The following is a 55,881-nucleotide window of genomic DNA, read 5'->3' as shown; positions in this document are numbered from 1 at the left end:
GCGCCGTCATCAGCGGCACCGTGCCCAGCATCGACCCGATCCCGAACGTGATCAGCAGCGGCCGCCGCCCGATCCGGTCCGACAGCCCACCGGCCAGCGGCTGCAGGCACATGAAGATGAACAGCGCGCAGAAGCTCACCAGCGTGGCCGTCTCCTTGGGCAGGCCGGCGGTGATGGCGAGGTATTTGGTGAGGTACGTGGTGTAGGTGTAGTACGCGACCGTGCCGCCCATGGTCAGGGCGATGACCAGCAGCGCTTCCTTCTTGTGGGCGAGCAACTGCTTGATCGTGCCGCGGCCCTGGTGCTCGACCTCGCGCTCCTCCTCGTCGTACGCCTCCGTCTCCAGGAGGTTGCGGCGCAGGTAGAACACGACCGCGGCGCCCAGGGCGCCGATCACGAACGGGATGCGCCAGCCGTAGGAGTTGAGGGCCTCCGTGGACATCGTGTTCTGCAGGATGATCTGCAGGCCGAGGCCGACGAGCTGGCCGGCGGTCATGGAGACGTACTGGAAGCTCGAGGCGAAGCCGCGCCGGCCGCGCGGGGTGGCCTCGGTGAGGTACGTGGCGCTGGCCGCGTACTCGCCGCCGACCGACAGCCCCTGCAGCAGGCGGGCCACCACCAGCACGACGGCGCCGAAGTAGCCGACCGTCTCGTACGTCGGGGCGATGGCGATCAGCAGGGCGCTGGCCGACATGAGGGTGACGGTGAGCGTGAGAGCCGCCTTGCGGCCCTTCCTGTCGGCGTAACGGCCGAGCAGCCAGCCGCCGAGCGGGCGCATGAAGAAGCCGACGGCGAAGATGGCCGCGGTGTTGAGCAGCTTCGCCGTGTTGTCGCCCTCAGGGAAGAAGGACGCGGCGAAATAGACGGCGAAGCTGGTGTAGACGAACCAGTCGTACCACTCGACCAGATTGCCGACGGAGCCGCCGATCACTGCCTTCCACGGCACGCGTGCCTTGCTCACGGGTAACCTCCTGGGGGGAGTAGGTGCAGGTCAGAGCCTCTCCGCAGAAGGATGTTCGGACAAGGGCAGGTGGCCGAGATCTAACGTCCGCTTAACATGGGCGCAACCTCGGGCTTGCCCCGGCCCGTCACAATGGCGGGTTGGCCTTCTCGGCCCTCTCCAGCGCCAGATCCGGCCACCACTCGCCGGCCTCCGGGGACACGACGCCGCGCTCGGGGTCCTTCTCCCCGCCCTCCCCGCGCCTGCACCGGCCGCTGGACGAGCCCGCCCGCGCGATCCACAGGTAGGCGTCCACCAGCTCCTCACCCGTGTCGGTCGTGGGCCGGTCGCCGGCGCCCCGGCCCGGCGGGTTGCACCACGTCTGCGGGTCGGGGTACTTCTTCGGCGGCGGGGCCCACGAGCCCTGGCCGTTCCTGGCGGTGTCGACCACGAAGTGGGGCATCGTCGCCGGGTCCACCTTCCCGTCCGACGGGCAGTCCCTGGCGCCCGTGGCCCGCTGGACGCTGACGCAGGCCGACAGCGCCTTGCCGTACGCGACGCTCCTCTCCGTGGGGTGGAAGGCCCCCGTGTTGAGGAAGAAGCCGTCCGCCCGGTCGATGCCGGCCTTGATCAGCCGGTCGGCCATGAGCGCGGTGCCCGGGTAGAGGTCCTGGCTGCCGTCGAGGTAGACGGCCGTGTTCGGGTTGGCCTTGAGGGTCTGGACGGCCTGTCTGAGGTCCTTGTAGCGCTGCTCCACCGAGCCCCGTGGGTCGCATTCCTCGACTCCGGGGATCTTGACCGTGGCGCCCGGTTCGAGGATCGCCACCGCCTTGGCCTGGCCTATCGTGCTCGCTATGCCCTTGATCCACTCCTGGTACGAGGCCAGTTCGGCGGCGGTCGTCGAGCGGCACTCGCTGCCCGGCAGGGAGTTGATCAGGAACACCGGGACGCCGCCTTCCTGCCGGGCCGCTTTGACGGTGGCGTCGACCTCCGGCCTGGCCTCGGGCTGGTTGAGGCGGATGGCATGGGGGACCGCGGCCAGCCTGCTCATGAGCTCGGCGTCCCGGGGGCGGTCCTTCTTCCACTGCTCGGCCTGGCGGTTGGCGGCCGGCTCCAGCGGGGAGTAGAACGTGATCTTGCCTGGGGCTCTGAGCGGGTTCTGGGGCTTGGCCTGGTTGTTGGAGTGGGCGGCTTGGGTGGTGCTCGTCTGGGCGGGGGTGCGGGCGCTCGACGAGGTGCCCAGGGTGCGCCAGGCGACCGCCACGGACGCGCCTCCCACAGCCACGGCGACGGCCGCCGCCGCGGCGAGCACCTTCCTCCGGTTCCCCGCCACCCCGGGGTTGGGAGTCAAGGGGCTGTCGGGCGGCGCCGTCGCCGCGCCGGGCGGTCGCGGGCCGTCAGGCGGCGCCGTCGTCACGTCGGCGTGCGCCGGGTGACCGGTCGCGTTCGTGCCCGTGCCCGTGCCAGTGCTACCAGTGGATGCCGGAGTAGCGCTTGGGTCCGTCTCCGCGCGGGGGAGTGGAGCGCCGCCGGGGTCCGCCACGCTGAGGTGGTCCATCAGGTCCTGGGCCGTGGGGCGTTCGCGCGGGTTCTTCGTCAGCGAGGCGAGCACCAGGTCGCGCAGCGGGCCCGAGAGGCCGTGCAGCTCCGGGGCTTCGTTGACGATGCGCAGGAGGATCGTGGGGACCGAGCCCGAGCCGAACGGCGGCCTGCCGCTCGCCGCGTAGGCGACCGTGCAGCCCCACGAGAAGATGTCCGAGGCCGGGCCGATGGTGGCGCCCGACACCTGCTCGGGCGACATGTACGACGGCGTCCCCACGATCGCGCTGCTCATCTCCGCGTCCATGAGCTGTGCGATGCCGAAGTCGATGACCTTGGGCCCCACCTGGGAGAGCAGCACGTTCGACGGCTTGAGATCGCGGTGCACGACCCCCGCCCCGTGGATGGCGCGCAGGGCCATGGCCATCGCGGCGGCCAGGCCGTCCAGCGCCGAGCCCTTCAGCGGCCCCGACTCGTGGACGGCGTCCCCCAGGCTGGGCCCCTCGACGTACTCGGTGACCAGGTATGCCACGTCCCCCTCGACGTCGGCGTCCAGGACGGGAGCGGTGCAGAAGCGGGCGACCCGCTTGGCGGCGGCCACCTCGCGGGCGAAGCGCCGCCTGAAGTCCGCTTGCGCGTCCATCCTGGGGTGGATGAGCTTGACCGCCACCCGCGTGCCGTCCGGCGCCTGGCCCAGGTAGACGACGCCCATGCCGCCCTCGCCCAGCCGAACCAGGAGCGTGTACGGCCCCACCTGGCGCGGATCCCCGTCCCTCAACGCCTCCAAGGTCATAAAGGATCACGTTAGCCGCCCGCCTCCGAACGGCCTACAGCTCCAGCCGCCATTCGTTCCATTCGTCGAGGAGCTCGAAGCCCATGGCCTCGTTGATGGCCAGCATGTGGGCGTTGGAGGTGGCGTTCCAGGTGATGATCCGCTCCAGGTGGGGCTCGTGCTCGCGGAGCCAGAACAGGTTGGCGAGCTTGAGCAGCAGCCCGAGGCGGTGGCCCCGGTGCCCGGCCAGCACGGTCGTGTCCGCCTGATGTCCCCAGCCGTCCGAGCGGTCGGCGGCGAGGTAGACACGCGTGTATCCGGCGGGGGCTCCGTCGGAGTCGCGGCGGGCGATCATCGAATAGCTGGTGAGGCCGCGCTCCTTGATGCCCTCCTCGCGGTCGCGGATGCGCTCGGAGCTGAAGTCGAAGTCCTCGATGCCGGCGTCGCGCGGGGCGTCGTTCATGCCGTTCATCAGGGTCGAGAGGTCGGGGATCAGGCCGGGGTCCGCCGGGCCGGTCCAGCGTTCGAGGCGGTAGCCCTCGACGGTGGGGATCATGCGTTCCAGGGTGTCCCAGCCGGCCTTGCGGAGATCCAGCACGCGGCGGGCCTCGGCGACCGCGACCGTCATGCCGTGGGCGAGCGCGAAGCGGGCGCCCACGCCGGTGGTCGGCGTCTCCGTGAGGAGCAGGCTTCTGCCGTGGTGGCGCAACCTCTCCAGCGCATGCTCGAACAGCGCCGAGCCCAGCCCTCGGCCGCGCCGCTCGGGGCGCACGACGAGGGGGAAGATCCAGCCCATGTGCGTGTTGTCGAGCTGGGAGAGCGACAGGGCGTAGCCGCCGACGACCTCGCCGCCCTCGACGACGGCCCACAGCTCGGCCCGGTCGCCCGGCGAGTGCCTGGCGATGTCGTGGCGGAAGTGGGCGAGCGACATCAGAGGGCCCGGGTCGTCGGAGTAGGCCGCCGTGTACGCCTCATGCAGGCCCGTGACCAGGTCGCCCGGCCGGTCGAGATCGATGGGCTGGATCCACATGTGCCCAGCAAATCGCACGGACGACGGCTGGGGCGAGCGAATTTATTGGCTGTAGTTCTCGACCTCGTTGGCGGGGCGGGCGGCGGCGTTGTCGGGGTCCTCGCCCGCGCTCCGCCTGGCCCGGCGCTGCCTGAGCAGGTCCCAGCACTGGTCGAGCGCCGTCTCCAGCTGCTTGATGCGCTCGTGCTCCTCGTCCGTGGTCACCTCGCCCGTGGACAGCCGGTTGCGCAGCTCGTGCTCCTCGTCGACCAGGGCACTGATCTTGGTGAGAATTTCGTCGTCCCGCATGCCTGAACTCTAGTCACCGGTCCGGGCCGGCCTCCCGCCCCGGGGCCCGTTTCCCACCGCACTTCGGCTGAGGGCGACTCGCCGCCTTCTCAGGATCTGAGATCCGGGGCAGTGCATCGCGAGACGTCTGGTAACGTGCATGGCATGCTGCGTGGGCTGCTTCTTAGCTGCCGCGGCGGGGGCCACTGAGGCCGGCTCCCTCGCCGCGGAGCCAGTCATGCGCGTCGGCCGATTTCTTTCGACCGATGAGGAGCCAGCAGACATGACCACTCAGCAGCCCAGCCCCATGCCGACCCATCGCTATCAGGCGTTCGAGCCCATCCGCCTGACCGACCGCACCTGGCCCGACAAGGTCATCACCAAGGCGCCCCGCTGGTGCGCGGTGGACCTGCGGGACGGCAACCAGGCCCTGATCGACCCGATGGACTCCCATCGCAAGCTGCAGATGTTCGAGCTGCTGGTACGCATGGGCTACAAGGAGATCGAGGTCGGCTTCCCGGCCGCCTCGCAGACCGACTTCGACTTCATCCGCCAGATCATCGAAGAGGGCCGCGTCCCCGACGACGTGGTCATCCAGGTGCTGACCCAGGCCAGGCCGGAGCTGATCGAGCGCACCTTCGAGTCCATCGAGGGCGCCAAGCAGGCCATCGTCCACCTGTACAACTCGACCTCCACCCTCCAGCGCCGCGTCGTGTTCGGCCTGGACAAGGACGGCATCACCGCCATCGCCGTCGAGGGCGCCAAGCTGGTCAAGAAGCTCGCCGACGCGAGCGACGTCGACGTCTACTTCCAGTACTCTCCCGAGTCGTTCACCGGCACCGAGCTCGAATACGCCGTCGAGGTGTGCGACGCGGTCAACGACGTGTGGCAGCCCACCCCCGACCGCAAGGTCATCGTCAACCTGCCGGCCACGGTCGAGATGGCCACCCCCAACATCTACGCCGACCAGATCGAGTGGATGCACCGCAACCTCAAGCACCGCGACTCGATCGTCCTGTCGCTGCACCCGCACAACGACCGCGGCAGCGCCGTGGCCGCCGCCGAGCTGGGCTACATGGCGGGCGCCGACCGCATCGAGGGCTGCCTGTTCGGCAACGGGGAGCGCACCGGCAACGTCTGCCTGGTCACCCTGGGCATGAACCTGTTCTCCCAGGGCGTCGACCCCGAGATCGACTTCAGTGACATCGACGAGATCCGCCGCGTCACCGAATACTGCAACCAGCTGCCCGTGCACCCGCGCCACCCGTGGGGCGGCGAGCTGGTCTACACCGCCTTCTCCGGCTCCCACCAGGACGCCATCAAGAAGGGCTTCGAGCACCTCGAGCGCGACGCGGCCGCGGCGGGCGTGCCGGTCGACGCGTTCACCTGGGCGGTGCCGTACCTGCCGATCGACCCGAAGGACATCGGCCGCACCTACGAGGCCGTCATCCGCGTCAACAGCCAGTCGGGCAAGGGCGGCGTCGCGTTCATCATGAAGGCCGACCACCAGCTCGACCTGCCGCGCCGGCTGCAGATCGAGTTCTCGAAGGTGGTGCAGGCCCGCACCGACAGCGAGGGCGGCGAGATCAGCCCCGCCGCGATGTACGAGATCTTCCGCGACGAATACCTGCCCAACCCGGCCAACCGCTGGGGCCGCCTCAGCCTGATGGCCCACCGCCACGAGTCCACGGTGGACGACAAGGACCGCATCGGCGCCGACGTCCGGGTCGACGGGGAGATCCGCGAGATCGCGGGCGCGGGCAACGGCCCGATCTCGGCCTTCATCGACGCCCTGGCGGGGGTCGGCATCCAGGTGCGCGTGCTCGACTACGTGGAGCACGCGATGAGCGCCGGCTCCGACGCCAAGGCCGCCTCCTACCTGGAGTGCGAGGTCGACGGCCAGGTGCTGTGGGGCGTCGGCGTCGACGCCAACACCACGACGGCCTCGCTCAAGGCCATCATCTCCGCGGTCAACCGCGCCTCGCGCTGACCGCACCGCACCCATCCACTCGGTACGCCGTCCAAGGGGCCGTCCGTCACTTGGACGGCGGGCCGAGCAGTGAGACCAGCAGCCCGGTGAACTCCGTCACCGACCAGGGCAGCCGGCGGCCCAGGGCGGTCTGCACCTGGGCCTCCCGCTGGCGGAACACCGGGTGGTCCAGCCGTACGTAGGCGACCCCTTCGCCCGAGCCCTCGCGGTGCAGGTCGCCGAGATCTCCGACGAGCGCGATGCCGCCCCCGCAGCGGACGAACTCGTGCAGCGGGCCGAGCCCGTCACAGACCAGCACCGGGCGGACCGTCAGTCCCTCGATCTGCGTGCCGATGTCGAAGAGCTCGCGCTGGCTGGTCCCGGTGGAGGCGAGGGCCAGCGGGTGCTCGCACAGCTCCGCCAGCCCGACCTGGTCGCGTCCGGCCAGCTCGTGCCCGAGCGGGACGATCGCGACCACCGGGATCACGACGGCGCACTCCACCCGCACATCGTGCTGCGGCCCCATCGCATAGGTGACGGCGACGTCGGCGATCCCCTCGATCACCCGGCGGGTGGCCTCCTGCCGGGGGACGACGTCGAGCTGGAACGTCACGTCGGGGTGGTCGCGCCGGAAGGCCGCCATCGCCCGCGGGACGATCCGCCGTCCGAACCCCTCCGAACACGCCACCGTGACGTTGCGGACATCGGCTCCGCGCCCGGTCCGCAACTCGTTCACCAGGGCGGACGCCTCGGCCTCGCTGCGGCGGACGTGGGCGAGGAGCCGGGATCCGGCCTCGGTCAGCGCCATCCCGCGCGGATGCCGGACGAACAGGGGCACTCCGCACCCGGACTCCAGCTTGGCGATCTGCCGGCTGATCGCCGATGGCGCGACGGTCAGCGTACGGGCCGCCTCCGTCACCGACCCCGTCCGGGCCACCTCGAGGAAGTACGAGAGGCCCACCGGCAGGAGTTGCATCGGGACCTCCTGGTAAATGCTTCGGACACACGGGTTTGCCAATAGTAGAACGCTCGTTGCGGCAATCGGCAATGGTCGAAGCCCGTGAACCGTCCTACGCTGCTGACCAGAACAGCGCCCGCGATCCCCCGGAGGAACCTCTCGTGATCCCAGCAGACCTCATCGAACAGGCGGAGGAGTACGTCGATTCCGGCGCGTTCTTCACCGACCTCGCCGCGATGGTCTCCTACCCCACCGAGAGCACCAAGCCGGGAGCCCGCGTTGCCGTCAAGGCATACCTGGACGAGGTTCTGGCGCCCGCGCTGACCGGCTTGGGGTGCTCCGTGACCGAGCACCCCAACCCCGACCCCGCTGGGGGCCCGTTCCTGGTCGGCACCCGGATCGAGTCCTCCTCGCTGCCGACGCTCCTCTGCTACGGCCACGCCGACGTGGTGGACGGCCACGCGGGCCGGTGGAGCGACGGCCGGGACCCGTGGACGCTGACCGCCGACGGCGACCGCTGGTACGGCCGCGGCTCGGCCGACAACAAGGGTCAGCACCTGATCAACCTCGCCGCGCTGCGCCTGCTGCTCGCCCGGCAGGGGCGGCTCGGGTTCAACCTGATCTTCCTGTTCGAGTCCGGCGAGGAGATCGGCTCGCCGGGACTGGCGGAGTTCGCCGCGGCGCACCGCGAGGAGCTGCGGGCGGACGTCCTGATCGCCTCGGACGGGCCGCGCCTGGACGCGGCGACGCCCACGCTGTTCCTCGGGTCGCGCGGTGGAGTCGACATCGCGCTCGACGTCGATCTGCGCCCCAACACCTACCACTCCGGCAACTGGGGCGGCGTCCTGCGCAACCCCGCCACCACCCTGGCCGGCGCGATCGCGAGCTGCGTCGACGGGCACGGACGCATCCGGGTGCCCGCCCTGCTGCCGCCGGAGCTCCCGGACGCGGTCCGCGAGGTGCTGGCCGGCGTCACCGTCGCGAACAGCCCCGGCGACCCGGCCCCGGACGAGGGCTGGGGCGACACCGGCCTGACCGCCGCCGAGCGGCTGTACGGCTGGAACACCCTGGAGGTCCTGGCGGTGGGGTCGGCCGACATCGACAACCCCGTCAACGCGATCCCCGGCCGGGCCCGCGCGATCCTGCAGCTGCGGTACGTGGCCGGGACCGACGTGAGCGGCGTGGAGCAGGCCGTCGCCGAGCACCTCGCCGCCCACGGCTACCCGATGGTCGGCGTCAGCGTCCTGGGCCACTTCCCCGCCAGCCGTACGGCACTCGACGACCCGTGGGTGCGGTGGGCCAGGGAATCGCTGGAGCAGGTGGCCGGTGGGCCCGTCGCCCTGCTGCCGAACATCGGCGGCTCCCTGCCCAACTTCGTCTTCACCGACGTCCTCGGCCTGCCGACCCTGTGGCTGCCGCACTCGTACCCGGGCTGTCTCCAGCACGCGCCCGACGAGCACCTGCTCGCCGGGATCGCCCGCGAGGGCGTCGTGCTGGCCGCCGCGCTGTTCCACGCTCTCGGCAACCCTTCGGCCGACCACCCTCTCCCCGCCCCCCAACCGGTCTGACGGACGTCAGCCCCCCCACCGGAAGGACCTTCGATGGCCGTCGCCTCCACAGATCCGACCCAGCCCGCGACGCGCGGCTCCACCGGCCGCGCGATCGCGGCGGCGACCATCGGCAACGCGCTCGAGTGGTTCGACCTCGCCGTGTACGCGCTGATGGCGGCCTACATCGGACAGGTGTTCTTCCCCGCCGACGCGCCCGGCGTCCAGCTGGTGCAGGCGTACGCGGTGTTCGGCGTGACGTACCTGATCCGTCCGCTCGGAGGGCTGGTCATCGGCGCGTACGCCGACCGGCACGGGCGCAAGAAGGCCCTGGTGCTGACGATCTGGCTGATGGCCCTCGGCACCCTGCTGATCGTGGTCATGCCCGGCTACGCCACGCTCGGGCTCCTCGCGCCGCTGGGGATCGTGGTCGCGCGGTTGATCCAGGGATTCGCGGCCGGCGGCGAGTTCGGCGCCGCCACCTCGTTTCTGGTCGAGCAGGACGACAGCCGCAAGGGTTTCCTCGGCAGCTTCCAGTTCGCCAGCCAGGGGCTCGCGACCCTGATGTCCTCCGGGTTCGCCGCGGGTCTGACCGCCGTGCTGTCCAAGGAGCAGATGGCGGACTGGGGCTGGCGGGTGCCGTTCGTGTTCGGGCTGCTGGTCCTTCCGGTCGGCCTCTACATCCGCCGGTACGTCCTGGAGTCGCCGGAGATCACGCCGGAGGCGACGGGCGAGCGTCCCTCGCCGATCCGGTCGGTCTTCCGCGACCACTGGGGCGGCCTGCTGATCGCCGGTGGCGCGCTGGTCATCTCGACCGCGCTCAACTTCATCCTGCAGTACATGCCGACCTTCGGGATCGAGGAGCTGGGCCTGAACGATTCGCTGTCGTTCGTCGCGCTGCTCATCACCGGGGTCACCCTGACCGTCGCGACGCCTTTCGTCGGCCTGCTGGCCGACCGGTTCGGCCGGCTGAAGATCATGATCCCGGCCGCGGTGCTGATCGGCGGGAGCGTCGTCCCGCTGTTCCTCTGGCTGACCGCGTCGCCGTCGTTCCTGACCCTGACGCTCTGCATGACGATCCTCGGCCTGCTGAAGGCCGCCTACTTCGGCGCGCTGCCGTCGGTGATGGCCGACGCGTTCCCGGTGCAGGCGCGTGCGACCGGCCTGTCGTTCAGCTACAACGCGGCGGTCGCGGTCTTCGGCGGGTTCACCCCCGCCATCGCCGCGGCGCTCGTCTCGGGGACCGGCTCGCAGGTGTCGCCGGCGTACTACCTGCTGGCCGTCTCCTTCCTGAGCATCGCCGCCCTGGCCTCCGCGCTCCGGACCCGCGGCATCCGCTGAGACCCGATTAGTGAACGTTGCGTTTCTTCGAGTTGAATCCTATGCTTCTTAGAGAACGAGTCGTTCTCTAAGGAGAGGCGTCATGGGCGTCGTGCTGTCCGGGTTGATGCTGGCGATGCTGCTGGGCGCGCTCGATCAGACGATCATGGCGCCCGCGCTGCCGGCCGTGGCGGGCAGCCTGGGCGGGCTGGACCAGATGCCCGCCGTCGTCAGCGCCTACCTCGCCGCCGCCACCGTGGTCATGCCCGTCTACGGCAAGCTCGGCGACCGGTACGGCCGCAAGCCCACCATGCAGGTCGCCATCGTCGTGTTCGTGACCGGGGCCGTGCTGTGCGCGGTGGCCACGTCGATGCCGCAGTTCATCGCCTTCCGGGCCGTGCAGGGCCTGGGCGGCGGCGGGTTGATGATCGGGGCGCAGGCGATCATCGGCGAGGTGGTGAGCCCGCGCGAGCGGGGCCGCTACCTCGGGCTCATCGGGGCCATGTACGTGGTGGCCGCCGTGGGCGGGCCGCTGGTCGGGGGGTTCTTCGTCGACCGGCTGAGCTGGCGGTGGATCTTCGCGATCTACCCGCCGCTCGGGGTGCTGGCGCTGGTCGTGCTGAGCGCCACCCTGCGGCTGCCGAGGCCGCGCGGGCAGGCGGGCCGGGCGCCGCTCGACGTCGCCGGGGCCGTCACGCTGGCCGTCGCCGTGGTCGGGGTGGTCCTGCTGGGACAGACCGGGAACCCCGTCTATCTCGGTGTGGCGATCGCCGGGGCGCTGGCGTGGCTGGTCAGCGCCCGGTTCGCCAGGGACCCGATCCTGCCGCTGCGGCTGTTCCGGGACCGGGCGTTCGCGGTGCCGGTGTCGATCAGCCTGCTCATCGGGTTCGCGTTGTTCGGGACGATCACGTACATGCCGGCCTACCTGCAGATCGCGCTGCGCTCCAGCGCGACGGGGGCGGGGCTGCTGGTGACGGCGCTGATGGCGGGCGTGCTCGCCACGACCGTCGTGTCCGGGCGGCTGATCACGCGGACCGGGAGGTACCGGCCGTACCCGATCGCGGGCACGGCCGTGGCCGCCGCCGGGCTCGGGCTGATCGGCCTGGCGGGCCGCGACCCGCTCGCGCTGGCCGGAGCGATGCTGGTGACCGGGCTGGGGGTCGGGCTCGTCATGCAGACCATGGTGCTGGCCGCCCAGAACGCCGTGGAGTACGCCGACCTGGGCACCGCCACCTCGTCGGTGACCTTCCTGCGCCAGGTCGGCGCGTCCGCCGGGGTCGCGCTGGTGGGCGCGCTGATCACGCTGAGGTCCGGGATCTCCGCCACGAACCCGTCCGACGTCCCCGACAGCATGCGGGAGGCCTTCGCCGCGGCCGTGCCGCCGGTTTTCGCGGCCATGGCGCCGCTGCTGGCCGTGGCGTTCTTCCTCGCGCTGGCGCTGCCGGCGCGTCCGCTTCGCACCACCGCCTATGCCGAGGAGAGATCGTGAAACTCGTCGCACCGCTGGCCGCCTTCGGCCGGGACGACCTGGCCATGGCCGGGGGCAAGGGCGCCAACCTGGGCGAGCTCGTCAGGAACGGCTTCCCCGTCCCGGGCGGCTTCGTCGTCACCACCCACGCCTACGACGTGATCGCCCAGGGGCACGGCACGCGGGCGTACTTCGAGCAGGTCGAGCTGCCCGACGAGCTGCGGGAGGCCGTCGCCGGCGCGTACGCCGCGCTCGGCGGCGGGGCCGTGGCCGTGCGCTCCAGCGCCACCGCCGAGGACCTGCCGGGGGCCGCGTTCGCCGGCCAGCAGGACACGTACCTGAACGTCGTGGGCGAGCGGGCCGTGCTCGACGCCGTACGCCGCTGCTGGGGCTCGCTCTGGACCGACCGCGCCGTCGCCTACCGCGCCCGGCTCGGCATCGACGACTCCGAGGTGCGGATCGCGGTCGTGGTGCAGAGCATGGTCGAGGCGGACCTGGCGGGCGTCATGTTCACCGCGAACCCGGTCACCGGCGACCGCGCCCAGCTCGTCGTCGACGCCGGCAGCGGGCTCGGCGAGGCCGTGGTGTCCGGCCTGGTCACGCCCGACCACTACGTGATCTCCGACGCCGGCACGGCCTTCACGCCGGGGCGTCACGAGGTCGTCATCAGGGGCGCGGCGGGCGGGGGAGTCACGCGCGAGACGGGCTCGGCCGCTCAGGAGCGCCTGCCCGACGCGGCGCTCGGGGAGCTGGCCAGGCTGGGGAAGGAGGTCGCCGCGCACTTCGGGCGGCCCCAGGACATCGAGTGGGCGTACGCGGGCGGTCGCGTCCACCTGCTGCAGGCCCGGCCCATGACCGCGCTGCCGCCGCCCCCGATCGGGAGGCTCAACCCGGCCCAGCGCCGCATCGCCACCATTCTGATGGAGTACCTCCCGGAACGGCCCTATCCGATCGACATGACGACCTGGATCCCGTACGGCCCCGTCGGGCTGATGGCCAGAGTGGCGGCCGGCTTCGGCATAGCCGGCGTGTTCGAGGGGTTCCTGCGGGAGGAGGACGGCGTCGTCTACCAGCTCGTTCCGCGGAGCCCGCGCCCCACCCGGAAGCTGCCGGCCGTCCCGTTCAGCCTGCTGGCCAGGGCCAGGAGGTTCGACCCCGCCCGCTGGACCGAGGACCCGCGCTTGCGCGCCTACCTCGCCGCGGTCAGGGAGCTGGCCGCCCGCGACCTGGCGGAGCTGCCGTGGGCGGAGCTCGTCCGCGTGCCCCGGCAAGCCCTGGACCTGGTGGACCCGGTGGCCGGCCTGCGCGCGGACTACCTGCCCGGCACCGGGCTGGCGCTGCTGCGGCTGCTGGTGGCGGTCAAGCTGCTCGGGCGCGGCCGGCTCTTCGGCGACCTGCTGCACGGGGCGCGTACCCGCACCACCGACGCCAACCAGGCGCTGGACCGGCTGGCCGGGCTGGCCAGGCGGACGGGCGCGCTCGACGGGGGCCCGAGGCCGGCCGAGTTCGAGGAGGGGCTGCGGGCGTTCCTGGCCGAGTACGGCCACCGCGAGACCTCGAGCCCGATCCTCGTCACCACGCCCACCTGGTCCGATGCCCCCGAGACCGTCATCGACCTGATCAAGGTGCTGGCCGCCGCGCCGCCCGCGCGCAAGGACGGCGACGACGCTCTCGGCCGCCTGCTCCGCCACCCGTGGCTGACAGCCGGCGGCCGCGCCCGGATGCGGCGGCGGGTGGAGGCCGCCCGCGCGGGCGTCGCGTTCCGCGAGGACAGCCACTTCTTCTTCATGATGCCGCAGCCCATCCTGCGCAGATCACTCATGGAGATCGGCCGCCGCCTGCGCGGGCAGGGCGTGCTCGACCGGCCGGAGGACGTCTTCCACCTGCGACTGCCGGAGCTGGAGGCCATCCGCGACGTGACCGCCATGGCCGGCGCCGACCGGGAACGGCTGCGCGAGGCGGTTCGGGCCCGGGCGGCCAAGCGGGAGGAGCTGTCGGGCGTGCGACTGATCGACCCCGCGGCCGTCTTCCCGGTCCGCGAGACAGGGGACGCGCTGGTCACCGGCTCCCCGGCCAGCGGCGGCGTGACGACCGGGCCGGTGAAGCTGATCAGGGAGCCGGCCGAGTTCGCCAGGCTGGAGAGCGGCGACGTGCTCGTCTGCCCGTACACGAACCCGTCGTGGACGCCCCTGTTCCAGCTGGCGTCGGCCGTGGTCGTGGACGCCGGCGGCGCGGCCTCGCACGCCGCCATTGTCGCCAGGGAGTACGGGATCCCGGCCGTCATGGGCACCGGCAGGGCCACCTCCGTGCTGGTGGACGGCCAGCCGGTGACCGTGAACGGCGACACCGGTCGCGTCACCCGAGCTCTCTAAGATGCCATGGTGACCGACCACCGCAAGCTGCCGCGACGCCGGGGCGAGGCGCTGAACGCCGCGATCTTCCAGGCGACGCTCGACGAGCTGGCCGAGGCCGGCTACGCCGGGCTGACCATGGAGCGCGTCGCCGAGCGGGCCAAGGCCAGCAAGGCGTCGCTCTACCGGCGCTGGCCCACCCGCATCGAGCTGGTGATGGACGCGGTCTACAACTCGCTGCCCACCCCCGGGGCCGCGCCCGACACCGGCAACCTGCGCGACGACCTGGTGGCCATGCTCAGGATGACGTCGAAGGCGCTGGCGGGCCCGGCGGGCGAGGCCATGCGCGGGCTGCTCGGCGAGGCGCTGAGCAGCGGGTCCCCGCTGCGCGCCCTGCGCAAGGACTCCCAGAGCACCTCCAGGAGGCTGATGACGGAGGTCGTCGGCCGGGCCGTCGAGCGCGGCGAGGTCGCCCCCGAGGCCGTCACCCCCCGCCGCCTCGACGCCGGTCACGCGCTGCTGCGCCACCACTTCCTCTTCGAGGGCTCGCCCGTCCCCGACGAGCTCGTCGTCGCGATCGTGGACGAGGTGCTGGTGCCGCTGTTCACGCCGGGCTGAACTGGCCCATCAGAGTCCTGCCACGCCTGATCGCGCTCCTCGTCACAACGATGGTCATCCACACGCTCACCAGCGCGCTCGTCGCGACCATCGCCAGGAACGACCAGGACGCCTTCTCCAGGCCCAGCACCAGCAGGGTCGCGACGGCGCCCCAGGCGAGCGCGTTGCAGAGGGCCGCCGACGCGAGGATCTGGCCGGTGCCGCGCACGTCGGAACCCAGCGACGGCGCGCCCGCCGCCGTCATGGGCAGCGGCAGGACCAGCGCCATGATGAGCGGCACGTGGAAGCCCCCTGCCATCGCTTCGCCCAGCGGCCCGACGGGATAGCCGGCGTGCAGGAAGGCGAGGCTCACGAAGGTCAGGCCGACCAACCCGACGGGGATCACGAGCCACCAGGCCGTCATGACAACCCGTCGCGCGGTCATCCGCGTGAGCGGCCCGTGCACGGAACGGCGCATCGCGGCGAGGCAGGTGTTGAGCAGCGGCGCCACCGAGAGCACGGATATGACGCCCGCCATGCCGAACAGACTCTGCGCCATGCCCTGTATGTTCCTGGCGACCGGCCCGGCTTCGGCCCACACGCCGCGCAGGCTGGCCACGTCTGCCGTGTCGCGCAGGCCCGGGTTCCACATGAGCAGGAGCGCCGCCCCCATGCAGGTCAGGACCGCCGCGAGCGGAACGGTCAAGGTCCGGGCCCCCGGGACGCGCCGGTGGTGGAGCCACGCGTCGGCGGCACCCGAGACCAGGTCGAGCACCGTGCGCACGCGTGCCGGTCGCGACGCGATCAGGTCGGCGACCTCCTCGCCGTAACGCTCCCGCCACGCCTTCGGGTAGAGGCTGAGCATCGCCGACGCCACCGCGCGCATCATGCGAGCCCCCAAGCCGCTCCCGTGCGCCTGGCGCCTGCCTGCTCGATGCGGCGTAGGGTGGCGAGCTGCTCGCCGAGCGCCGAGCGCCCGCTCTCGGTGATCCGGTACGGCTTGCGCCGCTCGGCCGACTCGACCGGCTCGATCCAGCCACGCTCCTCCAGCCGCATCAGCGCCCCGTAGAGCGTGCCGGGCTCCAGCGAGGTCCCCGAGAACTCCTCGATGTCGTTGATCATGCGATAGCCGTGTTTCTGCCCCTCGGCCAGGCTGATGAGCACCAGCAGCGCCACGTCCGTGAAGCGGCCGAGCTCCTTCGTTCTCCGTGCCATGTATTCAGTAAAACTTAGTAAGTCTTACTGAGCAAGCCCGATCGCCGAAGCCGCCAGCCGCATCGAGTGCTCGAACGCCGCGCGCCTGTTCTCGATCGTGTTGTTGAACTGGCCGAACACCTCGAAGTTGACCCACCCGTACAGCGTGGTCCACGCGGACAGGCCGCGCCAGAGCACGTCGTCGGGCACGCCGGGCATGAGCCCGCGGATCGCCTCCGCCTCCGGCGCCAGCTCGCGCGGGGCCTCGCCGGGAAGGACCTGGACCGCGCCCGCGGCCCACGCGTCGGAGACGATCCGGCCCAGCACGGTGACGTCGCGGATCCGGGCCGGGACCGTGTCCTGCGGAGCCTGGTAGCCGGGCACGGGGGAGCCGTAGAGCAGCGCGTACTCGTGCGGGTGCGCCAGCGCCCAGTCGCGTACGGCGTGGCAGGCCGTCATCCACCGGCGCGGGTAGTCGCCCTGCCGGCACTCGGCGTCGGCGCGCTCCACGCTCTCGCCGAGCGCGTTGTAGCCGTCGATGATCAACGCGGTCAGCAGGTCGTCGCGGCTCGGGAAATAGCGGTAGATGGCCGAGGAGACCATGCCCATCTCCCGGGCGACCGCCCGCAGCGACAGGCCGCCGGCGCCGTCGGTGGCGAGCTGGCGACGCGCGATGTCGGTGATCTCCCTGGTGAGCTCGGCCCTGACGCGTTCTCTGGCGGTGCGGCTGGCTGTCATGGATGCAGGCTATCAGAGCGGTGGAAAAAAACGAGAGCACTGCTCTTGACGAGCTCTGCTCTTTTGAGAGAGCATTGCTCTCGTAAGCGAATGGCAGTTCACGGAGGACCGAAATGCTCGGCACAGTCAAAGGCGCCAACGCCGTCCTGATGTTCTTCCTGGAGCTCGGCGTGCTGGCCTCCGTGGGATACTGGGGCTTCACCCTGAGCGCCGCCTGGTGGATCCGGCTGCTGGCCGGGGTGGGTGCGCCGGCGCTGTTCATCGCCGCGTGGGCGCTGTTCGGGGCGGGCGGGGGCGCCAACGCCACGTTCCCCCTCACCGGCCTGGCCCGCGCCGCGCTGGAGATCCTCTGGTTCGGCGGCGGCGCCGTCGCGCTCTACGCCTCCGGCCTGGTGACCCCCGCCGTCGTCTTCTTCGCTGTGTTCGTCGTCAACGCGGTTCTCCGCATCATCTGGAAGCAGGTCTGATCATGGGTAAGCACGTCGTCGTGGGCTCCGGCCAGGTCGGCACGCATGTGGCGAACAAGCTGCTCGCTCAGGGACACGAGGTCGCCGTCGTGACCCGCTCGGGCAGCGGTCCCGAGGGGGCCGTCAAGGTGGCCGCCGACATCTCCGACAAGGCCGGGCTGATCGAGGCGACCAAGGGGGCCGACGTCCTCTACAACTGCGTCAACCCCAAGTACCACCGCTGGCTCACCGACTGGCCGCCGATGGCCGAGTCGTTCCTGGCCGCCGCCGAGGCGAGCGGCGCCGTGTACGTGATGCTCGGCAACCTCTACCCGTACGGGCCCGTGAACGGCCCCATGACCGAGGACCTGCCGCTCGCCTCCGCCAACCCCAAGTTCCGGGTGCGGGCGAAGATGTGGCGGGACGCGCTGGCCGCGCACGAGGCGGGCCGGATCAGGACGACCGAGGTGCGCGGCTCCGACTTCTTCGGCCCGGGCGCCAGCGACCAGTCCTACCTGGGCGGCCGGTTCCTCGTACCGCTCAGGGAGGGCAAGACCATCCAGCTGGTCTACCCTCCGGACATGCCGCACAGCTGGACCTACCTGCCCGACGTGGCGGACGCGCTGATCGTGGCCGGCGGCGACGAGCGGGCCTGGGGCCGGCCGTGGCACGTGCCCACCGGCGAGCCGCTGAGCTTCCGCCAGATGGGGGAGCGGATGGCCGCGCTGCTCGGGCGGCCCGCGCCCAAGTTCGCGCAGCTCCCGTGGCCGCTGGTCAGGGTGGCCGGCCTGTTCTCGCCCATGATCGGGGAGCTCGGCCACGTCAGGTACCAGTTCACGCAGCCGTTCGTGCTCGACTCCTCGGCCTTCCAGACCACGTTCGGTGTCGCGCCTACGCCGATCGAAGTGAGCCTCAAGGCTACGCTCGAGGCGTGAAGATAGCCGTGATCGGCCTGGGTGACATCGCGGAGAAGGCCTACCTCCCCGTGCTCGCCGCCCAGCCCTCCCTCGACCTGCACCTCTGCACGCGCAACCAGGCCCGCCTGGACCGGCTCGGCGACACCTACCGGATCGCCGGGCGGTCCACGAGCGTGGACGAGGTGATCAAGGCGGGGGCCGACGCGGCGTTCGTGCACGCGGCCACCGAGGCGCACCCGCAGATCGTGGAGCCCCTGCTCAAAGCGGGGATCCACGTCTACGTCGACAAGCCGATCGCCTACACGCTCCAGGACTCCGAGCGGCTCGTACGGCTCGCGGAGACCGAGGGAAGGTCGCTGATGGTCGGCTTCAACCGCCGGTACGCGCCCGGATACGCCGGGCTCGCCGCCCATCCCCGGCACCTCGTCCTCATGGAGAAGAACCGCGACAACCAGCCCGACGAGCCGCGCCGGGTGATCTTCGACGACTTCATCCACGTGGTGGACACCCTCAGGTTCCTCGCCCCCGGCCCGGTGACCGGCACCAGGAGCCGGACCCGCGTCAGGGAGGGCCTCCTCGAGCACGTCGTCCTGGAGCTGACGGGCGACGGCTTCACCGCCATCGGCGTCATGAACCGGACGAGCGGGGCGAGCGAGGAGACCTGCGAGGCCATGGGCGACGGCGCCAAGCGCCGCGTGGCCAACCTCGGCGACGTCGTCGACTACCGGGGCGGCGAGATGCTCGCCCGTCGCCCCGACTGGGTGCCGGTGGCCAGGCAGCGCGGCATCGAGCAGATCTGCCTCGACTTCCTCGCCGCCGTGCGCGAGGGCCGCCGCATCGCCGCCGACGACGCCCTCGCCACCCACGCGCTCTGCGAGGAGATCGTCAGCCGGGCAGCTTGAGCATCTCCTTGTCGGCCTTGGCCAGCATCCGCCCGAACACGGACTCGCCCAGCCTGGTCAGCACGGTGTACCCCTGGGTGTCGCTCATCGGGCTGGACGACGACACGACGCCGGCCAGCGCGTCGCCGTACAGGGCGGGACCGCCGCTCCCGCCGGCGGCGGCGTGGCAGTTGCGCGTGATCATCAGCCCGGGCCCCTCGGAGAGGCCCTCGCTCGCGTCGCCCACGCACCGGTACATCTTCGTGCCCGGATAGCCCTTGCCCGCCGGATAGCCGAGCAGTTCGAGCCCGCGCAGCTTCGTGCCCCTGGTGGTGGGCATCGGCCGCACGCCCTTGCCGGTGACGGCCTCCAGCGGGCGCTCGCGGCGCGCCACACCGACCAGGCCGACGTCGTACGGCAGCAGACTCGCCGAGTACGGCTCGGTGCGCCACCTGTCGGGCACCCACACGCGCACGGCCTGCCAGACCCCCAGCTTCGGCTGCCCCAGGTCGTAGCCGGGCAGGAAGGTCACCTGCTGGAGCGAGCGGCCGTTCTGGTAGAGGCAGTGCGCGGCGGTGACCACCAGGCTGCGGCTGCGCGAGCCGATCACCGTGCCCCCGCACAGCACGTTCGTCCGCGTCACGGGGTCGCGGCCGAGCAGGACCCCCGTGAGGCGCCGCGCCCCCGTGTAGGGGCGCGGGACCGGCGCATAGCCCAGGCGGTCGCCGTCGGGGGTCAGGACGCGGGGTACGGGGACGTTACGTTGCGACACCTCGGCGACGGCGGTGGGGTCGAGCAGGACCAGAGACAGCACCAACCTGAGCACACTCCCACCTTAAGGTGACGATGATCAGTGCTCTGACCTGCAACATCAATCTTTACCTCAACTTGTGTACTGAGAGCCCAGCGCGCGCAGCCGGGCGTGCGCCGACTCGTAGGCGGCCGGGCGGCCCAGATACTCCTTGGGCAGTTTCGCGACCATCGTGTAGTTGGTGTCGCACACGTTGCCGACCGGCGCCTGCCCGGCCTGGCTGACGAGCTGGTAGGCGTCCAGCGTGTCCAGCCCGGTCAGCTCCGACGTCCAGGTGACCAGGTCGTGCTGGCTGATCCGGTACGCGTCCTCCAGCGGCCTGGCCGAACCCGTGGACATCAGGTGCAGGTCGTCCTCCAGCCGCGGCCACGGCGTCGCCACCCCCTTGACCAGCTCGACCGCGACCACGGTGTTCATGGCCGACTCCACGGCGGTGCCGCAGACCTCACCGTGCCCCTGCAACCCGTGGCCGTCGCCGATCGAGAACATCCCGCCCTCGACGTTGACGCCCAGGTAGACGGTGACGCCCGCGCGCAGCTCCGGGGTGTCCATGTTGCCGCCGTGCGCGTCCGGGGTGATCGTCATGCGTGCCTCGTTCGCGGCGGGGGCCACGCCGACCGTGCCGTGCATCGGGTCGAGCGGCAGCGCCACGCTGAAGTCGCTGTTGCGGGCGTGGTAGACGGCCACGCCCCGGTCGAGGTCGATGTCGTACCGCCAGACCCGCTCCTCCAGCGGCGGCTGCAGCATGGCCGTGGTGTGGGTGCCGGTCAGCGCGCCGAAGTGCGGGAACGTCGTCGACACCGCCCAGTCCCTGGCCGGTGTGATCTTCACGAAGTGCAGGGCCAGCGTGTCGCCGGGCTCGGCGCCCTCGACGTGGAAGGGGCCCGTCACCGGGTTCAGGTAGGGGAACTCGCACACCTGCGACGGCAGGTCGTCCACGGTCCGCACGCGGCCGCCGAAGCAGTCCTCGGTGTACAGCTCCAGGATCGTGCCCGGCCGTACCTTGCCGACGGCCGAGCGGCCCCCGAAGGTGTAGCTCAGGTCCTCCGGGGAGGGACGGTAGGAGACGACGTTCATTGAACCTCCGAGGGGAGTACGGGCCGGCGGCCGCGGGCGTACGAGATGCCGAGGACGACGAGGCCGACGGCCAGCCAGATGCCGCCGGCCCACTGTGCGTAGACGCTCTGGTTGAAGACGACGGCCACCAGGACGACGATGCCGACCACGGGCACGACCAGGTGCGCGAGCCAGTTGCGGCTGCGCTGCCTGATGACGTAGTGGACGACGACGGAGACGTGCAGCAGCAGGAACGCGGCCATGGCGCCGAAGTTGACCAGCGAGCTCAGCTCGCCGATGCCGGTCGGCCGCGTGCTCATGTAGACACCGATGATCAGGGAGAGCGCGGCCACCACGAGGGTCGCGTTGACCGGCACCTTGTGCTTGGGGTCCACCTTCGCGAGGAACGAGGGGAGCTGGCGGTCGCGGCCCATCGCGAACAGCAGGCGCGAGGTGGCCGCCTGCGCGACCAGCGAGTTGGCGAACCCCCACGCGACGGCGGTGGCCACGGCCGTCAGCACCGACAGCCAGTGCCCGCCGGCGAACTCCGCGGTGGTGTAGAACGCGCTGCCCGCCGGGTCGTCGTTCGCGATCAGAGCGTCACGGCCGGGGGTGAGCAGCGCGGCGACCCAGGTCTGCGCCACGAACAGCACCGCGGCCAGCCCCAGCGCGGCCACCATGGAACGGCCGAGCCGGCGGGCGTCCTCGCGGTTCTCCTCCGCCAGCGTGGAGATGCCGTCGAAGCCGAGGAACGACAGCACGGCCACCGACGCGGCGGCCAGGACCACGCTCCAGCTGAATCCGGCGGAGTCGAAGAACGGGGTGAGCGCGCCGGTCTGCGCCTTGCCCTGGGCCAGCGCGATGCCACCGACCACCAGGAAGATCGCCAGCACCGCGAGCTCGGCCACCAGCATGATCCGGGTGATCCTGGCGGTCATCTGGATGCCGAGATAGTTCACGACCGTGTTGAGCACGATGAACGCCACCAGCCACAGCCAGACGGGCACCGCGGGCACGAACGAGTTCATGGCCACGCCGGCCACCAGGTAGAGCAGCGAGGGCACGAGCACGTAGTCGAGCAGGATCGCCCACCCGGCGATGAACCCGACGGGGGCGGCGATTCCCCGGCCCGCGTACGTGTAGACCGAGCCGGCCATGGGGAACGCGCGGGCCATCTGCGCGTACGACAGCGCCGTGAACGCCATCGCCACCAGGCCGATGACATAGGCGAGCGCCACCATCCCGTGGGAGACGGCGAAGACGTGGCCGAAGATGCCGAACGGGGCGATCGGCACCATGAAGATCAAGCCATAGATCATCAGGTCGGCGAAGCCTAAGGAACGCTGGAGTTCCTGGCGGTAGCCGAACTGCTCGACTGTGCTCATTACGGCTCCTAGCTGCGTGGGGGGCGATTCGCACCCTAGAGCCAAAGCTTTCTACTGAAAAGGTTTCTCTAGAAAGAATCCCAGGCCGTCCGCCCTGCCCAGGTGCACGGGATGGCGTACCTGGCGGTCGAGCAGCGTGAGCGTGCCCCGGGCGCTGGTGATCTCGGTGCCGTCGGCGACCGCGTCGAGCGCGGGCACGGCCAGCGACCCCGCCCGCGCCGCCAGCGCGGCCAGCATCGCCACGGCCTCGTAGCAGCCGTGGCCGTGGGCGTTCAGCATGGGGGCGTCCTCGCCGAACCTGGCCGCGTACCGCTCGGCGAAGTCGAGACCGGCGTCGGTGGACAGGTCGCGGAAGTAGCCCATGGACGCGTACAGCTCGCCGGTGACGTCCCCGCCGACGCCCAGCAGGCCGTGCTCCTCCAGCGCCCCGCACAGCCGGGCCGCGCCGAGCCCGGCGGCCGCGTACGCCCGGTTGAACGCCATGAGGTCGCTGCCGATCAGCGTCAGCAGGATGGCGTCGGGCCGCGCGTCCGCCACCCGGTCGAGCCGGCTGGCGGCCTCGCCGTACGGGACGAAGCTCTCGCCCACCACGCTCGCGCCCCGGGCGCGCAGCCGCCCGCGGGCGCTGGCGTGCACCAGGCGCGGCCAGACGTAGTCGTTGCCCAGCAGGTACCAGCGGCGCGCCTTGCGCGCGCCGGCCAGCCACTCGATGCCCGGCGCGAGCTGCCTGCCCGGGGTCTCGCCGAGGAAGTAGACGCCCGGCGCGTGGCCGCCGCCCTCGTACGGCGGCGCGTACACGAACGGCACCCGCCCGGCGATCGCGGCCACGACCTCCACCCGCACGTCGCTCGCGTGGGCGCCCGCGACGGCCTGCACCGTCTCCGAGCCGACCAGCCCGGCCACCTCGGCCGCCACCTGGCGCGCGGGCCGGCCGCCGTCGATGAGCACCAGCTCGACCGGCCTGCCCAGCACGCCGCCGCCGGCGTTGACCTCCTCGGCGGCCAGCACCGCGCAGTTGATCGCGCACGGGCCCATCAGGCCGAGCACCCCTGACACGGGCACGACCAGGCCGATCCTGATCGACTCCGACGGTATGAGCCGCGCTTCCAACGGATCGACGGTCGCCGCCACGCCGACGAGTATCCTCCGTTCTAGCTCTCCGATGAAAGGACCTTTCTCCATGACCACCTCTGGGCTCGGGTCCTCACTCGCCTACCTGCTGAGCCGTGCGGAGCGCAGTGTCAACCGCGGGCTGGCCGCGGTGCTGGCCGGCGAGGACGTCACGGTCGAGCAGTGGCGCATCATGCGGGCGCTGGCCGACGGGCACGGCGACTCGATGGGCGAGCTGGCGGAGGCGGTGCTGATGCCGCACCCGACGCTGACCAAGGCGATCGACCGGCTGATCGACCGGGCGCTGGTCTATCGCGGGCCGTCCAAGGGTGACCGGCGGCGGGTGGCGGTGTTCGTCTCGGACCGGGGGGCGGAGCTGCTCGCGCGGGTGGACGGGGCGGTGGCCGAGCATCACGGGCTGATCGCGGGGGCGTTCGGGCGGGAGCGCACGGAGCAGCTCATGCGCGACCTGGAGAGGCTGATGGAGGCCCTCGACTACGCGGAGCTCCGCGTCTGACCTACCGGTCCGCCGGGGGCGTGCGCTCTTCCCCAACGCCGGGCGCGCCGCCGACGTGGGCTGGGGTCCTTGGAGAGGGCGGGTGCGGTGGGTCGCTGCCGTCGGTGGGGGCCGTTGTCGTGGTGGGTTCAGCGGGTGAGCGTTTTCGCGAACAGGGCGGCGTGGGCCTTGATGCGGTCTCGGGCGCGCTCGCGCTGGGCCTCCGTGGCGTTCCCGTGCAGCCACAGCAGCCGGGCGTGGGCGATCGGGGCCAGGAGGGCGTAGGCGAGGTCGTCGGGAGTGCCCAGGTCCGTACGGATCCGCCCCTCCGACTGCCACCGCGCGAACACCTCGGCGAGATGGCCCAGTACGTTCTCGATGCCCACGGAGAGGGTGTCGTCGTGGATCAGGCCGTCACGTGAGACCAGGCTCATGACCTGCCTGGACTGCGGGGTGTCCCACGCGGCCAGCACCCGGGCCGCGAACGACTCGACGAAGGCCGCCGGTTCGTCCGGGGCCTGGTCGAGCGCCACGTCGGCCGCCTGCGGGCCGGCCAGGGACATGGCCGCGTCGTAGATCGCCTGCTTGCTGGCGAAGTGCGCGTAAAGGACGCTCTCGCTCAGCCCCACCTCTCTGGCGATGGCCCTGATCGAGGTCCCCGCGTACCCCTTCTGTGCGAACAGGCGCAGTGCGGCGTCCAGGAGTGCGGCCTTGGTGTCGCCTGCCTCGGCCTTGGAAGGACGGCCCGGACGGCGGCCGCTGGTGATGCTGCTCACGAGGACATCCAATCACCTTGAAAAATAATCGCTCGTTCGATTAGTTTAGAGACACGGAGAGAGATGGGAGCGGAAATGTTCACTTCGCGGATTCCCGAGCGTGAGATCGCCGAGCGGCCGGCCGGTTACGGCGGGCCGAACCTGTCGCCGATGGGCCTGGAGCTGGTGCCGCATGCGTTCACCGAGGGCGTGTACGCGTTGATGGCGAGCCTCCCGCCGAAGGACAACAACGGGGTGGTGGCCGGGCGGGACGCGGCGCTGGTCGTCGACGCCGGGATCACACCCGAAATTTCGGCAAAAATCCAGGCGATCGCCGCCCACCTGACCGACCGGCCCCTCCGCTACCTGGTCAACACCACCTACCACGGCGATCACAGCTTCGGCAACGCCGCGTTCCCCGACGAGGTCGTCGTCGTCTCGTCCCGGACGAACCGCGACAACATGTCCGACCTCGCGTACGAGAAGCAGACCAGGTCGGCGAACATGTACGGCGACGACGCCCTGCTCGACGCGGTCACCACGTGGCGCCTGCCCGACCTCGTGTTCGACGAGTACGCGGAGATCGACCTCGGCGGGCGCGTGGTCCAGCTGCACCACTTCGGCCCCGGCAACGGTCCGGGGGACACCGTCGTATATGTGCCCGACACCCGCACCGCGTGGACCGGCAACTTCGTCTGTCACGCGGGTACGGCCCACATGCTGCTCCAGGGCGGTCCTGAGCCGTACCTGGGGTCGTTGCGCAGGATGCGCGAGGCTCTGCCCGAGCTGGAGACGATCGTCCCGGGCCACGGCCCGATGGGCGACGGGCCGGCGGCGGTGGACGCCCTCATCGGCTATCTGGAGCGGCTGCACGATGAGGTGCTGGCCAGTGTGCGGGCGGGGCGCAGCCTGGAGGAGACGTACGCGGCCTGCGCCGATCCGTGGGCGGAGGCGCTCGATCCCGGCCTGGCGGCGGCCCTGGCCCGTTATCCGGTGCCGCGGGAACTGGCCGAGCAGGGGATGCTCGCGCTCTGCCGGGACCTCCACCGGCTCAACGTCCTGGCCACTTACCGCCTCTACGAGCACCAGTAACGTCCGCGCCACCGTCGCAGGGGGCTGGGGTTTTCCGGGAAGGGTGGGCGCGCGGTGGTGGCGCGCCCACCCTGGTTCAGCCGGTGGGACTGAGGTGTGGTTACGGGTAGAGGCCGCGGAGCTGGTGGGCCTCGACGACGCGGCCCACGCCGATGACGTGCGCCGCCTGCCGGAGCGTCAGGCCGCGTTCGGCCGCCGCGGACTTCACCTCGGCGAAGGCCTCCAGCATGAGCTCGCGCAGCTTGCGCTCGACTTCTTCGGCGCTCCACGAGTAGGCCTGCAGGTTCTGCACCCACTCGAGGTAGGACACGATCACCCCGCCCGCGTTGGCGAGGATGTCGGGCACCACCGTGGTGCCGTTGGCCGTCAGGATCTCGTCGGCCTCGGGCGTGGTGGGGCCGTTCGCGCCCTCCACGATCAGCCGGGCGCGGATCCGGGGCGCGTTGGCCTCGGTGATCGCGCCTTCGAGGGCCGCCGGGACGAGGATGTCCACGTCCAGCTCCAGCAGCTCGTCATGGGTCAGCGCGTCGGCCTCGCGGAAGCCGCGCACGCCCCCGGCCTCGGCCGCGTACGCGACCAGGGCGGGGATGTCGAGGCCGCCGCGTGCGTACACGGCTCCCGTGGCGTCGGAGACGGCCACCACCTTGCAACCCGCGTCGGCCAGGAACTGCGCGGCCGGCCCGCCCACCTTGCCGAAGCCCTGCACGGCGACGGTGCTGCCGGCGGGCGAGCGGCCGAGCGCGGCCAGCGCCGCGATCTGCACGCCGCGCGAGGTGGCGGAGATGCGTCCGTGCGAGCCGCCCAGCGTCTTCGGCTTGCCGGTGACGACGCCGGGCACCGGGAAGCCGGTGTGGACGCTGTAGGTGTCCATGATCCAGGCCATGGTCTGCGCGTCGGTGCCGACGTCCGGAGCCGGGATGTCCTGCTCAGGGCCGATCAGCGGCATGACCTCGTTGACGTAGCGGCGGGTCATGCGCTCCCGCTCGCGCTCGGTGAGTGTGGACGGATCCACGGCCACGCCGCCCTTGGCGCCGCCGTACGGGATGCCGACCAGCGCGCACTTCCACGTCATCCACATCGCGAGCGCGGTGACCTCGTGGATGTCGGTGTCCGGATGAAAACGGAGCCCGCCCTTGGCGGGTCCTCGCGAGACGTTGTGCTGGACGCGGAAGCCCTGCACGACGTCCAGGCGGCCGTTCTCGCGCCGGACCGGGACCGAGACGGTCAGCGACCGCCGGGGCGTGGCCAGCATCGTGCGGAGCCCGTCGTCGAGTCCGAGCTGCTCGGCGGCCTGGTCGAGTTGGTGGAGTGCGGAGTCGAGGGCCTGACGGCCCGGGGTGATCAGGGCCGGCGTCTTTGACGGCACCATGATGCTCATGGAAGAGAATCCTCCTGCTATGACGCCCTTTTAAAGAAGGAAGCGCCATTGCCTCCCACTTTGGGCGTGCTTGTCTCGATCATCCTAAGGCGGAGGGTTTGACCTTGCCTAGCGGTCGATGAAATCCCGAGGTGCTGTGGCCGTGCCACTCTGGCAGGCTTGCGTCCGGTCAGTGTGCTGAATCGTGAATATCTCGGGGAGTGAGATGCCCGCACTCGTGATGGGGCCGATGCTGCGATACGTGGACTCCGTCAGCGCCTCGATCTGGGTGGAGACCGCCGAGCCCTGCACGGTCACCATCGAGGCGGACGGCAGGTCTTACCGGTCGCCTACCTTCACCGTGCACGGTCACCACTACGCGATCGTGGATCTCGTTGAACTCTCCCAGGATATCGGGTCGTATTCGGTGAGGCTCGACGGGGAGCAGGTATGGCCCCTGGCGGGTCGTCCGCCGAGCCGGATCCGGCTGCTGCCCGCCGATGGGCTGCGCAAGCTGGCGTTCGGCTCCTGCCGCACCAGCGTCCCGCATGACGCCACGTACGTCCTCACCCACGGCGACGACGTCCTGCGCGCGTACGGCGAGCACCTCCCCAGCGCGGACGACGAGGAGTGGCCGGACCTGCTGGTGCTCCTCGGCGACCAGGTCTACGCCGACAACCCCTCGCCCGCGATGCTCGAATACATCCGCTCCCGCAGGAGCACGGAGCCGCAGGGGGAGATCGCCGACTTCGAGGAGTACGCCGAGCTCTACCGCCTGGCCTGGACCGACGAGGAGATCCGCTGGCTGCTGTCCACCGTCCCGTCCGCGATGATCTTCGACGACCACGACCTGCGTGACGACTGGAACACCTCGCAGCCCTGGCGCGAGCAGATGGCCGCCGTGCCGTGGTGGCCGCACCGCGTCGTCGCGGGGCTGGGGGCGTACTGGATCTATCAGCACCTCGGCAACCTCTCGCCGGCCGAGCGCGCGGAGGACCCGCTGCTGCGCAAGCTGATGGACGGCGACGGCGGCGCGGCCCTGGACTCGTTCGCGGAGAAGGCCGACGCCGAGCCGAGCAGCAACCGCTGGAGCTACGCCCGCGACCTCGGCAACGCCCGCCTGATCATGGTGGACACCAGGTGCGCCAGGCAGCTCACCCCCGGCGACCGCCGCATGCTCGACCTGGGGGAGTGGGCCTGGCTGGAGGAGCAGGTCGCCGCCCCGGCCGAGCGGCTGATCATCGGCTCGTCGATCCCGTTCCTGCTCCCCGAGGGCGTCCACGGCGTGCAGAACTGGAACGAGGCCCTGTGCGACGGCAAGTGGGGCGGGCCGGCGCGGCGGTGGTCGGAGAAGTTCCGGCAGCGCATCGACCTGGAGCACTGGGCGGCGTTCCGGCGCTCGTTCGAGGACCTGTCCCGGCTGCTGGTGAAGGCCGGCAGGCCCGTGCTGATCCTCTCGGGCGACGTCCACTACTCCTACCTGGCCAAGGCCGGTGCCGGGCAGATCTACCAGATCGTCTGCTCGCCGATCCGCAACCCGCTCAGCCGCCTGCTCCGCTGGGCCAACGTGTTCACCCAGTTCTCCATCGCCACGCTGGTCGGCGGCCTGCTGGCGCGGCTGGCGGGCATCCCGAAGCCGCCGTTCAGGTGGCGGGTCACGAAGGGGCCCTGGTTCCAGAACGCGGTGGCCACGCTGACCCTGCCCGACGAGGTCACCTGGTACGAGTCCGTCGGCGATGCGGTCAGGCCGATCGACTCCGTCCGCCTACGCTGAAGCGCATGCACAAGGATGATTACGCCGCCGCCGTGCCGTTCTACGACCTCTGGCACGAGGACGGGCATGTCCCGATGGTGCGGGAGCTGCTTCCCCTGCTGCTGAAGGGGGTGCGGCGGAGCGTGCTCGAGATCGGCGCGGGCACCGGCCTGATCACCGAGCTGATCGCCAGGGAGACGCCGGCCGAGATCTACGCCCTGGAGCCGTCGCTGGGCATGCGCTCGGTCCTGGTCTCCCGCCTGGCGTCCGACCCCGCGACGCTGCGGCGGGTGACCGTGCTGCCTTATGGGGCGCTCGACGTGGAGGTGGACGAGCCGGTCGAGGCGGTCGTGATGATCTCCGTCCTGCAGAGCTTCGACGCGGAGGAGCGGGCCACGCTGTGGGAGGTGCTGGCCAGGCAGCTGGAGCCGGGCGGGCGGCTGGTGTTCAACTGGCGGGAGCGGTCCGCGCCGGTGCCGGGCGATCTGGAGGTCATGGGGTCGTACCAGGTCGGCAGGCACGCGTACGAGGTGGCCGGGCAGGTGCTGGAGGCCGAGGGGGAGAGCGTCACCACGCGCTTCGTCTACCGGATCAAGCAGCACGGCGTGGCCATCAGCGAGGACGAGGTGGTCCTCACGAACCACTGGCCCGCCCGGGAACGGCTGGTCTCGGAGCTGGAGAGCGCGGGCTTCACCCCGGAGCCGGCTCCGGAGGGGATGGAGGTGTGGCGCCTCCCGTAGCCACAAGAAAAGTGGAACCGCCCTCCGGCGTGCGGTCAACAACAGGGTGACCGCATGAGAGAGGACCGGCAGAGTGGTGGGTGTTCAGGATGTGCCTGAGACGCTGGATGACTCGACGCTGATCGGGCATTCGCTGGCCGACCCGGAGAGTTTCGCGGCGCTGTTCGACCGGCACGCCGACGAGATCCACAGGTACGCGGCCCGGCGCCTCGGGACCGAGCTGGCCGACGACGTGACGGGGGAGGTGTTCCTCGTCGCGTTCCGCCGGCGGGCGCGTTACGACCGCTCGTGGCCCGATGCCAGGCCATGGTTATACGGCATCGCGACCAATGTCGTCGCCCAGCACCGCAGAGCCGAACGGCGGCGCACCGCCGCCATGGCCAAGGTGAACGTGGAGCGCCCCGGCAGCTTCGACGACCGCAGCGCGGATCGGGTGACCGCCGAGCAGCTCCAGCCCAGACTGGCCAGGGCGCTCACCCGGCTCAGCGCGGGCGAGCGCGACCTGCTGCTGCTCGTGGCGTGGGCGGACCTGACGTACGAGGACGCGGCGCTCGCGCTCGGCGTGCCGGTCGGCACCGTCAGGTCCAGGCTCCACAGGCTCCGCGTCAAGGTGCGCAGGGCTCTCGGCGGCACCGATCCCTTCGCAGCAGAGGAGCCCCAGCATGGATGAGGACGAGATCCGCACGTTCGCCGACGGCCGGCCCGCCGTGCCGCCGTACGGGGCCGAGGCGAGGGCCACGGCGCGGGAACGGCTGCTGGTGGAGGCGCGTGGCGGGGGCCGCTTTCGCCTGCCCGGATTCGGCTGGCAGGCCGCGGCCGCGTTCGGGGTCACGGTCGCGCTGGTCGGCGGGGTGGCCGTGGCCCTGACGAACCAGGGCCACGGGAGCACCGGCCCCGCCACGGGGGTGACCCAGTCGGCCGCCGTGTCGTCCTCCGACGAACTGGCTCCCCGTCCCGGCCAGTTCATCCTGATCGAGTCCGACACCATGTACAGGTCGATGTCGGCCGGACAGAGCGGCGAGACCACCCGCCACCTCTACCGGACCCACAGGAAGATCTGGCAGTCGGTGGACGGGAGCGCGAACGGCCTGCTGCTGATCGAGGGCCGCGAGCCCCAGCCGTGGCCGGGCGAGCAGCTGCCGGCGGACGCCAAGAACTGGCAGGGCTCCGACTGGCACGTGCTGCCGGCCTGCCCCTCCCAGCTGGGCGAGAACCGCACCGACTACACCTACCTGAGCACGCTGCCGACGGACGTCGCCGGGATGCGGGCACGCCTCTACAAGATGCCCGCCGTGGCGGCCGAAGCCAAGGGCGACGAGAACGACCGGGCCGCCTTCGACCATCTGACGGACCTGGTCAGGGAGACGTACCTGCCGAAGGCGCAGCGCGACGCGCTCTTCGAGGCGGCCAAGTCGATCCCCGGCGTGCAGGTGACCGAGGGGGTTGAGGACTCGTCGGGCCGCAAGGGGGTGGCGCTCGGGCGGGTCGACCCCCAGGGCATCCTCAGGCAGGCCATCTTCGACCCGGCCACGCACGTGTTCATGGGGGAGCGGGAGACGGTCGTGGACGACCGGCTCGCCCGGGCTCCCAAGGGGAGCGTGCTGGCGCTGACCGCCCAGCTCAAGACGTCGGTGGTGGACGTGCTGCCGCAGGCGACGCCGTCGGACAAGGGAGAGGCGGCGGCCTGCGCCCCGTCCAGCGCCGAGCCCGCCCCGGGCGAGACGAGCTCGGCCGTGCCGTCGGCGTTGCCGAGCGACGAGGCCGTCACGGAGCCGGTGCCGACCATGACGGCCTCGCTGGAGGCGACGGACGGCCCGACCGCGCCGCCGGAGCCGGCGATCAGCGCGGAGCCGTCGGACGGGCCCGCCGCGCCGCCGACGGTCACTGAGGGGCCGTCGGACGAGCCGGCGCCGGCGACCGCGAAGGCGTCCCCGGCCGGCAAATGACCACCCAGACGGGTGACCGGGCGCCGTAACGGCGCCCGGCCCCGTGAACCGGAGGAGCGTCTCCCTGGGCAGGGCCCGGCCACGTGCGGTGGCTGGGCCCTCCCGTGCTCCGCCGTAAAAACCCTGCGAAGCTCAGCCCTGAACGGCGGGTCGGCTTTCTGAAACCGGGTCAGGCGGTGTTGAGCTCGTAGAGCGCGTCGGCGAGCTGGTTGACGGCCCAGATCAGGTCCTCCTCGGAGACCACGATGGGCGGGGCGAGGCGGATCGTGGAGCCGTGGGTGTCCTTGGCGAGGACGCTCCGCGCCATCAGCGCCTTCGACACCTCGCGGCCGGTCGCGAGCTCCGGGTCGATGTCCACGCCGGCCCACAGCCCGCGCCCGCGCACCTCCAGGACCCCCTTGCCGATCAGCTCGCGCAGCCGGGCGTGCAGCACCTCACCCAGCTTGGCGGCCCTGGCCTGGAACTCGCCGGTGTTCAGCAGCTCGATGACCGCGATGCCCACCGCGCACGCCAGCGGGTTGCCGCCGAACGTGGACCCGTGCTGGCCGGGCTGGATGACCCCGAGCACGTCGCGGTTCGCGGCGATGGCCGAGACCGGTACGACGCCGCCGCCGAGCGCCTTGCCCAGGACGTAGACGTCGGGCACGACCCCTTCGTAGTCGCACGCGAACGTCTGCCCGGTGCGCCCCAGCCCCGACTGCACCTCGTCGGCGATCATCAGGATCCCCTGCGCGGTGCAGAGCTCCCGGATCTCGCTCAGGTACCCGTCCGGCGGCACGAGCACCCCGGCCTCGCCCTGGATCGGCTCGACCAGCACCGCGACCGTGTTCGGGTCGACGGCCTGCCTGATCGCCTCGGTGGAGCCGTACGGCACGAGCCGGAAGCCCGGCGTGTAGGGCCCGAAGTTGTCGTGCGCCTCCGGATCGGTGGAGAAGCTCACGATCGTGGTGGTGCGGCCGTGGAAGTTGCCTTCCATCACGATGATGTTCGCCTGGTCGGGCTCGACGCCCTTGACCTCGTAGCCCCATTTGCGGGCCACCTTGATGGCGGTCTCGACGGCCTCGGCACCGGTGTTCATGGGCAGGATCAGGTCCTTGCCCGTGAGGTCGCCGAGCCCGGCGCAGAACTGCGCGAACTGGTCGTGGTAGAACGCGCGGCTGGTCAGGGTCAGGTTGTCGAGCTGGTCGCGGGCCGCCTCGATGATCTTCGGGTGGCCGTGGCCGAAGTTGAGCGAGGAATAGCCGGACAGGCAGTCCAGATATCGTTTGCCCTCCACGTCGGTGACCCAGGCGCCGTGCGCCTCGTGGATCACGACGGGAAGCGGATGGTAGTTGTGCGCGCTACGGCGCTCGCTCATCTCGATGAGCTCTGCGCTGGTGGTCATGGTCAGTTCTCCCCCCTGATCTCCAGTGTGCAGCACTTGGGTCCGCCACCTGCTTTACGCAGCTCCGACAGGTCGACGGGGATGACTTCGTAGCCGCGCCGCTTGAGCTCCAGCTGCAGGTTCGACGCTTCGGCGTTGATGACGACGTTCCTGCCGTCGCTGACGGCGTTCAAACCGAGCACCTCGGCGTCGTCGGCGGTCGCGATCAGCGCGTCCGGGAACAGCTTGCGCAGCACCTTCCTGCTGCCCTCGGAGAACGCCTCCGGGTAGTACGCGACATTGCGCCCGTCGAGCGGGAACAGCGCCGTGTCCAGGTGGTAGAAGCGCGGGTCCACCAGCGTCAGGGAGATCACCGGGCGGCCCAGGAACTCCTGCGCCTCCTGGTGCGCCACCACGTCCGTGCGGAAGCCGGTGCCGGCCAGGATGACGTCGTCGAGCGTGAGGAAGTCGCCCTCACCCTCGTTGACGTGCAGCGGCTCGCGCGCCGGGTAGCCGCGCTCGGTGAACCACCGCAGGTAGGCGGGCCCCTCGGGGCCGCGCTCGGCGTGGGCGAACCGGGCGCCGTAGACGAGGCCGTCCACGACCAGCGCGCCGTTGGCGGCGAAGACCATGTCGGGCAGCCCCTCGATCGGGTCGATCAGGCTGACCCGGTGTCCGAGCTCCTCGTACGCCGCCTTCAGACCCTCCCACTGCCGGACCGCCAGGTCGCGGTCCGCACCGGCCTCGGGGTCCATCCACGGGTTGATCGCGTACTCGACCGTGAAGTAGTCCGGACGGCACATCAGGAAGTGTTTGGGCATGCAGGTCTCCGTCGAGGTTTATGGGTGGATGTCCTTTTCGAAGGGACGGAGACAGCCTAAGAATGCATGTTTATGCAGGCCAAGTGTTTGGCATTGCGTGTTCGCGCGGGTCTGTTGCGTCTTTCAGAGCTGGGTGGGCGATCCGTTGCGCGGCTCCGGAACGGAGGTGCCGGGAGGTGCGTCCACGAGCCGCGAGAGCACGATGGAGCTCTTGGTCCGCACCACGAACGACTGCGCCGCGATGCGCTCGATCACCCGCTCCACGTGGCGCACGTCCGTGGCCCTGATGTGCAGCAGCGCGTCCGCCTCGCCCGTGATCGTGGCCGCCCCCACCACCTCGGGGAACTTCGCCACGGCCAGCGCGATGTCCGACGGCTTGGTCTTGCCCTGGCAGAACAGCTCCACGTACGCCTCGGTCGTCCAGCCGAGCGCCTGCGGCGCCACCCTCGCGCTGAACCCGGTGATCGCCCCCGTCTCGCGCAGCCGGTCCACCCGGCGCTTGACCGCCGACGCGCTCAGCCCCACCTGGTGTCCGATGTCCGCGAAGGTCGCGCGGGCGTCCTCGACGAGCGCCGCGATGATGTCACGATCGAGCCGATCCAGTTCCACGCGCTCTGTATACCGCCTGGCCAGGCTGGCGCGCGACGAGCGGCACGCGGGAGACTAAGCGGGCAAACAGTCATCGGAGGGTTCCGCCAAAATGAGCACCGCAAGCTTCCCCGAGGGTTTCGTGTGGGGAGTCTCTACCTCGGCCTTTCAAATCGAGGGCGCCACGTCCGCCGGCGGCCGGGGGCCGTCCATCTGGGACGTCTTTTCCGCGGACCGCGCCGAGGCCTGCGACCATTACCACCGTTATCCCGAAGACGTGCGGTTGATGAAAGACCTGGGAATGGCCGCCTACCGGTTCTCGGTGAGCTGGCCACGGGTTTTCCCCGACGCCTCGGGCAAGGTGAACGAGGCCGGCCTCGACTTTTACGACCGGCTGCTCGACGAGCTTCTCGCGGCCGGCATCACGCCTTATGCGACCCTTTATCACTGGGATCTGCCGCAGGCGGTGGAGGAGCTCGGCGGCTGGCCGTCCCGCGACACCGCCCGCCGTTTCGCGGATTACGCCGCCGCCGTGCACGGCCGGCTCGGTGACCGGGTCGACACCTGGTTCACGCTGAACGAGCCCTGGGTGGCGGCCTTCCTGGGATACGGCGACGGGAGCCACGCGCCGGGCCGGAAATCGGCCGCCGAGGCGTTCAGGAGCGCCCACCACATGATGCTCGCGCACGGGCTGGCCGCGCAGGCCCTGCGGTCCGGCGGGGCGGCCCGGGTCGGGACGGTGCTCAACATCTCGCCCGTCCTGACCCCCGCCCAGGTCAGCGACTTCGGCAGGCAGCTGTCGGAGGAGGACGCCGAGGCCGTGGCCAGGATCGACGCCCTGGCCAACCGGCAGTTCCTGGAGCCGATGCTGCGCGGCTCGTACCCCGCCGAGATCCTGCCCATCATCGAGCGCAACGGCGGCCTCGACCACATTCGCGACGGCGACCTCGACATCATCGCCCAGCCCCTCGACCTGCTCGGCATCAATTACTACTCGCCTTCCGTGGTGCAGGCCCAGCCCAGCGAGCCCGCCGCCTCGGCCTATCCGGGAAGCGAGGGCGTGCTGTTCTGCACAATTCCGACGGCGGTCACCGCGATGGGCTGGCCGATCGTGCCCAATTGCCTTTCGCTGGTGCTGCGGCGCCTTTCCGCGGACTATCCGGAGCTCGACCTGATGGTCACCGAGAACGGCGCCGACTTCGTCGACGTGGTGACCGGCGACGGCATTCACGACGTCGAACGCATCAGTTTCGTCGAGGAGCATCTGCGGGCCCTGCTGTCGGCCGTCGAGGACGGCGCCCGCGTTCGCGGATATCTCGTCTGGACCCTGCTCGACAACTTCGAATGGACCGAGGGCTACCAGCGGAAGTTCGGCCTCGTGCACGTCGATTTCGCCACCCAGAAACGGCGGCCGAAGGACAGCGCGCTGTGGTACCGCGACGTCATCCGGCGCAACGGCCTCACCGAGACCCGGCCCAAGCGGCCCACCCTGGAGACCGTCGCCGCCCGCTCCGGCGTCTCCCGCGCCACCGTCTCGCGCGTGGTCAACGGCGAGGCGTCGGTGAGCCCCGAGGTCCGCACGGCGGTGATGCGGGCCGTCAAGGAGCTCGGCTACGTGCCCAACGCCGCCGCCCGCAGCCTGGTCACCCGGCGGACCAACGCCATCGCCCTCGTCCTGTCCGTCCCCAGGCAGGGGGACGCGCTGACGGCCGCCGTCGTGCAGTACGTCACCAGCATGCTGGAGGGCGCCGGCAAGCAGATCACGCTCATGCTGGCCGACACGGCCGAGAGCCACCGGCGCATCGTCCAGCAGGCGGAGGCCCGGTTGGTGGACGGCGTCGTGCTGCTGCCGCCCGACCGGGGAGACACGCTGGCCGAGCGGCTCTCGCGTACGGACGTGCCGATCGTGCTCCTCGGCAAGCCGGCCGTCGCCTCGCTGGTGCCGTACGTGGACGTGGACAACGTCGGCGGCGCGGCCGCCGCCACCGAGCACCTCCTCGCGAGCGGGCGCCGCCGCATCGGCATGATCTGCGGCCCGATGGACCTGGTCGCCATCCAGGACCGGCTGTCCGGGCACCGGGCGGCGCTGCAGCGGGCGGGCGCGCAGCCGTTACTGGCCCTCGCCGACCTCACCCGCGCCTCGGGCGCGGCGGCGGCCCGGCAGCTCCTCGGCGACGAGCCGGCGCTGGACGCCGTGTTCGCCGCCACCGACCAGCTCGCCGTCGGGGCGCTGCAGGCCGCGCGGGAGCTGGGCCGCCGGGTGCCCGAGGACCTGGCGATCGTGGGCTTCGACGACATCGACGCCGCCTCGGCCACCACGCCGGGGCTGACCACCGTGCGGGTTCCGCTGGCGGAGCAGGCGCTGGCGGTCGCGCGGCTGCTGCTGTCGCGGCTGGAGGGCCGCCACACCACCTCCGTCGTGCTGCCGACCCGGCTCGTGGTCAGGGAGTCGAGCTGAGCCCTCGTACCGGTACGGGAGTCAGGAGCGGGTGCGGCGGTGGAGGACGATGCGTTCGGCCCAGCTGGCCGCCTCCGGGTCCTTGAGGCCCTCCACCACGCCTCCCAGGTACGCCGTGGCCAGGCTGTCGAAGCCGCTGTCGAGCTGGCGCAGCCGACCGGCCCTGCGCCGGTCCACCGCCTGAAGGTATTGGGCGATGCTCTCGGCGTACCCGGCGTCCCGCTGGTAGGCGGCCTGGGCGGCGGCGCAGGCGCGGGCCTCGGCGTCACGCTTGGCCCGCAGCTCCCGTAACCGCTGGTCGTTGGGGTTGTGCATGCGCCGCCCCAGGTCGGCGGCGATCAGGGCGGTGGCGATCAGGAGGGCCAGGAGCAGGATCATGGTGGGCAGCCGGCTGACCCCCTCCGAGGTCGGCCCGATGTCCTGGCCGTCCACGACCAGCGGCTTGACCAGGGCGTCCCGGCGCAGGACGGCCACGGCGACGATGAGGCCGAGCCAGACGAGCGCCACCCCGGCCAGCAGCCACCGCCCCTTGGCCGGGCTGCCGTGCTCCTGCCACGACCGGAACGCGCGACCGTACATGTGCGGCGCCACCAGCATGATCAGAGCGGCGCCGGCGGCGAGCAGCGCGGTCATCGCCACGCTGTCGCCCCAGTTGAGGATGACCTGGTAGAGGATAGGCACCTCGACGATCAGCAGGAGCAGCAGGAGGAGCGCGGCGGGCAGCCAGCGGCGGACGACCGGCCAGCGGCTGCCCGAGATCGTGATGGAGCTGGGCCGCCCGTCGCCCGGCCGGCGGCTCGGCTGCTCCAGCTCGGTGACCTGGCGCTGGCTGTCGTCCAGCGCCTTGCGCGCCTCCCCGAACGCCCGCTGCGACTCGGCGAGACTGATCTTCTGCGACTCGAACTCGGCGCGGGCCCGCTGGATCTCCTGCTCGGTACGGTCCTCGATCTCGGCCAGCTCGGCCAGCCGCTCGTCCTCCAGCTCGTGGAAGCGCGGCACGCTGCCGGTCTGGAGTGTGAGCGTGTCGATCTGGCCGTCGGCCGCGTGCCCCCGGCCGAGCTCGCGCTCCTCGTGGCGGCGCCGCGCCCAGTCGGGCAGGTGGTAGAGGTCGCCGTCGTACGCCACGGCAGGCGTGATGCGGGTGACCTGGCCAGGCTCGACGTCGTCGTCCTGCTTCCGGCGAATGAAGCGCATCAGGCCTCCTACCGCGGGTCCTGCTTTCGATTGTGCGTCACTGGGTCCCGGGAGCGGGCGGATGTCAAAATGACGGTGTGAGCGAATTGCCGGTGATCGACGTCTCGCCCCTGCTCGCCACCGACCCCGACCTCACCGCCGACAAGCGTGCCGTGGCGGAGGCGATCGGCGAGGCGTGCCGGGACAGCGGCTTCTTCTACGTCTCCGGCCACGGCGTGCCGCCGGACCTCCCGCGCCGGCTCGACGCCGCGAGCAGGCGCTTCTTCGCCCTGCCCGAAGAGGTCAAGGCCGAGATCTCCATGGAACGGGGAGGCAAGGCCTGGCGCGGCTTCTTCCCGGTTGGCGGCGAGCTGACCTCAGGGCGGCCCGACCTGAAGGAGGGCATCTACTTCGGCGCCGAGGAGCCGCCGAGCTCGCTGCCGTTGCACGGCCCGAACCTGTTCCCCGCCCAGGTGCCCGAGCTCCGCGACGCCGTGCTCGACCATCTCGGCTCGATGACCGCGCTCGCCCAGGCCGTCATGTCGGGGATCGCCCTGAGCCTCGGCCTGGACGAGGACTACTTCCGTTCCGGCTACACCGCCCAGCCAACCGTGCTTTTCCGGATATTTCATTATCCGCCCGCCCCGCCGGACGACCCCGACACCTGGGGTGTCGGCGAGCACACCGACTACGGCCTGCTGACCCTCCTCCTCCAGGACGCCAACGGCGGCCTCCAGGTACGCACCCCGCGCGGCTGGATCGAGGCCCCGCCCCTGGAGAACACCTTCGTCTGCAACATCGGCGACATGCTCGACAAGCTCACCGGCGGCCACTACCGCTCGACCCCGCACCGGGTGCGCAACCGCAGCGGCAACGAGCGCCTGAGCTTCCCGTTCTTCTTCGACCCAGGCTGGGACAGCGAGGTACCGCCGCTGCCGTACGCCCCCGGCCATCGCTGGGACGGCCAGGTCGACTTCACCGGCACCTACGGCGAGTACCTGCTGTCCAAGGTCTCCAAGGTCTTCCCGCGCCTCTTCGAGACCCTCTGAGCCTCAGCTGGTCGAGCGCTCAGCTGGTCGAGAACGTGAACCAGTTGACGTTGACGAAGTCCGCGGGCTGACCGCTGCTGAAGGTCAGATACACGGTGTGTGTCCCGGTCACGCCCGAGATGTTGGCCGGCACCGTACGCCAGCTCTGCCACCCGCCCGTGTTGGCGAGGGCGAAGTCCCCGATGGGAGCGGCGGTGGGGCTGTCCAGCCGGACCTGCACCAGCCCGCTCACCCCGGCCGCAGCCCCGGACGCCACCCTGGCCCTGAACTGGCGGGCGGCCTCCGTCCCGAAGTTCACGCCGTCGAACCGGAGCCAGTCGCCGTTGGCGATCGCCCCGACGTTCTGGCCGCCGCCGGTGTCCGTGGTGGTCTCGACGATGGTGCCCGACTGCGCCTGGTACTGCTCGGCCTGGATCGTCGAACGGGCGTCCACGCCCCCGGGCGGGTTCGTCGGCGGGGTGCCGCTGCCGCTCTGCCACACCGCCACGTAGTCGACCAGCATCGGCCGCCCCGGCACGGTCGCCGCCGTGGGTGTCTGGCCGCCGAGCGCGTTGGGGAAGGCCCCGCCCATGGCCACGTTGAGCAGCAGGAAGTAGCCCGCGTGTCCCGTCATGTTGGACCAGGTCGCGGCGTCGAACTGCGACTGGCTCACGCTGTGGAACTGCTGCCCGTCCACGTACCACCGCAGCTGATTGGGGCTCACGCTGCGGTCCCACTCGAAGCGGTAGCTGTGGAAGGCCGCCTGGCACGTCGATCCGGGGCAGGCGCGGTTGGCGCCGAGGCCGGTCGTCTCCTGGCACGGCCCGCCCGGGTTGACGCCGCAGTGGAGCACGCCCCAGACGGCGTTGATGCCGTTGACGTTCTCCATGATGTCGAACTCGCCGATGCCCGGCCAGTTCCAGTAATTGCCCCGGTACGGCGCCCCGAGCGCCCAGAACGCCGGCCAGTAGCCCAGCGCGGCGTCGCCGGTCACGTTCGGCATCTGGATGCGTCCCTCGATGCGCAGGATCCGGCCGTCGGCGGGCTTGAAGTCGGCCCGCCTGGTCTCGATGCGCGCCGAGGTCCACTCGCCCGAGCCGCTGCGCTGCGGCGTGATGCGGAGGTTGCCGCCGCCGTCGAGGCTGAGGTTGGAGGTGCTGGACGTGTAGTTCTGGATCTCTCCGGTGCCCCAGTTGGCCGGGCCGCCGGGGTAGGCGTGCCCCGTGTCGACGATCCAGTTGGTAGACGAGGGCAGCGTGTTGGCGGCGCCGTCGAAGTCGTCCGACCAGACGAGCGACCAGCCGGACGGGGTGGGCGGGACGGCGGCCGAGGCGCTGACGGCCACGTTGACGAGCAGGCCGCTGAGCGCCGCGAGCGCCACGGCCACCGCCGCCAGTCGGCGCCGGTGCCGGAGGGCTGTTGTCATCGTTGCTCCATGGGGGGTGGGGGGCCTGGTGAGAGAGAGCGCTCTCTGGGCCGATGTCAACACAGTCTTTACCTGCTGTCAACGTTGCGTACCCGGAGGGAGCGCGCTCTCCTAGAGCAGATCCACCGTGCTCGCGCCGGACGCCTCGAAGGCCTCTCTCCAGAAGCCTTCGAGCAGCGGGAACCGGTCGGGGCTCGACGTCTTCTCCCGCAGGAAACCGTGCACGACCACCGAGTACCCGGTCAGGTCGGGCAGCAGCCGCGCGTCCCGCAGTTCCTTGATCTTCTGCTTGCGCGCGCCCTCGCTCAGGTCCAGCTTGTTGATGTTCAGGTCCCCCCGGTTGTTGATCAGGTCGCTGAACACGATGAGCCGGTGCGGCTTGTCCGGCTGCCGCTGCGCGCCGAGCTGCTTGTCCACGTACCGCAGGGCTCCCAGCACGTCGGAGCCCTCGCCCTCCGCCGGGCAGTCGAACAGCTTCACCGCCCTCGGCACCACCTCCGTGATCCGGTGCGCCCTGACGCGATCCTCGACCACGGGGTTGTCGTTGGGGTTCTCGGCCTGGGTGGCGGCGATGGAGACCGGGTCCTGGCGGCAGGTGCTGCTCTCCGAGCTGCCCGTGACGGCCGCGAACCCGATCCAGTCGCAGCCCTGGGCGAAGGCGGGCAGCTTGGAGGTGACGTCGTTCCTGGAGGTGGCGGGGTCGGCGTAGCTGGTCGAGTCCACGATCACGCCGCAGACCGCCTTGGCCTCCGTCCCGCACGCCGCGACGGTGCCGACCACCAACAGGATCACCCCCAGCACCGCCCCAACCTCACGCGCCCTCGCCACCGCCTCCGGCCTGCACGCCTCCGACGCCGCGACGGGGTCGGGCGCTCCTCGTGCCGCCACCGGCCTGCGCGCCGGGATGCGCCGTTCCCGAGCCCCGTCGTCGTCGCCGTCACGCTCCTCGGCCCTCACGTGCCCTCCTGCTCACTCCCTGAAGCGCGATCGTCCCCGGCGTCCCCCGCGTCGCGGTCCTCCGGGACGCCGGCATCGGTTGGCGGCGGAGGGGAGAGCTGGCGGCGCGCCCCTCCCGGCAGCTCGCGGGGCATCACCTCGGCGTGCCACACCTCGATGCGGTCCTCGACCTCCCGCAGGATCCGCGCGATCTCCTCCCGCCCGGAGACCGCCGTGGCGGTCTCACCCGTGGCGCCCATCGCGATGACCTCGCCCTTCCATAAGGACGGGATCTCCTCCCTGCGCGGATGGGCCCGCAGTACCCCGCCCTTGTACGCAGCGATGAGCTGCTCGGCCCTGGCGTGCACCGCCTCCACCTCGTGGTCGCGCTCGATCAGCGCGCTCTCCCACTCCTGGGTGAGGTGCTCGATGCGGGCCCTGGCCCGCTGCACGCCGACGTTCGCCTCCGCCACCACGGCCCGCCGCCGCGCCTCCGCCCGCCGCGCTCTCGCCTCCGCGATCGAGATGAACGCGTCCGGCTGCTGCTCGTCGACTTCGTCAGAGACGTGACCGTTGGCGAGGGCCGGCTCCGGGTGGGTGTCACTCCTGGCCAGCTCCTGCAAGATCACCTCGCGCGCCCCCAGCGCCCGCTCCAGGATCGCGGTACGGGTGGCCGCCAGCCGCCGATCGACCTCGGTGACCTGCTCACGGGCCAGGGCCCGGACCTCGGTGACGTAGGCGGGCTGGAACTCCGGATCGGTGAACTCGCCCAAAGGATGCTCCCGGGCGTCCCGCATCCCCCGCCGACGCGCTTCCTCCCGCTCGGCCGGCGGATCGCCCCGCTTGAACAGCCGCGACAAGAACGCCATCCGCGTCTCCAGGCTCCGGCCGGATCCGTGTCCTGCCCCCAGACTAAACGGCCACTTTCCGGAATGGCGGCAATGTCACTGTCCGCGCATCGCCTCATGGTCCGCGGCGAGCGTGGATAGGCGGCCAATCAGTAGATTCGGCATGACCTTCACACCCGATGAGCAGTGGATCTGGCTCGACGCCCCAGGGCTCGCCATTCAGTGCCCATTGCCAAGCTAGGCTGCCCGAATCAGGCGCTGAGGCCGAGATCCAATCCGTCGTGCTCGCCTCGGTGGCGCTCGCCCTGCCAAGCGGGACGTTGGCCCGATCGCGGAATGGGGCGGCATCTTACGGCAGGTCGTCGGGTTGCCGTTCAGCGGTGTTGCGTCCTGGCCGATGGGTGGCCGGAGGCGGGTTGGTCTGGGTGGGCGTCAGTCGGCCCACCGCCTCGTCGGTCAAGGGGGCGGGTTCGCGATGGTGCCGCGGGCGCGGGGGTTGCGCCGGAAGGCGCCTCCATAAGAACGCCTGAGCCCCGAGCGCGAAGCGCTCCCTCGGGAGGCCCTTTGTGCTCGGGGCGGGCGTCGGCAAGCCGGGCCGCGTGTGGGGTCAGCCCTTGTCGGCCTCGCCGGTGGCCTGTTCGAGCTGGTCCTCGGGGGAGGCCTCGAGGTCCTGCTCGGCGTCGGCGCCCGCCTGGGCGGAGGCCTTGTCGAGGCGGACCCAGCTCGTCACGCTCTCCACCGCGAACAGCACGAAGAGGTACGCCGTAAGCACCGCCAGCACCGGCGTCAGGATGCCGAGCGCGGCGCCCAGGCCGATGACCAGCAGGCGCAGCTCCCAGCCCAGCCCCGCGTGGAACACCCAGGCGGGCGGCCAGATGCTCTGCCGGGTCCGGTAGACGGTGTCGTACGTGTGGTAACCCACGACGTAGACGAGCACGAACAGCAGCCACTTGGGCGCGCCCGCGGCCAGGCCGATCGAGATCACGGCGAGGAACTCGGCGCCGCGCAGCAGCGGCGGGGTGAGCCAGTCGAAGCGGCCCAGGTGGTCGCGCGGCGCGGTCGGCAGCACGAGCAGCAGCGTGGTCGCGACGGGCAGCAGCAGGATCGGGCCGCCCTGGTCGAGCAGGCCGGTGACCAGGAAGGCCAGCACGGCCAGGAGGGCCACGAGCGTGGCGGGAACGGGCGGCAGGCCCTTGCCGAGCTTGCCGGCGAGGGCGTGGGTGAGCGGGCCGTCGTCACGGTAGGCGAGCAGGCGGGCGGTCTGGATGCGACGGCGTTCCTCGTCGGGGTCCGGCGTGGGGGTGGCCATGGCCTGCGGTTGGGTGATCATACGAGCGACCTCATGAGGCGTCCGGTGAGCGTGTAGGCGGCGGCGACGGAGCCCCAGATCACCAGGGTGAGGAAGGTGATCCGGGCGTCGAAGAGGGCGGCGGTGATCGCGATGGCCGCGAACCGCTCGCCGATGGGGAAGACGATCATCTTGCGGGCCCAGTGGACGGCGCGGAACTTGCCGGCCTTGGTCCACATCTTGAGCACGCCTCGCAGACCCTGGCTGCGCTCGACCTTGCGGCGCGTGAGGGCCTGACGCAGGTCGCGGTCGTCGGGCGCGTCCAGTGCCAGCGTGGGCAGCGGGGACGGGGCTTTGCGGCGGTTGGAGACGCCGAAGGAGAAGTCGAGCAGGTGGCGTACGGACTGCAGGCCGATCGCGGCCAGCGCCAGGATCCAGATGTCGTCACTGTTGCCCGAGACGACCCAGCCGACGGCGAGCCCGGCGAAGACCACGTACTCCTTGAACCGGTCGAACGTGGCGTCCAGCCAGGCCCCCAGCACGCCGAACTTACGCGCGTAGCGGGCGACCTGCCCGTCCACGCAGTCGAACACGAACGCGAAGTAGATCAGCACACCGCCCAGCACCATCCACGGCCGGTCGCCCGTGGCGAAGCAGGCTGCGGCGGCCACGCCGAGCGTGATCGAGATCAGCGTCACCTGGTTGGGCGTCAGCCCGCGCCGGGCCGCCCAGCGGGCGATGAAGCGGGAGTAGGTGGAGACGAAGTACGTGGTGAAGAAGCCGTCGGCGCCCTTGACCGCGTTGTTGAGCCTGGCCCGGTCCTCGTTCATGCCGGCCATCTCGGTGCCGGCCTCGTTGACCTCTTCCTGGGTCGTGACCCGGCGGTAGAACAGGTCGCGCCGGCCCCTGATGCCGACCGACACGCCGTTGCGCACCAGGCCGAACACGATCAGCTGCAGCAGGTCGTCGTCCTCGCCGAACGTGTCGGCCATCGCGGCCAGCTCGCGGCAGGTCTGCGCCAGCATGGGCGCGTTGCGCGCGTTCAGGTGCAGCGGGCCGAGCAGGATGGCGTTGGGCCTGGTCACGGCGTGGCGCGCGGTGCCCACCGAGACCACGCGCGACTTGCCGACGCGCGAGCGGATGGGCAGCCCTTCGAGGCGGCCGAGGCCGATCTCGGGTTCTGCCTCGTCGATCGGGACGATGTCCTCCTGCGGCTCCTCCTCTGTCACCTCCGGCCGGGGCTCTTTGGCGATGAGCGCCAGCGCGCCGCGCTTGGCCTTGGTGATCTGGTAGATCAGCTCGTCGTGGATGACAGAGTTTTCCGGGATGATGAAGAGGTTCTCCGTCGCGGTCTCCGCGACGTCGGCCAGCGCGCGCAGGGCGGCGGCCACGTCGCCTGACTCGATCGTGGCGAGCCGCGGATCCAGGGAAGTGAGCTGGCTGCGCAGGCGCTCGGCCACGGTGGGCGTGCCGGGCAGCGCGGCCAGCCTCAGGCCGGTCGGAGAGGTGTCGGGGCCGGGCGAGGCGCCCAGCAGGACCACGCGGGTCATGACTCCCTTTCGAGGCGGTAGCGGGGGGTTGAACAACGGGTAATCCGGGGACAGACGTCAAAGTCTAGTGAGGGTGACGTAAAGTCGCGTCACCAGAGCATGCCCGTAACGTCGCTTCGGTGCGGCCGTAAGATGTCCGAGTGAGTCTCTACCGTGACGAAGGCGTAGTTCTACGCACACAGAAGCTCGGTGAGGCCGACCGCATCGTCACCATCCTGGCGAAGCGCACCGGCAAGATCAGGGCCGTGGCGAGGGGTGTGCGCCGCACGAAGTCCCGCTTCGGCGCCAGGCTGGAGCCGTTCACGCATGTCGACCTGCAGCTCCACGTCGGCCGTACGCTCGACGTCGTCACGCAGGCCGAGACGATCAGACCCTACGGCGAGGCGCTGGCGGCCGACTATCCCCGCTACACCGCGGGCAGCGCGATGCTGGAGACCGCCGACCGGCTGACGCACGGGGAGAAGGAGCCGGCGCTGCGGCAGTTCCTGCTGCTGGTGGGCGGGCTGCGCACGCTGGCCGAACGCGTCCACGAGGCCCGGCTGGTCCTGGACGCGTACTTCCTGCGCTCGCTGGCCGTGGCCGGCTACGCCCCCGCGCTCGAGGCGTGCGCCAAGTGCCAGGCACCGGCGATCAGGGCGTTCGCCATCGTCGCGGGGGGCGTGGTGTGCGGGGCGTGCCGCCCGGCCGGCTCGGCCGTGCCCGCCGGGGAGACGATCGGGCTCATGACGGCGCTGCTGCGTGGCGACTGGGCCACCGCCGACGCCTCGGAGTCGCGCCACCGGAGTGAGTGCAGCGGGCTCGTTGCCGCATATCTGCAATGGCACCTCGAACACGGAATACGCTCTCTCCGACACGTCGAAAGGGAGCCTGTGTGAACGTACGACCTCCGACCCCGCATCCGTCGGGCGCGACGCCCCCGCCGATCCCGCGCGACCTGGTGCCCAAGCACGTCGCGATCATCATGGACGGCAACGGCCGCTGGGCCAAGTCTCGTGGCCTGCCCCGCATCGAGGGGCACAAAGCGGGGGAGTCCTCGCTGTTCGACGTCATCGAGGGAGCGCTCGAGCTGGGCATCCCCTATCTGAGCGCGTTCGCGTTCTCCACGGAGAACTGGCGGCGCTCGCCCGACGAGGTCCGCTTCCTCATGGGGTTCAACCGCGACGTGATCCGGCGGCGGCGCGACGAGCTCAACGCCATGGGTGTGCGCGTCCGGTGGGCGGGCAAGCCGGGGCGGCTGTGGAAGAGCGTCATCTCGGAGTTGCAGGCGGCCGAGGAGATGACGGTCGGCAACAGCAAGCTGACGTTGCAGTTCTGCGTCAACTACGGCGGGCAGGCCGAGATCGTCGAGGCGGCGGTCAGGCTGGCCGAGGACATCGCGGCCGGGCGGGTCAAGCCGTCCAAGGTCAACGAGAAGGTGTTCGCGCGTTACCTGGACGAGCCGGAGATCCCCGCGGTGGATCTGTTCGTGCGGTCGTCGGGGGAGCAGCGCTTCTCGAACTTCCTGCTGTGGCAGTCGGCCTACGCCGAGATGGTCTTCCTCGACCGGCTGTGGCCCGACTTCGACCGCAGGGATCTGTGGGAGGCCTGCGAGGTCTACGCCAAGCGCGACAGGCGCTACGGCGGAGCGCTCCCCAACCCGGTCTGACCGGCCCCAACCTCTGGATCGGGGCCCAGGGCTGGCTGTCGCCTATACGCGGGTATAGCCTGCTGTTCGTCGGAACAGTTGGCTGTACTCGTGAGTAGGAGCTGATGCCGAATGGCTGACGCACGACAAGGCCGGGCCGGCGCCCTGGCAGGCACCGGCCACCTCGTCCGCCTGGCGCTGCGCCGCGAGCGGGGCATCGCGCCCTGGTGGATCCTCCTGATCGTGGCCCTGGCCCTGGCGCTGGTGTCCTACGTCAACCGGGCCATGGGCACGTACGAGCTGAAACTCACCTATGTCGACCTCGCCTCCAGGAACGTCTTCCTGCGCGCGCTCGGCGGCGGCCTCATCGAGCCGCGGCTGGAGGTGATCGCGACGTGGCGCAGCGGCGGGTTCCTGTACGTGGCGAGCGCGCTCGCGGCCCTCATGTCGGTCGTCCGCCACACGCGCAGGGAGGAGGACGAGGGGAGGGCCGAGCTGGTCCGCTCCGGAATGGTGAGCCGCCACGCGCCGCTGACCGCCGCCCTGCTGGTCGCCGGCGGGATCAGCCTGGCCGGCGGGGTGCTGACCGGGGCCGTGCTCGTCGGGCTCGGGTTCGAGCCCGTCGGGACCGTCGCCTACGGGGCCGCGATCACGGTCGCGGGCTGGGTGTTCGGCGCCGTCGCGGCGGTGGCCGCGCAGCTCGCGCGCAGCGCCCGCACGGCCACCGCGATCAGCCTGGCCGCGCTCGGCGCCGCCTACGTGATGCGTTACGCTGGTGACGCGACCGGACAGTACTGGCTGAAGGCGCTGTCGCCGATCGGCTGGAGCCATCTGGTGCGGGCGTACCAGGACGAGCGGTGGTGGCTGCTCGGGGTGTCGGTGCTGGTCAGCGTGGCCCTGTGCGGAGCCGCGTACCGGCTGCTCGGCCGCCGCGACCTCGGCGAGGGCCTGCTGCCCGAGCGCCTGGGCCGGGAGTCGGCGCCGGAGCTGCGCGGCCCGCTCAGCCTGGCCTGGCGGCTGCACCGCGCTCTGCTGGCCAAGTGGGCGGCCGGGGTCGCGTGCTTCGCCATGGCCGGCGCCGGGCTCAGCCCGCTCGCCCAGGACCTGCTCTCGCGGCCGAGCCTCGTGGTGCAGAGCATCATGAGCCTCCTCGGCGTGTCCGACACGGGCACCGCGCTGGGCGCGTACTCGTGGTACCTGATCCTCATCATCGCGTACGCCGTCGCGCTCTATCCGGTGCTCATGACGTTGCGGCTGCGTTCGGAGGAGACCTCGGGCCGCGCGGAGACCGTACAGTCCACCCCGATGACCCGCCTGCGCTGGGCGGCCGGCCACCTGGTCGTGACCGGGCTCGGCACGGCGGCGCTGATGGCCGTCGCCGGGCTCGTGTTCGGCACGCTGTACTCGCTGCTCGTCGGCGATCTCGCCCGCGACCTGCCCCGCTTCCTGGTGGGGGCGCTGAGCGCCGTGCCGGCGGCCTGGTGCGTGGGGGCGGTCTGCGTGCTCGCGTACGGGCTGGTGCCGAGGGCGAGCGTGGCCATCTCCTGGATCGTCTGGCTCCTGACCGCCGGGCTCGGCAAGATCGTCAGCCCCCTGTACGGGCTGTGGCAGGGGACCCCGCTGGAGCCGTTCCACTACATCCCCAACCCGATGCTCGGAACTTCCTTCGACGTCCGCCCCGCCCTCGCGCTGACGGCCCTCACGGCGCTGCTCCTCGGCGGCGCCCTCGCGGCTCTTCGCCGCCGCGACTTCGGGTGATTGGTCTAGCATGTCGTCCCATTCGACAAGATCGGAGGGCGGATGGGCGGCCATTCCATCGAGGTGCGGTCCGACGTGGTGATCAAGCGATACCGGTCGTCGGACTACGGTGAGCCCGAACGCGAATGGCGTGCCCTGGAGCTGCTGGGCGAACACGATCCCGGCCTGGCCCCGGCGCCGGTGACCGCCGAGCTGGAGGCCGACCCGCCGACCGTGGTGATGACCCGCCTGGACGGCACGACGGTGAGCGGGGAGATCGCGGGGAAACTCGTCGATGCCCTGGCCGAGGCCATCACCGGCGTCCAGCGCTCGATCCCGTCCCGGCTGCTCGACCGGGTGCCGGCGCGTGCCGGGCACCCGGTCTATCTCCTGCGGAAGGTACGCGACTGGGCGGCGGCGGCCACGCCCGAACCCGCGACCGCCGAAGCCCTCCGCGCGGCCACGGACTGGGTGTCCGGGCCGGGCCTGGAGGCGATGTTCGCGCAGCCGGGCACCCCGGTGTTCGGCACCGGCGACGGGAACCTGGCCAACTACCTCTGGGACGGCACCAGGGTCCGGGTCATCGACTTCGAGTACTCCGGGCGCAGCGACCGCGCGTTCGAGCTGGCCGAGGTCACCGAGCACATCTCGGTCTGGGAGAACGATCCGGCCGGGTTGACCGCCGTGCTCGACCGGTTCGAGCTGACCGCCGAGGAGGCTGCCAGGCTCACGGAGTGCCGGCGGCTGCTCGCGCTGTTCTGGCTGCTGCGCTGCCGCCGGGAGATCCGGCCCGCGCAGGCGGACCGGATGCTGGCCCTGCTGTAGGACTTCCCTTGATCAAAGGGTGCTGACCATGTCCGCCAGCCGGTCCGTCTGGCCCGGATCGCCGCCGTAGCAGTCGAGGCATCAGCGCGCCTGGCCCAGTCGAGCAGGACCGCGGGGTCGCTGATGGGCACCCCGCCCCCCGAGCAAAGCCGCACCCACCCGCCCTCACCCGCTCACCCACCCGCGCTCAGTTGTGATCGCTCTCGGCCGTGGCGGCCAGACCCGACTGGACCTCCTGCCCATGGCGGCCTTCAACCTGGGCGCCCCAATCCCAGAGCGCCTGGAGGACGGGCCCGAGGCGGCGCCCGTGCGGGGTGAGCCGATAGTGCGTACGGGGCGGCCATCCGGACCTCCGGCGACGTTCGAGCACCCCGGCCTCGGCGAGCTGCGCCAGCCGATCGGACAGCACCTTGTCCGACAACTCGGGCAGCGCCTGCCGGAGCTCCGTGAACCCACGCTCACCCCGCAGCAACTCGCGGATCACGAGAGTCGTCCACCGCCCGCGCAGCGCCGCGAGCGTGATCTCCACCGGACACGACGGATCCGGCTCGGTGACCTCGGCCCGAGGATCATCGGGCAGACCGAGGTGGCCAACCGTTTGGTGAGTCACGAGGGCGCCTCCTAGCTTTTCCGCATCCACCCGATTTCTACCTGCCGGAAGGACGTGCAACTGCGATGCGCCAACTCGCCGAACGCCCCGAGGACGTGCCTGCCGTGTTCGCCGACCGCTTCAACACCGGCGACCCGGCGGCCGTGGCCGAGGTCTACGAGAGCGGAGCGGTCTTCGTACCCGAGCCCGGCTCCCCGCTGACGGGCCCGCAGGCCCAAGCCGCCAACGCCCGCTTCATGGCCCTGGGGCTGCCGATCACGGTCCGGCCGCGGCACGTCTACGCCGCGGGCGACACGGCCCTGCTGATCGTGGACTGGGCCATCGACGGTGTGGACCGGGACGGGCAGCAGGTCCACATCGAGGGCACCGCCACCGACGTCGCTCGCCGCGGAAGGGACGGGCGCTGGCGGTACGTCATCGACAACCCTTTCGGCGTGCGCTCGACAATCGATGGCTGAGGCTGATTTGCGTGGGTCGGCCGAAACGCCGACGGCTCGGTGATCAAAGACGCATTTGATTCGGCGGGATACGAAGGTTGCGGCCGGTCCTGGGCACTTCCCGGCCGGGCGGGCCCTTGCTGCTGATGGGTGAGCCGGGTACGGCTACAGCGTCCTCCACCAACTCCCGGGCGCGGCATGTGCAGAACGGCCTTCTATGGTCCCGGACAGCGTCTTGGCCGTGGTCGTGGGAGGAGAGCCTGAGGCGGCCGGTGCCGACGCCACGTCGGCCTGGAGTGATCGATCTTCACCAGCAGTTCATCGCATGGTTTCGGCTGGTTCTTATCGAATTGGCTAGGCTCCCGAGGACGCTATCCTCCGCAATCAATCAATCACACCGTGAGAAGGCGATTCGCGTGACTTTGAGAACGGATCAGCAAGAGGATGGAGCGGCTGCGGACAGTGTACCCAGGCCCAGTGACGATTGGCCTGGACTCGGCGACCTGGTCAGAGATGGCATTGACGTCGATCGCAGGGCGCTGCGGGAGACGGCCGAGCAGCTCGTGGTCGATCTCAACGATGTCGAAATCCCCGACTGGTGGGGCGGGAAGAGCTTCAATGCCGGAGATTGGGGCAGGGCCGACGATGTCTCGAGGATCTTCCGATCTTTCACGGATGACTTGTACTGCATTACCAGTGATGCAGTGGTCGAGTGCGTCGTGGCCGCGTGCGGCGTTGCCACCGCCGGCCAGAATTACAATATCGCCGAAGAGAACAGTTGGCTCAACAGACAGTCCTTCTGGAACAGATATCATGACTCCACCTCCACGGTGAGTCCTTATTCGGACACTCCGAGAAGCAGCTGGAGCAGTGTCGAAAAAGGCTATGCCGTCAGCGACCAATATCCGTCGGGATACATCGTCGTCGACTGGAACGGCATCGAGCTGCGTCATGACTACGACAGCCTTGACAAGGAACAGATCAGGGAGCTGTTGATGACCGGCGACGAGCAGTCGATGAGAAACTTTTCCAGTTCCATGACGGCGATTTCCGACGACCTGGGGACGATCGCCGGCAGGCTGCGGTTTCATGCGAATGACGTCAGCTACCATTGGGCCGGTGCTGCGGCGGAGAAGGCGCAGCAGGCGCTGAAGGCGATCCACGACACCGTCCGCCCGCTGGCCGAGATCTACAGCACCATCGGTTCGCTCGCCCGCACGTGCGCGGATGACATCGTGGCACCCGCCAAGGCACGCTTCGATCACGCGGTGGCCGACGAAAACTGGTTCACCGACATCTTTCAGAACGACGACGACGTGTCCGCTCGCAACTACCTGAAAAAAATCGACCAACAATTCTGCGACGAAGTGATTCCACGCTTCCCGCAGTCCGCCCAGCTCGGCCTTCCAGGCCTGATCCGCTCAGAGGACCGGCTCATATACTTCACGTAGCACGGCGGCCGCCCATTCGTTGGCTGACCCCGATGCCGTTCAGACAGCGATCTTGCTGGTGGCTTCAAGGCCGAAGCGTTCTCATGTTGTGGCACCGAGTAGCCGAAGGCCGTCGGCGGGGTGGCTGCGGTAGTGGTCGGTGGCGGCGGCAATGTTGGTCCAGCCGATCAGGCGGGCCGGTCCGATGGCCAGGTTGCGGAGGCCGGCCATGATCCGGGGTGCGGTGCCGGTACGGACTCGGCAGGCGTCCTCGCGGTAGGTGACGTCGCGGACGTGGTGCAGGGCCTCGACGCTCCAGTGGCCGCGGATCAGGGCGGCGAGCCGGGCGTGTGTGATTCGGCCTGGTGGGAGGCTGGTGACGGCGTAGATCGTGACGATGGTGGCGTGCTCCAGGTGCCCCTCAGCCACCCAGCCACGTCATGCCCGCAGGCGCCCATCAGCCGAGAACGCTTCGGCCCTGCCTGCCGTGCCCTTCGGGACATCGAGCCTCGGTGGGGTGGTCGGGGTCGCGTCCGAGGGGCGCGGGGGCCGGCAGGTCCCCGTCTGGGGGCTGTCCTGGGGTTAGGCGCGGCGGCGGGCGCGGTAGGCGGCCACGTGCATGCGGTTGCCGCACGTGCGGCTGTCGCAGTAGACGCGGGACCGGTTGCGGGACTCGTCGACGAAGACGCGGTCGCAGTCCGGGGCCGAGCAGGTGCGCAGGCGTTCGACCTCGCCCTCCACCAGCAGGTGGGCCAGGGCGACGCCGCAATCGGCCGCCACGTGCTCCGCCAGGGTGGAGTCCGCGGCGAAATAGTGCATGTGCAGCGGGTGGCCGTCGTGCTCGGTCAGCCGGGGGGTGATGCGCGTCTCGGCGAGCAGGACGTTCAGGGTGCGGACCGCCGTGGGCTGGTCCGGGGAGATGAAGACGCGGTAGAACACCTCTCGTACCATCCGCACCTGGCCCAGGTCGCGGGGCGTCAGCTTGGTGACGCCGCTGATCTGGCGGGACTCCACGAACGCCTGCAATTCGGCCAGGCCCGCCAGGCCCTCGTCGCCCCCGGTGGAGGGCGAGGTGTTGACCAGCTCGACAACGGTGGCCAAAGAATGCACCATGTCATGGCCAAACGGCATGTTGACTCCTGTCCGCGCCGGGTTCTAGCGTGGTCGCACTGTATCTCCTGCATGGCCGTACGGGGGTTTCTATGAGTGCACATCGCCGTATCGTGCTGATCGCGATCGTCGGTGCGCTGATCATCTCCACCTCCGCCCCCTTGGTTCGGCTCTCAGGTGTATCGCCTGCCACGTCCGCGTTGTTCCGTTGCGCGTACGCCGTGCCGCCCATGATCGTGCTGGCCTGGCTGGAGCGGCGCAGGCTGGGGCCGCTGCCGTGGAAAGGGGTGGTGCTGGCCTGGCTGGCGGGCGTGGTGTTCGCGCTCGACCTGCTGTTCTGGCATCACGCGATCGACTACGTGGGCGCGGGGCTGGCCACCGTGCTGGGGAACCTGCAGGTGTTCCTGGTGGCGTTCGCGGCCTGGGCGCTGTTCGGGGAGCGGCCGTCGTCCCGGTTGATGGTCGCGACGCCGATCGTGTTCGCGGGGGTGGTGCTCATCTCCGGGGTGTTCGACAGCGCCGCCTACGGGCGCGACCCGATCATGGGGGTGCTGGCCGGGGTCGCCACGTCCATCTCGTACGCGGCGTTCCTGCTGCTCATGAAGGCCGGGCCGGCGCGGGCCGTGGGGCCGCTGGCACACGCCACGGTGGTCGCCACCGTGGCCATCGCCCTGCTGAGCCCGCTCTTCGGGGGTGCCGACCTCATGCCGAGCTGGCCGGCGCACGGGTGGCTGCTGCTGCTCGCGCTGGGGCCGCAGGTGCTGGGGTGGTCGCTGATCACGTTCTCGCTGCCGCGCCAGCCGGCCGCGCTCACCGCGTTGCTGCTGCTCGTCCAGCCCATGACGACCGTCGCGCTGTCCGCGGTGGTGCTGGGCGAGCGGCCGTCGGCGCTGCAGCTCGCCGGGTGCGCGGTGATCGTCCTCGGAGTCCTGTACGGCTCCCGCACCCGCACCCGCTCGCCGCAGCCCGGCGAGACACGCCGGAAAGAGCCGCGCGAGCAGCAGGTGCCGAAGGCCGGCTGACGCCGGTCAGCCCTTGGAGCAGGCGGCGCAGGTGCCGAAGACCTCGACCGTGTGGGTGATCTCGGTGAAGCCGTGCTCGCCGCCCACCGCCTCGGCCCACCGCTCGACCGCGGGACCGGCCACCTCCACCGTGTGGCCGCAGCGGCGGCAGACCAGGTGGTGGTGATGGACGTCGCTGGCGCACGCCCGGTAGACGGACTCGCCCTCGTCCGTACGCAGCACGTCGACCTGCCCGCCGTCGGCCAGCGCCTGCAGGGCGCGGTAGACGGTGGTCAGGCCGATCTTCGCCCCGTGCAGGCGCATCTCGGCATAGACGTCCTGCGCGCTACGGAACCCCTCGCTCCTGCGGAGGGTGTCGTGCACGGCGTCGCGTCTCGTCGTCATGCGACCTCCTCCACGCGCATCTTCGGTCGCTCGCTCACTGTCGACTCCTGGGTACGGCCTCGGCGTACGAATTTACCGACACCGAGGGCCAGGACGAAGCCGGCGAGAGCAAGAAGCACGATCGCCGCGCCGGGAGGCACCTTGGCCGAGTAGGTGGAGGCGAGCAGGCCGCCCACCGAGGCGAGCACCCCGAACAGCATGGCCAGCCCCATCGTCGTGCGGAAACCCCGGGTGAGCTGCTGGCTGGTGGCCACCGGGATCACCATCAGCGCGCTGACCAGCAGCAGGCCCACCACGCGCATCGCGATCACGACGGTGAGCGCGGCGGTGACCGCGATGAGCAGGCTGAGGAAGCGGACCGGCAGGCCGCTCGCCCTGGCCATCTCCTCGTCCTGGCAGAGCACGAACAGCTCCCTGCCGAAGACCACGACCACGCCGATCACGGCCACGGCCAGCGCGGCGATGACCCAGATGTCCTGGACCGTGACGCTGGCGATGGCGCCGAACAGGTAGGAGTTCAGCTTGGCGTTGCTGCCGCCCGGCGCGATGCCCATGAGCATGACGCCGCCCGCGATCCCGCCGTAGAACAGCAGTGCCAGCGCCACGTCGCCGCTGGTCCGCCCGCGCGCCCTGACCAGCTCGATGGCCACCGCCCCGACGACGGAGACGATCACGGCGGTGAGCACGGGCGTGGTGCCGGTCAGGAAGCCGAGGGCGACGCCGGTCAGCGCCACGTGGCCGATGCCGTCACCCAGCAGCGCCAGCCTGCGCTGCACGATGAACGTCCCCACGGCGGGCGCGCACAGGCCCACCAGCAGCGCGGCCACCAGGGCGAGCTGGAAGAGCTGCTCCTGGAGCAGATCCATGATCATCGCGGTTCCCTCCGTCGGCCGCCGTTCACGGCGCCTCCCCCTGCCAGCCGGTCAACGGCCCCGCGGCCGGCGTGGCCGCGTGCGGATGCTGATGTTCGTGGCCCGGCCGGGCGCAGTCGCCCTCCGGGCGCGGCGGCCTGCCGTCGTGCGCGACGCGGCCCTCGCGGATCACCACGCCGCGCGTGATGATCGGCTCCAGCGGCCCCAGCTCGTGCGCGACCAGCACCACCGTCTTGCCGTCGCGTACCAGCCCGGCCAGCGTGTCGGCCAGCAACTGCTGCGTGTCGGCGTCCACGCCCGCCGTCGGCTCGTCCATCACGTACGTGTCCGGCTCTCCGGCCAGCGCCCGGGCGATGAGCACCCGCTGCTGCTGGCCGCCGGACAGCGACTGGACGGGGTCGTTCGCGCGGTCGGCCAGCCGGACGGCCTCCAGCGCGTCGGCCACGGCGGCCTTGTCGGCCGGGCTGGTCCTGCGCAGCCGGCTCTGCCTGGCGATCCGGCCCGAGGCCACGACCTCGCGTACGGTGGCGGGCACGCCGCCCCCGACCTGGAGCCGCTGCGGCACGTAGCCGATGCGCCACCAGTCGCGGAACCTGCCCGGCGGGGACCCGTACATCAGCGTCGAGCCGCCGGTGAGCGGCGTGAGGCCGAGCAGTGCGCGGACCAGCGTCGACTTGCCCGAGCCGTTGGCCCCCAGGAGGGCGACGACCTCACCCGGGCAGACGGTCAGGTCGATCCCCCGGAGGACGGGCTTGCCATCGAAGGAGACCCGGCCGTCGGTCATCGCGAAGGCCGTTTCGCTCATGCCGTACACCCCAGTGCTGTTTGTAGGGTTTTGAGGTTATCGCGCATGGCCGACAGGTAATCGCCGGAGGGCCGGCTCTCCAGCGGGTCGAGCACGGCGGTCTTCGCGCCC

General features: G+C 71.0%; 54 protein-coding genes (2 of these 54 only partly in view). 24 read left to right on the top strand and 30 right to left on the bottom strand.

Annotated elements, in window-relative coordinates; genetic code table 11:
• From ACWDRB_RS17940 to ACWDRB_RS17925, 4 genes are all read right to left on the bottom strand, one after another.
• A protein-coding gene (locus tag ACWDRB_RS17940; protein ID WP_449895072.1) for an MFS transporter crosses the window boundary here: on the bottom strand, positions 1-961 show its 5' portion. Its footprint begins 353 nt before the window's first position; 961 of the gene's 1,314 nt are visible here — the first part of the coding sequence; it begins with the start codon at positions 959-961; the stop codon falls past the left edge of the window.
• Between the two features lie 127 nt (positions 962-1,088).
• Entirely contained in the window at positions 1,089-3,272 is a 2,184-nt protein-coding gene (locus ACWDRB_RS17935) for a protein kinase domain-containing protein (protein WP_449895069.1), read from the bottom strand.
• A 34-nt stretch (positions 3,273-3,306) separates the two neighbouring features.
• Positions 3,307-4,281: a GNAT family N-acetyltransferase gene (locus ACWDRB_RS17930; RefSeq protein ID WP_449895066.1), complete on the bottom strand. Its 975-nt coding sequence runs from the start codon at positions 4,279-4,281 to the stop codon at positions 3,307-3,309.
• A 42-nt stretch (positions 4,282-4,323) separates the two neighbouring features.
• On the bottom strand, positions 4,324-4,569 hold the full coding sequence (locus ACWDRB_RS17925; protein ID WP_357733942.1) for a DUF2630 family protein: 246 nt from the start codon (positions 4,567-4,569) through the stop codon (positions 4,324-4,326).
• Positions 4,570-4,831: 262 nt separating this feature from the next.
• Here ACWDRB_RS17925 and leuA point away from each other — a divergent pair, with 262 nt between their 5' ends.
• Positions 4,832-6,538, top strand: coding sequence for a 2-isopropylmalate synthase (leuA, locus tag ACWDRB_RS17920; RefSeq protein ID WP_449895063.1), 1,707 nt, complete (start codon positions 4,832-4,834; stop codon positions 6,536-6,538).
• A gap of 46 nt (positions 6,539-6,584) precedes the next feature.
• Here leuA and ACWDRB_RS17915 read toward each other — a convergent pair whose 3' ends face one another.
• A complete protein-coding gene (locus ACWDRB_RS17915; RefSeq protein WP_449895061.1) occupies positions 6,585-7,493 on the bottom strand; it encodes a LysR family transcriptional regulator in 909 nt (302 codons plus the stop codon).
• Positions 7,494-7,636: 143 nt separating this feature from the next.
• On the opposite strand from ACWDRB_RS17915, the gene ACWDRB_RS17910 reads away from it, so the two are divergent.
• The 5 genes from ACWDRB_RS17910 (at position 7,637) to ACWDRB_RS17890 (ending at position 14,779) form a co-directional block, all read left to right on the top strand.
• Entirely contained in the window at positions 7,637-9,043 is a 1,407-nt protein-coding gene (locus ACWDRB_RS17910; RefSeq protein ID WP_449895059.1) for a M20 family metallopeptidase, read from the top strand.
• Between the two features lie 33 nt (positions 9,044-9,076).
• Positions 9,077-10,363 (top strand): MFS transporter, encoded by a 1,287-nt coding sequence (locus ACWDRB_RS17905; RefSeq protein WP_449895056.1) that lies wholly within the window; start codon positions 9,077-9,079, stop codon positions 10,361-10,363.
• Between the two features lie 82 nt (positions 10,364-10,445).
• Positions 10,446-11,831, top strand: a complete 1,386-nt coding sequence (locus ACWDRB_RS17900) for an MFS transporter (protein WP_449895053.1) — start codon at positions 10,446-10,448, stop codon at positions 11,829-11,831.
• Entirely contained in the window at positions 11,828-14,182 is a 2,355-nt protein-coding gene (locus tag ACWDRB_RS17895; protein WP_449895051.1) for a PEP/pyruvate-binding domain-containing protein, read from the top strand. The genes ACWDRB_RS17900 and ACWDRB_RS17895 overlap by 4 nt, the downstream gene beginning before the upstream one ends.
• A gap of 6 nt (positions 14,183-14,188) precedes the next feature.
• Entirely contained in the window at positions 14,189-14,779 is a 591-nt protein-coding gene (locus tag ACWDRB_RS17890) for a TetR/AcrR family transcriptional regulator (RefSeq protein WP_449895048.1), read from the top strand.
• On the opposite strand, the gene ACWDRB_RS17885 is transcribed toward ACWDRB_RS17890, so the two are convergent.
• The 3 genes from ACWDRB_RS17885 to ACWDRB_RS17875 are packed head-to-tail and all read right to left on the bottom strand — an operon-like array spanning position 14,766 to position 16,690.
• Positions 14,766-15,647: a hypothetical protein gene (locus ACWDRB_RS17885; protein WP_449895045.1), complete on the bottom strand. Its 882-nt coding sequence runs from the start codon at positions 15,645-15,647 to the stop codon at positions 14,766-14,768. The two genes, ACWDRB_RS17890 and ACWDRB_RS17885, sit on opposite strands and share 14 nt — an antisense overlap.
• Positions 15,644-15,973, bottom strand: a complete 330-nt coding sequence (locus ACWDRB_RS17880; protein WP_397367058.1) for a PadR family transcriptional regulator — start codon at positions 15,971-15,973, stop codon at positions 15,644-15,646. Before ACWDRB_RS17880 ends, ACWDRB_RS17885 begins: the two co-directional genes overlap by 4 nt.
• Positions 15,974-15,997: 24 nt before the next feature.
• Positions 15,998-16,690: a TetR/AcrR family transcriptional regulator gene (locus ACWDRB_RS17875; RefSeq protein WP_449895041.1), complete on the bottom strand. Its 693-nt coding sequence runs from the start codon at positions 16,688-16,690 to the stop codon at positions 15,998-16,000.
• 113 nt (positions 16,691-16,803) lie between these two features.
• Between ACWDRB_RS17875 and ACWDRB_RS17870 the strand changes: the two genes are divergently transcribed.
• Genes ACWDRB_RS17870 through ACWDRB_RS17860 form a run of 3 tightly spaced genes read left to right on the top strand, consistent with a single transcriptional unit; the run spans position 16,804 to position 18,955 of the window.
• Entirely contained in the window at positions 16,804-17,157 is a 354-nt protein-coding gene (locus ACWDRB_RS17870) for a YrdB family protein (protein WP_397367060.1), read from the top strand.
• 2 nt (positions 17,158-17,159) lie between these two features.
• On the top strand, positions 17,160-18,071 hold the full coding sequence (locus ACWDRB_RS17865) for an NAD-dependent epimerase/dehydratase family protein (protein ID WP_449895038.1): 912 nt from the start codon (positions 17,160-17,162) through the stop codon (positions 18,069-18,071).
• Positions 18,068-18,955 carry a Gfo/Idh/MocA family protein gene (locus ACWDRB_RS17860; protein WP_449895036.1) on the top strand — a complete coding sequence of 296 codons (888 nt, stop codon included), beginning with the start codon at positions 18,068-18,070 and terminating at the stop codon, positions 18,953-18,955. Before ACWDRB_RS17865 ends, ACWDRB_RS17860 begins: the two co-directional genes overlap by 4 nt.
• On the opposite strand, the gene ACWDRB_RS17855 is transcribed toward ACWDRB_RS17860, so the two are convergent.
• The 4 genes from ACWDRB_RS17855 to ACWDRB_RS17840 are packed head-to-tail and all read right to left on the bottom strand — an operon-like array spanning position 18,939 to position 23,317.
• Positions 18,939-19,760 carry a trypsin-like serine peptidase gene (locus ACWDRB_RS17855; RefSeq protein WP_449895034.1) on the bottom strand — a complete coding sequence of 274 codons (822 nt, stop codon included), beginning with the start codon at positions 19,758-19,760 and terminating at the stop codon, positions 18,939-18,941. The genes ACWDRB_RS17860 and ACWDRB_RS17855 overlap by 17 nt on opposite strands.
• Before the next feature lie 57 nt (positions 19,761-19,817).
• Entirely contained in the window at positions 19,818-20,822 is a 1,005-nt protein-coding gene (locus tag ACWDRB_RS17850; RefSeq protein ID WP_350725005.1) for an acetamidase/formamidase family protein, read from the bottom strand.
• The gene (locus ACWDRB_RS17845) at positions 20,819-22,186 is read right to left on the bottom strand and encodes an APC family permease (RefSeq protein WP_364239959.1); all 1,368 of its coding nucleotides are present in this window, start codon (positions 22,184-22,186) and stop codon (positions 20,819-20,821) included. The genes ACWDRB_RS17850 and ACWDRB_RS17845 overlap by 4 nt, the downstream gene beginning before the upstream one ends.
• 51 nt (positions 22,187-22,237) lie before the next feature.
• On the bottom strand, positions 22,238-23,317 hold the full coding sequence (locus tag ACWDRB_RS17840; protein WP_449895031.1) for a substrate-binding domain-containing protein: 1,080 nt from the start codon (positions 23,315-23,317) through the stop codon (positions 22,238-22,240).
• Between the two features lie 49 nt (positions 23,318-23,366).
• Between ACWDRB_RS17840 and ACWDRB_RS17835 the strand changes: the two genes are divergently transcribed.
• Positions 23,367-23,813: a MarR family winged helix-turn-helix transcriptional regulator gene (locus ACWDRB_RS17835; protein ID WP_350725011.1), complete on the top strand. Its 447-nt coding sequence runs from the start codon at positions 23,367-23,369 to the stop codon at positions 23,811-23,813.
• 128 nt (positions 23,814-23,941) lie between these two features.
• On the opposite strand, the gene ACWDRB_RS17830 is transcribed toward ACWDRB_RS17835, so the two are convergent.
• A complete protein-coding gene (locus ACWDRB_RS17830) occupies positions 23,942-24,568 on the bottom strand; it encodes a TetR/AcrR family transcriptional regulator (protein ID WP_355201928.1) in 627 nt (208 codons plus the stop codon).
• A 75-nt stretch (positions 24,569-24,643) separates the two neighbouring features.
• On the opposite strand from ACWDRB_RS17830, the gene ACWDRB_RS17825 reads away from it, so the two are divergent.
• On the top strand, positions 24,644-25,639 hold the full coding sequence (locus tag ACWDRB_RS17825; protein WP_449895026.1) for an MBL fold metallo-hydrolase: 996 nt from the start codon (positions 24,644-24,646) through the stop codon (positions 25,637-25,639).
• Between the two features lie 100 nt (positions 25,640-25,739).
• On the opposite strand, the gene ACWDRB_RS17820 is transcribed toward ACWDRB_RS17825, so the two are convergent.
• Entirely contained in the window at positions 25,740-27,017 is a 1,278-nt protein-coding gene (locus ACWDRB_RS17820; RefSeq protein ID WP_449895023.1) for a Glu/Leu/Phe/Val family dehydrogenase, read from the bottom strand.
• A 205-nt stretch (positions 27,018-27,222) separates the two neighbouring features.
• On the opposite strand from ACWDRB_RS17820, the gene ACWDRB_RS17815 reads away from it, so the two are divergent.
• From ACWDRB_RS17815 to ACWDRB_RS17800, 4 genes are all read left to right on the top strand, one after another.
• Positions 27,223-28,770: an alkaline phosphatase D family protein gene (locus ACWDRB_RS17815; RefSeq protein ID WP_449895021.1), complete on the top strand. Its 1,548-nt coding sequence runs from the start codon at positions 27,223-27,225 to the stop codon at positions 28,768-28,770.
• Between the two features lie 5 nt (positions 28,771-28,775).
• Positions 28,776-29,489, top strand: a complete 714-nt coding sequence (locus ACWDRB_RS17810) for a class I SAM-dependent methyltransferase (protein ID WP_449895019.1) — start codon at positions 28,776-28,778, stop codon at positions 29,487-29,489.
• Between the two features lie 91 nt (positions 29,490-29,580).
• Positions 29,581-30,159: an RNA polymerase sigma factor gene (locus ACWDRB_RS17805; RefSeq protein ID WP_350725021.1), complete on the top strand. Its 579-nt coding sequence runs from the start codon at positions 29,581-29,583 to the stop codon at positions 30,157-30,159.
• Positions 30,152-31,435: a CU044_5270 family protein gene (locus ACWDRB_RS17800; RefSeq protein WP_449895016.1), complete on the top strand. Its 1,284-nt coding sequence runs from the start codon at positions 30,152-30,154 to the stop codon at positions 31,433-31,435. The genes ACWDRB_RS17805 and ACWDRB_RS17800 overlap by 8 nt, the downstream gene beginning before the upstream one ends.
• A gap of 169 nt (positions 31,436-31,604) precedes the next feature.
• Here the strand turns inward: ACWDRB_RS17800 and rocD are convergent, their stop codons facing one another.
• From rocD to ACWDRB_RS17785, 3 genes are all read right to left on the bottom strand, one after another.
• The gene (gene rocD, locus ACWDRB_RS17795; protein ID WP_364239944.1) at positions 31,605-32,819 is read right to left on the bottom strand and encodes an ornithine--oxo-acid transaminase; all 1,215 of its coding nucleotides are present in this window, start codon (positions 32,817-32,819) and stop codon (positions 31,605-31,607) included.
• 2 nt (positions 32,820-32,821) lie between these two features.
• A complete protein-coding gene (gene ddaH / locus ACWDRB_RS17790) occupies positions 32,822-33,619 on the bottom strand; it encodes a dimethylargininase (protein ID WP_449895014.1) in 798 nt (265 codons plus the stop codon).
• A 123-nt stretch (positions 33,620-33,742) separates the two neighbouring features.
• Complete coding sequence (locus tag ACWDRB_RS17785; RefSeq protein WP_449895012.1) at positions 33,743-34,228, bottom strand: Lrp/AsnC family transcriptional regulator; 486 nt, start codon at positions 34,226-34,228, stop codon at positions 33,743-33,745.
• 91 nt (positions 34,229-34,319) lie between these two features.
• On the opposite strand from ACWDRB_RS17785, the gene ACWDRB_RS17780 reads away from it, so the two are divergent.
• Positions 34,320-36,665: a GH1 family beta-glucosidase gene (locus ACWDRB_RS17780; RefSeq protein ID WP_449895009.1), complete on the top strand. Its 2,346-nt coding sequence runs from the start codon at positions 34,320-34,322 to the stop codon at positions 36,663-36,665.
• Between the two features lie 21 nt (positions 36,666-36,686).
• Here ACWDRB_RS17780 and ACWDRB_RS17775 read toward each other — a convergent pair whose 3' ends face one another.
• Positions 36,687-37,859 (bottom strand): hypothetical protein, encoded by a 1,173-nt coding sequence (locus ACWDRB_RS17775; protein ID WP_449895007.1) that lies wholly within the window; start codon positions 37,857-37,859, stop codon positions 36,687-36,689.
• A gap of 77 nt (positions 37,860-37,936) precedes the next feature.
• Here ACWDRB_RS17775 and ACWDRB_RS17770 point away from each other — a divergent pair, with 77 nt between their 5' ends.
• Positions 37,937-38,887 carry an isopenicillin N synthase family dioxygenase gene (locus ACWDRB_RS17770; protein WP_449895005.1) on the top strand — a complete coding sequence of 317 codons (951 nt, stop codon included), beginning with the start codon at positions 37,937-37,939 and terminating at the stop codon, positions 38,885-38,887.
• Positions 38,888-38,906: 19 nt separating this feature from the next.
• Here ACWDRB_RS17770 and ACWDRB_RS17765 read toward each other — a convergent pair whose 3' ends face one another.
• The 5 genes from ACWDRB_RS17765 to ACWDRB_RS17745 form a co-directional block, all read right to left on the bottom strand.
• Positions 38,907-40,292: a glycoside hydrolase family 16 protein gene (locus ACWDRB_RS17765; RefSeq protein ID WP_449895003.1), complete on the bottom strand. Its 1,386-nt coding sequence runs from the start codon at positions 40,290-40,292 to the stop codon at positions 38,907-38,909.
• Between the two features lie 111 nt (positions 40,293-40,403).
• Complete coding sequence (locus tag ACWDRB_RS17760; protein WP_449895001.1) at positions 40,404-41,249, bottom strand: hypothetical protein; 846 nt, start codon at positions 41,247-41,249, stop codon at positions 40,404-40,406.
• Positions 41,246-42,097, bottom strand: a complete 852-nt coding sequence (locus ACWDRB_RS17755) for a hypothetical protein (RefSeq protein ID WP_449894998.1) — start codon at positions 42,095-42,097, stop codon at positions 41,246-41,248. The genes ACWDRB_RS17760 and ACWDRB_RS17755 overlap by 4 nt, the downstream gene beginning before the upstream one ends.
• 586 nt (positions 42,098-42,683) lie before the next feature.
• Positions 42,684-43,406 (bottom strand): DUF5941 domain-containing protein, encoded by a 723-nt coding sequence (locus ACWDRB_RS17750; RefSeq protein ID WP_449894996.1) that lies wholly within the window; start codon positions 43,404-43,406, stop codon positions 42,684-42,686.
• Positions 43,403-44,914: a CDP-alcohol phosphatidyltransferase family protein gene (locus ACWDRB_RS17745; RefSeq protein WP_449894993.1), complete on the bottom strand. Its 1,512-nt coding sequence runs from the start codon at positions 44,912-44,914 to the stop codon at positions 43,403-43,405. The genes ACWDRB_RS17750 and ACWDRB_RS17745 overlap by 4 nt, the downstream gene beginning before the upstream one ends.
• Positions 44,915-45,054: 140 nt before the next feature.
• Between ACWDRB_RS17745 and recO the strand changes: the two genes are divergently transcribed.
• The 4 genes from recO to ACWDRB_RS17725 all read left to right on the top strand — a co-directional run bounded on the left by recO (position 45,055) and on the right by ACWDRB_RS17725 (position 49,100).
• Positions 45,055-45,789 carry a DNA repair protein RecO gene (gene recO, locus ACWDRB_RS17740; RefSeq protein WP_449894991.1) on the top strand — a complete coding sequence of 245 codons (735 nt, stop codon included), beginning with the start codon at positions 45,055-45,057 and terminating at the stop codon, positions 45,787-45,789.
• Complete coding sequence (locus tag ACWDRB_RS17735; RefSeq protein ID WP_449894988.1) at positions 45,786-46,559, top strand: isoprenyl transferase; 774 nt, start codon at positions 45,786-45,788, stop codon at positions 46,557-46,559. The genes recO and ACWDRB_RS17735 overlap by 4 nt, the downstream gene beginning before the upstream one ends.
• A 111-nt stretch (positions 46,560-46,670) precedes the next feature.
• On the top strand, positions 46,671-48,296 hold the full coding sequence (locus tag ACWDRB_RS17730; protein WP_449894986.1) for an ABC transporter permease: 1,626 nt from the start codon (positions 46,671-46,673) through the stop codon (positions 48,294-48,296).
• A 42-nt stretch (positions 48,297-48,338) separates the two neighbouring features.
• Positions 48,339-49,100, top strand: coding sequence for a phosphotransferase family protein (locus tag ACWDRB_RS17725; protein WP_449894984.1), 762 nt, complete (start codon positions 48,339-48,341; stop codon positions 49,098-49,100).
• Positions 49,101-49,287: 187 nt separating this feature from the next.
• On the opposite strand, the gene ACWDRB_RS17720 is transcribed toward ACWDRB_RS17725, so the two are convergent.
• Positions 49,288-49,710 (bottom strand): winged helix-turn-helix transcriptional regulator, encoded by a 423-nt coding sequence (locus tag ACWDRB_RS17720; RefSeq protein ID WP_449894982.1) that lies wholly within the window; start codon positions 49,708-49,710, stop codon positions 49,288-49,290.
• Positions 49,711-49,775: 65 nt separating this feature from the next.
• Here ACWDRB_RS17720 and ACWDRB_RS17715 point away from each other — a divergent pair, with 65 nt between their 5' ends.
• Both ACWDRB_RS17715 and ACWDRB_RS17710 read left to right on the top strand, forming a co-directional pair.
• Positions 49,776-50,168, top strand: a complete 393-nt coding sequence (locus ACWDRB_RS17715) for a YybH family protein (RefSeq protein WP_449894979.1) — start codon at positions 49,776-49,778, stop codon at positions 50,166-50,168.
• A gap of 395 nt (positions 50,169-50,563) precedes the next feature.
• The gene (locus tag ACWDRB_RS17710) at positions 50,564-51,598 is read left to right on the top strand and encodes a WXG100 family type VII secretion target (RefSeq protein WP_449894977.1); all 1,035 of its coding nucleotides are present in this window, start codon (positions 50,564-50,566) and stop codon (positions 51,596-51,598) included.
• Between the two features lie 81 nt (positions 51,599-51,679).
• Here ACWDRB_RS17710 and ACWDRB_RS17705 read toward each other — a convergent pair whose 3' ends face one another.
• Both ACWDRB_RS17705 and ACWDRB_RS17700 read right to left on the bottom strand, forming a co-directional pair.
• Positions 51,680-52,006, bottom strand: a complete 327-nt coding sequence (locus ACWDRB_RS17705; protein WP_449894975.1) for a hypothetical protein — start codon at positions 52,004-52,006, stop codon at positions 51,680-51,682.
• A 153-nt stretch (positions 52,007-52,159) separates the two neighbouring features.
• The gene (locus ACWDRB_RS17700) at positions 52,160-52,687 is read right to left on the bottom strand and encodes a CGNR zinc finger domain-containing protein (protein WP_364240559.1); all 528 of its coding nucleotides are present in this window, start codon (positions 52,685-52,687) and stop codon (positions 52,160-52,162) included.
• A 92-nt stretch (positions 52,688-52,779) separates the two neighbouring features.
• Here ACWDRB_RS17700 and ACWDRB_RS17695 point away from each other — a divergent pair, with 92 nt between their 5' ends.
• Positions 52,780-53,709 (top strand): DMT family transporter, encoded by a 930-nt coding sequence (locus ACWDRB_RS17695; protein WP_350725057.1) that lies wholly within the window; start codon positions 52,780-52,782, stop codon positions 53,707-53,709.
• A gap of 6 nt (positions 53,710-53,715) precedes the next feature.
• Here ACWDRB_RS17695 and ACWDRB_RS17690 read toward each other — a convergent pair whose 3' ends face one another.
• The 4 genes in view from ACWDRB_RS17690 to ACWDRB_RS17675 are tightly spaced (at most 28 nt apart) and all read right to left on the bottom strand, a layout consistent with a single transcriptional unit that may run on beyond the window.
• The gene (locus ACWDRB_RS17690; RefSeq protein ID WP_350725059.1) at positions 53,716-54,093 is read right to left on the bottom strand and encodes a Fur family transcriptional regulator; all 378 of its coding nucleotides are present in this window, start codon (positions 54,091-54,093) and stop codon (positions 53,716-53,718) included.
• Positions 54,090-54,962, bottom strand: a complete 873-nt coding sequence (locus ACWDRB_RS17685; RefSeq protein WP_350725343.1) for a metal ABC transporter permease — start codon at positions 54,960-54,962, stop codon at positions 54,090-54,092. Before ACWDRB_RS17685 ends, ACWDRB_RS17690 begins: the two co-directional genes overlap by 4 nt.
• A gap of 28 nt (positions 54,963-54,990) precedes the next feature.
• A complete protein-coding gene (locus tag ACWDRB_RS17680) occupies positions 54,991-55,770 on the bottom strand; it encodes a metal ABC transporter ATP-binding protein (protein ID WP_449894972.1) in 780 nt (259 codons plus the stop codon).
• Positions 55,767-55,881, bottom strand: partial view of a metal ABC transporter substrate-binding protein gene (locus ACWDRB_RS17675; RefSeq protein ID WP_363967345.1) — the end only. Its footprint extends 800 nt past the window's final position; 115 of the gene's 915 nt are visible here — the last part of the coding sequence; its start codon lies off the right edge, out of view — the gene reads right to left on this strand; the stop codon is at positions 55,767-55,769. The genes ACWDRB_RS17680 and ACWDRB_RS17675 overlap by 4 nt, the downstream gene beginning before the upstream one ends.

The sequence above is a fragment of the Nonomuraea sp. NPDC003707 genome, assembly GCF_053587055.1.
The sequence above is the reverse complement of the archived record's forward strand: the minus strand, read 5'-3'. Positions and strand labels throughout refer to the sequence as shown.

Coding starts and splice junctions, on each gene's coding strand:
- ACWDRB_RS17935 (WP_449895069.1), bottom strand. CDS start 3,272: ATGACCTTGGAGGCGTTGAGGGACGGGGATCCGCGCCAGGTGGGGCCG.
- ACWDRB_RS17930 (WP_449895066.1), bottom strand. CDS start 4,281: ATGTGGATCCAGCCCATCGATCTCGACCGGCCGGGCGACCTGGTCACG.
- ACWDRB_RS17925 (WP_357733942.1), bottom strand. CDS start 4,569: ATGCGGGACGACGAAATTCTCACCAAGATCAGTGCCCTGGTCGACGAG.
- leuA (WP_449895063.1), top strand. CDS start 4,832: ATGACCACTCAGCAGCCCAGCCCCATGCCGACCCATCGCTATCAGGCG.
- ACWDRB_RS17915 (WP_449895061.1), bottom strand. CDS start 7,493: ATGCAACTCCTGCCGGTGGGCCTCTCGTACTTCCTCGAGGTGGCCCGG.
- ACWDRB_RS17905 (WP_449895056.1), top strand. CDS start 9,077: ATGGCCGTCGCCTCCACAGATCCGACCCAGCCCGCGACGCGCGGCTCC.
- ACWDRB_RS17900 (WP_449895053.1), top strand. CDS start 10,446: ATGGGCGTCGTGCTGTCCGGGTTGATGCTGGCGATGCTGCTGGGCGCG.
- ACWDRB_RS17890 (WP_449895048.1), top strand. CDS start 14,189: ATGGTGACCGACCACCGCAAGCTGCCGCGACGCCGGGGCGAGGCGCTG.
- ACWDRB_RS17885 (WP_449895045.1), bottom strand. CDS start 15,647: ATGATGCGCGCGGTGGCGTCGGCGATGCTCAGCCTCTACCCGAAGGCG.
- ACWDRB_RS17880 (WP_397367058.1), bottom strand. CDS start 15,973: ATGGCACGGAGAACGAAGGAGCTCGGCCGCTTCACGGACGTGGCGCTG.
- ACWDRB_RS17875 (WP_449895041.1), bottom strand. CDS start 16,690: ATGACAGCCAGCCGCACCGCCAGAGAACGCGTCAGGGCCGAGCTCACC.
- ACWDRB_RS17870 (WP_397367060.1), top strand. CDS start 16,804: ATGCTCGGCACAGTCAAAGGCGCCAACGCCGTCCTGATGTTCTTCCTG.
- ACWDRB_RS17865 (WP_449895038.1), top strand. CDS start 17,160: ATGGGTAAGCACGTCGTCGTGGGCTCCGGCCAGGTCGGCACGCATGTG.
- ACWDRB_RS17850 (WP_350725005.1), bottom strand. CDS start 20,822: ATGAACGTCGTCTCCTACCGTCCCTCCCCGGAGGACCTGAGCTACACC.
- ACWDRB_RS17845 (WP_364239959.1), bottom strand. CDS start 22,186: ATGAGCACAGTCGAGCAGTTCGGCTACCGCCAGGAACTCCAGCGTTCC.
- ACWDRB_RS17835 (WP_350725011.1), top strand. CDS start 23,367: ATGACCACCTCTGGGCTCGGGTCCTCACTCGCCTACCTGCTGAGCCGT.
- ACWDRB_RS17825 (WP_449895026.1), top strand. CDS start 24,644: ATGTTCACTTCGCGGATTCCCGAGCGTGAGATCGCCGAGCGGCCGGCC.
- ACWDRB_RS17820 (WP_449895023.1), bottom strand. CDS start 27,017: ATGAGCATCATGGTGCCGTCAAAGACGCCGGCCCTGATCACCCCGGGC.
- ACWDRB_RS17815 (WP_449895021.1), top strand. CDS start 27,223: ATGCCCGCACTCGTGATGGGGCCGATGCTGCGATACGTGGACTCCGTC.
- ACWDRB_RS17810 (WP_449895019.1), top strand. CDS start 28,776: ATGCACAAGGATGATTACGCCGCCGCCGTGCCGTTCTACGACCTCTGG.
- ACWDRB_RS17800 (WP_449895016.1), top strand. CDS start 30,152: ATGGATGAGGACGAGATCCGCACGTTCGCCGACGGCCGGCCCGCCGTG.
- rocD (WP_364239944.1), bottom strand. CDS start 32,819: ATGACCACCAGCGCAGAGCTCATCGAGATGAGCGAGCGCCGTAGCGCG.
- ddaH (WP_449895014.1), bottom strand. CDS start 33,619: ATGCCCAAACACTTCCTGATGTGCCGTCCGGACTACTTCACGGTCGAG.
- ACWDRB_RS17780 (WP_449895009.1), top strand. CDS start 34,320: ATGAGCACCGCAAGCTTCCCCGAGGGTTTCGTGTGGGGAGTCTCTACC.
- ACWDRB_RS17775 (WP_449895007.1), bottom strand. CDS start 37,859: ATGCGCTTCATTCGCCGGAAGCAGGACGACGACGTCGAGCCTGGCCAG.
- ACWDRB_RS17765 (WP_449895003.1), bottom strand. CDS start 40,292: ATGACAACAGCCCTCCGGCACCGGCGCCGACTGGCGGCGGTGGCCGTG.
- ACWDRB_RS17755 (WP_449894998.1), bottom strand. CDS start 42,097: ATGGCGTTCTTGTCGCGGCTGTTCAAGCGGGGCGATCCGCCGGCCGAG.
- ACWDRB_RS17750 (WP_449894996.1), bottom strand. CDS start 43,406: ATGATCACCCAACCGCAGGCCATGGCCACCCCCACGCCGGACCCCGAC.
- ACWDRB_RS17745 (WP_449894993.1), bottom strand. CDS start 44,914: ATGACCCGCGTGGTCCTGCTGGGCGCCTCGCCCGGCCCCGACACCTCT.
- ACWDRB_RS17730 (WP_449894986.1), top strand. CDS start 46,671: ATGGCTGACGCACGACAAGGCCGGGCCGGCGCCCTGGCAGGCACCGGC.
- ACWDRB_RS17725 (WP_449894984.1), top strand. CDS start 48,339: ATGGGCGGCCATTCCATCGAGGTGCGGTCCGACGTGGTGATCAAGCGA.
- ACWDRB_RS17715 (WP_449894979.1), top strand. CDS start 49,776: ATGCGCCAACTCGCCGAACGCCCCGAGGACGTGCCTGCCGTGTTCGCC.
- ACWDRB_RS17695 (WP_350725057.1), top strand. CDS start 52,780: ATGAGTGCACATCGCCGTATCGTGCTGATCGCGATCGTCGGTGCGCTG.
- ACWDRB_RS17690 (WP_350725059.1), bottom strand. CDS start 54,093: ATGACGACGAGACGCGACGCCGTGCACGACACCCTCCGCAGGAGCGAG.
- ACWDRB_RS17680 (WP_449894972.1), bottom strand. CDS start 55,770: ATGAGCGAAACGGCCTTCGCGATGACCGACGGCCGGGTCTCCTTCGAT.